This is a genomic window from uncultured Pseudomonas sp. (assembly GCF_913774235.1).
In the GTDB taxonomy this organism is placed as follows: domain Bacteria; phylum Pseudomonadota; class Gammaproteobacteria; order Pseudomonadales; family Pseudomonadaceae; genus Chryseomonas.
Genome location: NZ_CAJYDW010000018.1, coordinates 1 through 56,341 on the forward strand (window position 1 = coordinate 1; position 56,341 = coordinate 56,341).

Below are 56,341 nucleotides of genomic sequence, written 5' to 3' on the forward strand. Positions count from 1 at the left end.
CCGAGAAGGCGATGCCCAGGGCGCCCATCACCACGAAGACGTGCTGCCAGCCGAAGTGGTAGACGATCCAGCCCATCAGCGGCGCGAACAGCACGGTGGCGAAGTATTGCGCCGAGTTGAAGATGGCCGAGGCGGTGCCGCGCTCCTTGGTGGGGAACCAGGCGGCGACGATGCGCGCGTTGCCGGGGAAGGAGGGCGCTTCGGCCAGGCCAACCATGAATCTCAGGGCGAACAACAGGAATACCGCGGTACCGATGCCGAATTCACCGATGTAGCCTTGCAGCATGGTGAACACCGACCAGGTGAAGATGCTCGCCGCATAGACCTTCTTCGAGCCGAAGCGGTCGAGCAGCCAGCCGCCGGGAATCTGGCCGAGCACATAGGCCCAACCGAAGGCGGAGAAGATGTAGCCGAGGGAGACGGCACTGATGCCGAGGTCTTTCTGCAGGCTGGAGCCGGCGATGGAGATGGTGGCGCGGTCGGCGTAGTTGATCGTGGTCACCACGAACAGCATGAACAGGATCAGATAGCGGACGCGGGTCTGCTTGGTTTCGTGCATGGAGAGCTCCCACTGGTTTGTTTTTGTGTGCGGGCTGACATCGTGTAGCGAGCTTAGGTTGTAGGTCGTCTGACAACGATAGCGTTATCATTAAACAGATAACGCTATCATTCAACCGTTAAATCTGTGGTCGGGCGCAAAAAAGTGGCTAGGAGCTCTGACGCTCGATCAGGGCGAAACCGGTGTCCAGGCTCACCGCGGCACTATCACCCGCGAGGCGATCGAGCAGCGCCTGGGCGACACGCTGGCCCATGGCATCGGCATTGACGCTGACCGTGGACAGCGCCGGGGTGGCGAAGCGGCCGTTGGTGGTGTCGCCGAAGCCGACCACCGCCAGTTGTTCGGGGATGCGCAGGCCGCGGCTGCTGGCCTCGGCGACCACGCCTAGGGCCAGGGTGTCGGAGCTGCACAGCACCAGCTCCGGCGGCGCGGGGCGTTCCAGTAGCCGCGCCAGGCCGATCCGGCCGACTTCCCAGGTGGCCGGCAGGGGCAGCACTTCCATGGGCAAGTCGGCGATACCCAGCTCGACCAGGCGGGCCTGCAGGGCCAGGTTGCGGCGCATGGCGCGGGGGTCGTCCACCGAGATCACCCCGAAGCGGCGATAGCCGCGGGCGACAAAGTGCTCCGCCAGGGCGACGCCGACCTGCTCGTGGGAAAAGCCCACCTGCATGTCCAGGGCCTCTGTACTGAGATCCCAGGCTTCCACCACCGGGATGTTCAGCGCCGCCAGCCGCGCGCGACTGGCCGGGGTGTGCAGGGTGCCGGTGAGGACGATGCCATCGGGGCGGCGGCCGAGGATGGCTTCCAGCAGTTCCTCTTCCTTTTCCGGCGAATAGCCGGTGGGGCCGATCAGCGCCTGGTAGCCCGCCTCGGTAAGGCGATCCATGATCGCCTGCACCACGCTGGCATAGATGGAATTGGCGATGGTGGGCAGCAGGATGGCCACCAGCTTGCTCTTGCTGGAGGCGAGGCTGCCGGCCAGCAGGTTGGGCACGTAGCCCAGCTCCTTGACCACGGCCAGGACATGTTCGCGGGTGGCGTCGCTCACCAGGCTGGGGCGGTGCAGCGCCCGGGACACGGTGATGGGCGACACCCCGGCGGCGAGGGCGACTTCGCGCACGGTGAGGGGCAGCTCGGTGGTGCCACCCTGCTGGGCGAGTTCGCGTCGGGACTTCCTGGCCAAAGCGGGTCCTTGGATGAGAGAAGCCGCCATTATGAGAGCAAGCCCCGGCGGTTGCCATGGGGCGCCCGCCAGAGCTTCTGCTAGTCGACCACTCGCGCCGCCCGGGCGCGGCCGACCCGCGACTGATTGGGTCGACCCAGCAGGGCGGAGACGTGCTGTCCGGCCTCGGCCAGTCTGGCGAGATCGAGCCCGGTCGCTATGCCCAGGCCATCCAGCAGATAGACCAGGTCTTCGCTGGCGACATTGCCGCTGGCGCCCCGGGCATAGGGACAGCCGCCCAGGCCGGCGACGGAGCTATCGAACACCGCGACCCCTTCGAGCAGGCTGGCATAGACATTGGCCAGGGCCTGGCCATAGGTGTCGTGGAAATGCCCGGCCAGTTGGCTGAGCGGCACCTCCCGCCCCAGTCGCTGCCAAAGCGCTCGGGTGCGGCCCGGGGTGCCGACGCCGATCGTATCGCCCAGGGAAACCTCGGCGCAGCCCAGCTCCAGCAGTTCGCGGGTCACGCTCGCGACCTGATCGGGTGCGATCGCGCCGTCGTAGGGGCAGCCCAGCACGCAGGACACATAGCCGCGCACCCGGATGCCCGCCGCCCGCGCGCCCTCGACCACGGGCACGAAGCGTGCCAGGCTCTCGGCGATGGAGCAGTTGATGTTGCGCTGGGAAAAGCCCTCCGAAGCGGCGGCGAACACGGCGATCTCGTCCACCCCCACGGCTAGGGCGGCCTCGAAGCCTCTTATGTTGGGCACCAGTACCGAGCGGACCACGCCCACTGGTCGGCCAAGCCCCGCCAGCACCTCGGCGGTTCCGGCCATCTGCGGCACCCAGCGGGGCGAGACGAAGCTGCCCACCTCCAGATGCCGCACGCCGCTGGCGATCAGCGCCGTGCAGAGCTGGATGCGCTCGGCGACGCCCAGCGCCTGGGGCTCGTTCTGCAGGCCATCGCGGGGTCCGACCTCGACCAGCCGCACCCGGGTCGGCAAGGCATCGCTCATGATGGTGATTCCTCCAGCTCCACCAGCGGGGTGCCCTCGGCCACCAGCTCGCCAGGACTGCAGAACAGCGCCGCCACCACGCCGGCACGGGGCGCGCGGATGCTGTGTTCCATCTTCATCGCCTCCAGCACCACCAGCGGGGCCCCGGCTTCCACGGCATCGCCGACGGCCACCGGGACCGCCACCACGCTGGCATTCATCGGTGCCGTGAGTCCACCCGCATCCGCTTGGCGCGCGACCTCGGCGAGCGGATCGGCCCAGGTGACGGCTTCCAGCCGGCCCTGCCATTCGAGGAACAGCGTGTTCCCACGGCGATGGAGGCGGGCGCTCTGGCGGACGCCATCCGCCTGCCAGTGGAGTCGATCACTGCTCAGCTCGACGGCCACCGGGCCGACCAGGGTCAGGTTGCGCACCTCGTCACGACAGGCCAGCCGCAGGGCAACGCGCGGGGGTCCGCCCAGGCGCCAACCCTGGCGGGACGCCCAGGGCGAGGTCGGATCGGCAGCGGCGGGCAGCGTCGCCAGCCAGGCTTGGCCCGCCAGGGTCCAGAAGGCCTCCGGCAGCTCTGTGGGTGCAGGCAACAAGGACGCCTGATGACGCTCGATGAAACCGGTGTCCAGCTCCGCCGCGGCAAAGGCCGGATGGGCCAGCAGGCGCTGCAGGAAGGCGAGGTTGGTGGCGAAGCCGCCCACCGCGGTGTCTTCGAGCATGGCCAGCAATCGCTTGCGCGCCTGTTCGCGGCTGTCGCCCCAGGCGATCAGCTTGGCCAGCATGGGATCGTAGAAGGGCGACACCTCGTCGCCTTCCTCCACGCCGCTGTCCACCCGCCGCCCCGCACCGGCCGCGGGCTCGCGATAGAGTTGCAGGTTGCCTGAGGCCGGCAGGAAGCCCTGGTCGGTGTCCTCGGCATAGAGTCGCACCTCGATGGCATGGCCGTGCAAGGGCACCTGCGCCTGGGTGAGGGGCAGGGGTTCGCCCGCGGCCACGCGCAGTTGCCAGGCCACCAGGTCCAGGCCGGTGATGGCCTCGGTGACCGGGTGTTCTACCTGCAGTCGGGTGTTCATCTCCATGAAGAAGAAGTCGCCACGGGCATCGAGCAGGAATTCCACGGTGCCCGCGCCGACGTAGCCGATGGCCTGGGCCGCCTGCACCGCCGCCTCGCCCATGGCCCGGCGCAATTCGGGCGTGAGACCCGGCGCGGGCGCCTCCTCGATCACCTTCTGGTGGCGCCGCTGGATAGAGCAATCACGTTCGTTGAGATAGAGGCAGTGGCCGTGCTGATCAGCGAACACCTGGATCTCCACGTGGCGCGGTTGCAGCACGTATTTCTCCACCAGCATCCTCGCATCGCCGAAGGCCGAGAGCGCCTCCCGCTGCGCCGAGGCGAGGCCTTCGGCCAGGTCGGCTTCGCGCTCGACGATCTTCATGCCCTTGCCGCCGCCACCGGCGGTGGCCTTGAGCAGGACCGGATAGCCGATGCGCGCCGCGGCGTCGCGAAAGGTGGCCAGGGATTGGTCCTCGCCGTGGTAACCGGGCACCAGGGGTACCCCGGCCTCGGTCATCAGCGCCTTGGCCGCCGACTTGCTGCCCATGGCGCGGATCGCCGCGGCGGGTGGTCCGACGAAGACCAGCCCGGCCGCGGCTACCGCCTCGGCGAAGGCGGCGTTTTCGGACAGGAAGCCGTAGCCCGGATGGATCGCCTGGGCGCCGGTGGCCTGGGCAGCGGCGATGATTCGTTCGCCCAGCAGATAGCTGTCGGCCGGCTTGGTCCCGCCCAGGTCCACCGCCTGATCGGCCTGGCGCACGTGGCGGGCGCCGGCATCGATGGCGCTGTGCACGGCGACGGTACCGATGCCAAGGGCTTTGGCGGTACGCATCACCCGGCAGGCGATCTCGCCGCGGTTGGCGACGAGCAGACGGTCGAAGGTCATGGCGAAGTCTCCTGCCAGGCGGGGCGACGTTTTTCCAGGAAGGCCTGCAGGCCTTCCTGGGCTTCGGGGGTGACCCGGACCGCGGCGATCAGGTCCTCGGTGAAGGGGCGCACCTCGGCGCTGGGCGCGCCCTCGCCAGCGCCGTCCAGCAGCCGCTTGCAGGCGCGCAACGCCTGGGGGCCGTTGTCCAGCAACCGGGCGATCCAGGCCTCGACCAGGGTCTCCAGGTCGGCAGCAGGCGCAGTCTCGGTCACCAAGCCCAGTTCGGCGGCGCGTTCGCCGGAAAAGCGCTCGGCGCCGAGCATGTAGCGCCGCGCCGCGCGTTCGCCCAGGGCGCGGATCACGAAGGGCGCGATGACCGCCGGCACCAGGCCGATGCGCACCTCCGACAGGCAGAAGGTGGCGTCACTCGCGGCCAGGGCCAGGTCGCAGCAGCTGACCAGGCCCACCGCGCCCCCAAAGGCCGCGCCTTGGACCACCGCCAGGGTCGGCATCGGCAGGGCCTGCAGGCGATACATCACCTCGGCCAGGCGCTCGGTGTCGGCGCGGTTGGCGGCGGCGTCCAGACGGGCCGCGGCCTGCATCCAGGCGAGGTCGGCACCGGCGCAGAAGTGCCGCCCGCGACCGCGCAGGAGCAGAAAGCGCAGTTCCTGGTCGCTGGCGATCTCGCCGAGCACGCTGCCCAGCTCCGCGATCAACTGCGCATCCAGGGCATTGTGGCGATCCGGGCGGTCGAGCCAGAGGGTGGCGAAGCCGCGTGGATCACGGATCAGTTCCAGGGTATGGAAGTCAGTCATGGCCTACATCCGGAAGACGCCGAAGGTCGTCGGCTCGAGAGTGGCGTTGAGGCTGGCCGACAGGGCCAGGGCGAGGACCTCGCGGGTCTGGGCCGGGTCGATCACTCCGTCGTCCCACAGCCGCGCGCTGGAATAGTGGGCGTGGGCCTGGCGTTCGTACTGCTCGACGATGGGGGCCTTGATGCGCACCACCTCTGCGTCGTCGAAGGCCTGGCCGGCGCGTTCGGCCTGCTCGCGCTTGACCTGCACCAGCACCCCGGCCGCCTGCTCGGCGCCCATGACGCCGATGCGCGCGTTGGGCCACATCCACAGGAAGCGCGGATCGTAGGCGCGGCCGCACATGCCGTAGTTGCCGGCGCCAAAGCTGCCGCCGATGATCACGGTGAACTTGGGCACCCGGGCGCAGGCCACCGCGGTGACCAGCTTGGCGCCGTGCTTGGCGATGCCGCCTTCCTCGTATTTCTTGCCGACCATGAAGCCGGTGATGTTCTGCAGGAACAGCAGCGGGATGCGGCGCTGGCAGGCCAGTTCGATGAAGTGCGCGCCTTTTTGCGCCGATTCGGCGAAGAGGATGCCGTTGTTGCCGAGGATGGCCAGCGGATGGCCGTGCAGATGAGCGAAGCCGCAGACCAGGGTGGTGCCGAATTGCGCCTTGAATTCATCGAAGACGCTGCCGTCCACCAGCCGCGCGATCACCTCGCGTACCTCCAGCGGCTGCTTGGGATCGGCCGGCACCAGGCCGTGCAGCTCCTCGGCCGGGTACAGCGGTGCGCTGGGCGTCTTCAGTTGCAGCTCGCCCAGCTTGCGCCAGTTGAGGTTGGCGATGCAGCGCCGGGCCAGGGCCAGGGCATGGGCATCGTTTTCGGCGTAGTGATCGGCCACGCCGGAGGTACGGCAATGGACCTCGGCGCCGCCTAGCTCCTCGGCGCTGACCACCTCGCCGGTGGCGGCCTTCACCAGCGGCGGGCCGGCGAGAAAGATGGTGGCCTGCTGGCGCACCATGATGGTCTCGTCGCTCATGGCCGGCACATAGGCGCCACCGGCGGTGCAGGAGCCCATCACCACGGCGATCTGCGGGATGCCCTGGGCGCTCATGGTCGCCTGGTTGAAGAAGATCCGCCCGAAGTGCTCGCGGTCGGGGAAGACGTCCTCCTGGCGCGGCAGGTTGGCGCCGCCGGAATCCACCAGGTAGAGGCAGGGTAGGCGATTCTGCAGGGCGATGGCCTGGGCGCGCAGGTGCTTCTTCACCGTCAGCGGATAGTAGGAGCCGCCCTTCACCGTGGCGTCGTTGGCGATGATCATGCACTCGACTCCCTCGATGCGGCCGATGCCGGCCACCACCCCGGCGGCCGGTACCTCTTCCTCATAGACGTCGAGGGCGGCCAGGGCGCCGATCTCCAGGAAGGGCGAACCTGGGTCCAGCAGCAGATCGATGCGCGCGCGGGGCAGTAGCTTGCCGCGGGTGGTGTGGCGCGCCTGGGCCTTGGCCCCGCCGCCTTCGCGGATGCGCGCCAGCAGCCCGTCGAGCCGGGCCAGTTGTTCGGCCATGGCGGCGGCGTTGCGCTGGTAGTCCGGGGTGCGGCGGTTCAAGGTGGAGGTCAGCACGGTCATGGCAGGTTCCTCACCGGGTTTCGTTGAACAGCTCGCGGCCGATCAGCATGCGGCGGATCTCGCTGGTGCCGGCGCCTATCTCGTAGAGCTTGGCGTCGCGCAGCAGGCGGCCGGTGGGGTATTCGTTGATATAGCCGTTGCCCCCGAGGATCTGGATGGCTTCCAGGGCCATCTGGGTGGCCTTCTCGGCGGTATAGAGGATCACCCCGGCGGCATCCTTGCGGGTGGTCTCGCCGCGATCGCAGGCCTGGGCCACCGCATAAAGATAGGCGCGGCTGGCGTTGAGGCCGGTATAGAGATCGGCCACCTTGCCCTGGATCAGCTGGAATTCGCCGATGCTCTGGCCGAATTGCTTGCGGTCATGGACGTAGGGCAGTACTACGTCCAGGCAGGCCTGCATGATGCCCACGGGGCCGCCGGCGAGGACCACCCGCTCGTAATCCAGGCCGCTCATCAGCACCTTGACCCCACCATTGACCTGGCCCAGCACGTTGTCCTCCGGCACCTCCACCTCGTTGAAGAACAGCTCGCAGGTGTTGGAGCCGCGCATGCCCAGCTTGTCGAACTTGTTGCCGCGGCTGAAGCCCTTCCAGTCGCGCTCGACGATGAAGGCGGTGATGCCATGGGCAGCCTTTTCCGGTTCGGTCTTGGCGTAGATGACATAGGTGTGGGCATCGGGCCCGTTGGTGATCCAGGTCTTGCTGCCATTGAGCACATAGCGATCGCCGCGGCGTTCGGCGCGCAGCTTCATGGAGACCACGTCCGAGCCGGCGTTGGGTTCGCTCATGGCCAGGGCGCCGACGTGCTCGCCGCTGACCAGTTTGGGCAGGTAGCGAGCCTTCTGCGCGGCGCTGCCATTGCGGTGAATCTGGTTGACGCAGAGATTGGAATGGGCGCCATAGGACAGGGCCACCGAGGCCGAGCCGCGGCTGATCTCTTCCATGGCCACCGCATGGGCCAGGTAGCCGAGTCCTGCGCCGCCGTACTCCTCGCCCACGGTGATGCCGAGCAGCCCCAGGTCACCGAAGGTGCGCCAGAGATCCAGGGGGAAGCTGTTGCTGGCATCGATCTCGCCCGCGCGGGGCGCCACCTCGCGGGCGACCAGGGTGCGTACCTGATCGCGCAGCAGATCGAGGGTCTCGCCCAGGGCGAAGTTGAGACTCGGGTAGCTCATGGGGTCACCTGTTGTTGGGATTGTCGGGTGAGAGCGGTCGGCCGATCAGGCGCGCACAGGGCGGCCGCCAGGCACGGCGTGGAGCGGAAAGGGGCAGGGTGGGGCTGCGTCATCGGCCAGGCGCTGGCGTGGCCTGGAAGCGGCAGCCGGAAAGACGCCGGGCGTGGGAGCCGACGGCTGGGCAAGGGTGCGCTCGAGGCGCAAGTGCGGAACGCGGGCGCCAGGGCGCTCATGGTCCGTCCTCCTGTCATTGTTCTTATCGTGGCGACCGCAAGAGGAAGGCGGTGCGCCTGTTCTTCTGAGTCTAGGAGGAGAAATGCGTTATCGTGAAACGATAAAAATAGAATCCAGGTATTGGAAAATCAGATGGCACTGCACCAGGACATCTCGATGCGGCAGCTGCGCTACTTCGTCGCCGCGGCGGAGAACAGCCAGTTCTCCCTGGCCGCCAGCGCGGTCAACGTCAGCCAGTCCGCGGTCACCACGGCCGTTAGCCAACTGGAGACGACACTCGCCGTGCGGCTGTTCGAGCGCCTGCCCCATGGGGTGAAGCTGACGGCCGAGGGGCATCAGTTCTATCACCATGCCCGGCATATCCTCGACACCCTGCAGGATGCCGTCAGCCAGCCGCTGTTCCAGAGCCATGCCCTGGTCGGCCAGGCGCGGGTCGGCGCCTCCTATGCGGTGCTCGGCTACTACCTGCCGACCCTGCTGGCGCGCTTCAAGCGCAGCTATCCGCAGATCGACATCGACCTGCGCGACATGGACCGACCCAGTATCGAAGCCGGCATCACCGATGGCACCCTGGAGCTGGGCCTCACCGTCATCTCCAACGTCGACGCCACCCAGCCCTTCGAGCGCCACCTGCTGATGCGCTCGCCACGCCAGCTCTGGCTGCCTAGTGCCCATCCACTGCTGGCACCGGAGCGCGTGACCCTGGCCGACATCGCTCCCTATCCCTACATCCTGGCAACGGTGGACGAAGGCGAGACCTCGACCCTGCGCTATTGGCGCGCGGCGGGCCTGGAACCCAACGTGGTGTTCAAGACATCGTCCATGGAATCCCTACGCGGCCTGGTCGCCCACGGTTTCGGCGTGACCATCCTCTCCGACATGCTCTATCGCGGCTGGTCTCTGGAAGGCCGCAAGCTGGAAGCCCGCCCGGTGGCCGATGCCATCCCGCCCATGGAGCTGGGTCTGATCTGGAGTCCCGAGGAGCGCCTGAGTCCGGGAGCCCAGGCGTTTCGGCAGTTCCTGCGCTCTGCGAGCGGCGAAGCCCGTGAGCGTTAGATGGGTTCCCGAGCCTGGCATTTATTGCGAAAGCGGATAGACGTGGCGAAGCAGGGGACGAAATAGCATGCCAGTCTTGTCTTCTGGTATACCATCGTCTACTTGGTAGTCGTCATTCCTTGTCTTCCCGAATGGCTTCGCTTCGATACGGAGATGCGTATGGGCACCTGGTTCAAGGATCTGAAGACGACCTACAAGCTGCTCCTGGGCTTTGGCAGTGTCCTGCTGCTGACCCTGGCCATCGCCGCGACCGGCTGGAGCGCCATCGGCATGCTGGTGCGCAGTAGTGATCGCCTGGCTGCCATCGGTGAACTCACCGCGGCCGCCAAGGACCTGCGCATCGCCCGCCTGGATTACGCGGGGCAAGCGAGCGAGGCGACTGCCGGGCAGGTCAAGGCACGGGTGGCGACGCTGCGGGAGCAGCAGGCAGCCCTGCAGCGCCTGGGGCTCGACGTGGCCAGCCAGAAGCTGCTAGACGAGCAAAGCGAATTGGCCGGCCGCTATGGGCAGACCTTCGCCGAGCAGGTGACCGCCCATGAACGCCAGGCCCAGGCGGCGGCGCTGCTCGGTACCCGCGCCGACCAGGCCTTGCAGGCGGTGGGCGAGATCGAGCAGAACCTGGCCAGCAGCGATGCGACGGAGCTCTATCCTGGCCAGCGCCTCGGCCAGTTCCGCGCCATCGGCCTGCTGGATCGCAAAGTCCGGGACGTGAGATACAGCCTGCAGAGCTATCTGCTCAGTGGCGATGCCGCTCAGGAAAGCAAGGCGACCGGTGACATGGCCACCACCATCGCCGAGCTGCAACGCCGCCTGGCCACGGCGTCCTCGCGCGATGCGCCCAGCCTGCGTCAGGCCGAGCAGGCGCTGCTGCATTACCAGCAATCCATCGGCGACTTCCAGGCCGCCCATCGCGAAGAGGCCAAGGCCGCCGAGACGCTGCGCCTGCTGGAAGATCACCTGCTCGAGATCGGGCGCCAATTGGCGACCCAGACCATCGCCCAGCGCGAGGGGGATAGCCAGAACGCCTATGGCCGCCTCGCCGGCATCAGCCTCCTGGCGCTGCTGGCCGGACTGCTCGCCGGCTGGATCATCACCCGCCAGCTGATCCCGCCACTGCAGGCGTCGCTGTGGCAGGCACGGCGCATCGCTGGCGGCGATCTGTCCGCCGCCGTCAGCGTGTCGCGGCGCGACGAACTCGGCCAGCTGCAAGCCAGCATGAGCGAGATGACCACCGGCCTGCGCGAGTTGGTCGGTCAGGTCCAGGAAGGCACCGCCCAGTTGCAGGGGGCGGCGCAAGGGTTTACCGCCAGCGCCGAGCGCACCCGCGAAGGCGTCGAGCGCCAGGGCCAGGAAACCCGCCTGGTGGCCACCGCCATCGTCGAGCTGACGGCCAGCGCCCAGGAGGTCGCTGCCCATGCGGAGATGGCCTCGCAGACCTCACAACAGGCGGAACGCGTAGCCAGTGAGGGCGATACCCAGGTGCGTCAGGCCATAGCCGCGGTGGACAGCCTCGCCGAGGAGATGCTAGAAGCCGGCACGGCGATGGATGCCCTGCTGAGCGAAAGCAAGCGCATCGGCACGGTCACCGGAGTGATCCGGACGGTGGCCGAGCAGACCAATCTGTTGGCGCTGAATGCCGCCATCGAGGCGGCACGAGCGGGCGAAGCCGGGCGTGGCTTCGCGGTGGTGGCCGATGAGGTACGCAACCTGGCTCGGACCGCCCAGCAGTCGGTGACCGAAATCGAGCGGATCGTCAGCGATGTGCTGGGCCGAGCCGGTCAGGCGGCCGCCCGGGTGGACGCGAGCCGCGCGCAGACCGGTCAGGCCGTGACCCTGATCCAGCATGCCGGGGAGGCCCTGCGGCTCATCGGCGAGCAGGTCACGACCATGCAATCGATGAACCTGCAGATCGCCGCGGCGGCGGAAGAGCAGAGCCGGGTCGCGGGCGAGGTAGAGCGCAGTGTCCACGTCGTCGAGACGCTGGCGCAGAACAGCGTCAGTTCCAGCCAGGAGCTGACCGCGGCCAGCAGCGAGCTGGGGCAACTGGGTACGGAACTGGCGGCGCGCATCAGTCGCTTCCGACTGTAATGCCGGAGCGCCATCCACCCGTGCGGCGTGGATGGCGTCGCGAGGGATGCTCTGATCCGTCCGTTAACGCTTCAGGTCGTTCTCGACCACCGGCATACCAGGCGCACCGCCGCGGGTCGTCACGCCTTTCATCCAGGCTGCCAGCACCTCGGGATGGCCCTTGAGCCAATCGCGGGCAGCGCGCCGCGGATTGACGTTCTGGTTGAGCACCTGGTCCATCAGTTCGTTTTCCATGGCGACGGTGAAGGAGAGGTTTTCCAGCAGCTTGCCGACGTTGGGACAGCGGCGGCGCAGGGAACCGTTGGCTACCGTGTAGACGGTAGAGCTGCCGTAGTTTTCACCGAAGTAGCGATCCGCACCGGCCAGGTACTCGAGGTCGAGTTTGGTGTTCATCGGGTGGGGTTCCCAGGCGAGAAAGACTACCGGCTGCTTGAGCACCATAAAGTTCTTCGCCGTCGCGATCATCACCGCTTCGCTCTTCTCCTCCAGGGTGAAGTGACCGAGGCCGTAGGCATTGTCGGCGATCATTCGCGCGATCCGGGCGGAACCCGAGCTGTCCTTCACGCCATAGATGACCTTGCCGAATTCTTCCTGTCGCGCGGCGAGGTCGTCCACGGTCTTGACCCCGGCCTCGTAGGTGTAGCGGGGCACCGCCAGGGTGTAGCGAGCGCCCTGGAGGTTCGCCCTGATGACGTCGACGGAGGTCCGGTACTGGTCCAGTTCCGCCTTCTGGCTGGGCATCCAGTTGCCCATGAGCACGTCCAGCTCACCGGAGGCGAGTTGCTTGAAGGTCTCGGGGATGCTCAGGCGCTCGATCGCGGTCTGGTAGTCGAGTCGCTCCAGGAGAAAGCGGGCGACGCTGGTAATGACGGTGGTATCGGTCCAACCGATTTCCGCGAAGCTGATGGTCTGGCAGCTGGCTTCCTCCGCCGCCACCGCGGTTTGCGCTGACACCGCCAGCACCAGGCCCGCTACCAACCATCCCTTGTTCTTCATGACCTGATCCCCTTTGGCCTGACCACAGGGGGCGCTCGGTTTGTCTTGCGCGAGCGAGCGACCATCCCTGCCGTGCGTTGTGCTGTGGTGCGAAAGTCGAGCGGAGGTCTACGACGAAACCGTCTGGAACGGGCTTCTGCCGGACTGATTGTTTGGTAGGGAAGTAGCGAATGCAAAGACGCTTCGATGAGCGGCGACCGGTAGCGATTGACTGGTCGCGCTCTTGCCGGAGGGAAACTTTCAGCGGAGGTGAAGCGCGGAGCAGCCCGGCTGCCGCTCCGCTCGACTCAGTGTGCTGCCGCCTTGCTCAGATCGGCATCGTTCCATTCGCTGTAGACGCAGGCGTCGCTGGCGGCCCAGCGCAGGCGTACCACCTGGCCCGGCTGCAGGCCCGGGGCATGGGCCAGCGACTTGACCATCAACTGGGCGCCGCCCGCGGTCTGCAGGGTACAGCTCTGACTTTCGCCGAGGAACAAGGCCTCGCCGACCCGCGCGGAGATCTCGTTCCAGCCCGCCGGCTTCGGCGCGGTGGCCGCCTGTTCGGTGGTCAGCAGATGAAGCTTTTCTGGGCGCAGCATCAGCAGCAACGGCAGGTTCGGGCGGACGCCTGTGGTGGGCCGCATCGCCAGTTCCTGCCCTTCGAAGTCGCAGTGGGCCTGGGCGCGAGCGGTGACGCGAAGGAAATTGGAGTTGCCGAGGAAGGCGGCGACGAAGGCGTTCGGCGGATTCTGGTAGAGGTCGTAGCCACTGCCCAGGCCGACGATGCGCCCATGGCTGAAGATGGCGATGCGCTGGGACAGCCGCAGGGCCTCCTCCTGGTCGTGGGTCACATAGACGATGGTGATGCCCAGGCGACGGTGCAGTTGGCGCAGTTCGTCCTGCAGGTCTTCGCGCAGCTTCTTGTCCAGGGCGCCCAGGGGTTCGTCCATCAGCAAAATGCGCGGCTCGTACACCAGTGCCCGAGCGATGGCCACCCGCTGCTGTTGACCGCCGGAGAGCTGCGCCGGCCGGCGATGGGCGAAGGCTTCCAGCTGCACCAGGCGCAGCATGGCGTCCACCCGCTTGTTGCGCTCGGCGGCGCCGATCTTGCGGATGTCCAGGGGGAAGCCGATGTTGTCGCGCACCGACAGATGCGGGAACAGCGAATAGCGCTGGAACACCATGCCGATGTCGCGCTGGTGCGGTGGCACCCGCAGCAGCGAGCGGCCGGCTACGTCGATGGCGCCGGAGCTGGGCGTCTCGAAACCCGCCAGCATCGACAGGGTGGTGGATTTGCCCGAGCCGCTGGAGCCCAGGAAGGTGAGGAATTCGCCCTCCTGGATGTCCAGCGAGAGGTCGTCCACCGCGGTGAAGTCGCCATAGTGCTTGTTGAGATTCTGCAGGCGGACCAGGGGGGCCGCGGCGGTGGTGTTCTGAAGGACGGCGCTCATGGCAGGGCTCCGGGTATCAGCGGGATTGGGGTTGGCGGCGGCGCAGCAGGGCAGCGGCGAGCATCACCAGCAGGGAAAGACCGATCAGGACGGTGGAGGCCACGGCGATCACCGGCGTCAGGTCCTGGCGCAGGGTGGACCACATCTTCACCGGCAGGGTCTGCAGGTTGGGACTGGCCATCATCACGCTCAGCACCACCTCGTCCCAGGACACCAGGAAGGCGAACAGCGCCCCGGCGAACACGCCCGGCCAGATGCCCGGCAAGGTCACCCGGTAGATGGCCTGCAGGCGCGAGGCACCGCAGATCACCGCCGCATCCTCGATGGACTGATCGAAGAGCTTGAGCGAGTTGATGATGGCGATCAGCGCGAAGGGCAGGGCGACGATCACGTGGCTGACCACGAAGGCCAGCAGGGTGCCGGTATAGCCCAGGCGCAGGAACAGCGCATAGATGGCCACGGCGATCACCACCAGCGGCACGATCATCGGCAGGGTGAAGATCGCATAGAGCGTCTTGCGTCCGGGAAACTTGCCACGCACCAGGGCGAAGGCGCAGGGCAGCGCCAGGGCCACCGAGACCAGGGTGGTCAGCAGCGCCACCTTGAGGCTGGCCAGGGCGGCCTGCATCCATTCCGGGTTGGCGAAGAATTGCTGGTACCACTTCAGCGTCCAGCCCGGCGGGGGGAAGACCAGCCACTGGGAGGAGCCGAACGACAGCAGCACGATGAAGACGATGGGCAGCAGCAGTACCGCGGCTATGGCGCCGGTGATCAGCAGCAGGCCGCCGCGCAGGCGCCAGCCGATGGCGTTGGGAGTCAGCAGCATGGGTCACCTCGCGTTCTGGGGGTCGACCGGGGATTCCGGCTGCAAGCGCAGATAGAGGGCGAACAGCACCAGGGCGATGACGATCAGCAAGGCCGCGGCGGCGCTGGCCAGTCCCCAGTTCAGGAAGGATTGCACCTGCTGGATGATGAACTCCGGCAGCATCATGTTCTGCGCCCCGCCCAGCAGTGCCGGGGTGACGTAGTAGCCGAGGGACATGACGAACACCATCAGCGCCCCCGAGCCCAGGCCCGACCGACACATGGGCAGGAACACCTTGCGGAAGTTGGTCCAGGGGCTGGCGCCGCAGATGGCGCCCGCCTGCAGCACCATGGGGTCCATGGCTTGCAGGGTGGCCTGCAGCGGCAGCACGATGAAGGGGATCATGATGTAGGTCATGCCGATCACCACCCCGGTGAGGTTGTTGACCAGCGCCAACGGTTCGTCGATCAGGCCGGCGGCCAGCAGCAGCTTGTTCACCACCCCCGAGCCCTGCAACAGCACCAGCCAGGCATAGGTGCGGGCGAGCAGGCTGGTCCACATCGACAGCAGCACGATGTTGAACAGCAGCCGGCCCCAGCCGCGCGGCATCAGGGTGATGGTCCAGGCCAGCGGAAAGCCGATCAGCACGCTGAACAGGGTCACCAGGGCGGCGACCCCGAAGGTGTTGAGCAACACCTGGGCGTAGGCGCCGTTGGCGAACAGGGTCTGGTAGTTGCCCAGTCCTGGCACAGGTTCAAGAAAGCCCCGCAGCAGCAGGCCAATCAGCGGAATCAGGAAGAACAGGCCGAGGAACAGCAGGGCAGGGACGAGATGACTCGCCCCCTTCCAGCGTACGGCCCTCTCGCCCCGGTCGCGCGCTGGGTCGTTCACCCCGCGCTTGGGGTCCGTGGCGGTGCCGAGCACCGCCCGGCTGGAGCTCGAGGCGGACATGTCATTTCACCAGCCATTCGTTCCAGCGACTGGCGATCTCGCTACCATGCTGGGCCCAGTAGGCGAAGTCCAGGGTCACCTGCTCGCTGGCGTAGGCCGTGGGCAGGTTCTTGGCCAGGTCGGGCGTCAGCTTGGCGACGCTGTCGACATTGACCGGCGCGTAGGCGGTGAGGTTGGCGAAGTCCGCCTGGCCCTTGGCGCCACTCGCCTCGGCGAGAAACTTCATGGCCGCGTCCTTGTTCTTGGCGCCCTTGGGCACCACCAGCATGTCGGCCATGACCAGGTTCTGCTTCCAGCTCACGCCGACCGGCGCGCCGTCCTGCTGCAGGGCATAGACCCGGCCGTTCCAGAACTGGCCCAGGGTCGCTTCACCGGAGGCGAGCAACTGCTGGGACTGGGCGCCACCGCCCCACCAGACGATATCCTTCTTGATGGTGTCGAGCTTCTTGAAGGCGCGGTCCAGGTCCAGCGGATAGAGCTTGTCCTTGGGTACGCCATCGGCCAGCAGCGCCAATTCGAGCACGCCGGGACTCGGCCACTTGTAGAGGGCGCGCTTGCCGGGGTAGGTGGCGGTATCGAACAGCGCCGACCAATCCTGGGGCTGCTTGCTGCCCAGCTTGCCCTGGTTGTAGCCGAGCACGAAGGAGAAGAAGAAGGAACCCACCGCGTGATCGTTGACGAAGCGCGGATCGATCTTGGTCCGGTCGATGGTCTTGAAGTCCAGGGGTTCGAGCAGCCCTTGCTGGGCGGCGCGCAGGGCGAAGTCCGCTTCCACGTCGACCACGTCCCACTGGACGTTACCGCTTTGCACCATGGCCTGCAGCTTGCCGTAGTCGGTAGGGCCGTCCTGCACCACCTGAATGCCGGTCTGCTGGGTGAAGGGCTCGGCCCAGGCTTTCTTCTGGGCGTCCTGGGTGGTACCGCCCCAACTGGTGAAGTTGAGGCTTTCCGCCTGGGCTTGAGCGCCCAGGGTGGCCAGCAGGCCGGCGACGACCACGGTTACGACTTTGCGCTTCAGCAACATCTTGATGCCCTCTCTGTTATTGGATCAACGCGGCCTGGAGACCTCGTTCGTTCTAAGAGCAGTGCGGCCAGGGGCCAGAAAAAGGAGGCCTTGACTTGTTCTATCGGGCCCGTCTGAATCAGGCCTTGGCGTAATTCGATATTATGGTATTCCAAACCTTTTGCAAGCTTTCCCGCATGACGTTTTGCCATCAGCCGGAGAAGGGCAGGGTCTCGACGATTTCCAGCTCGTAGCCGGTCAGGCCGGCATAGCGCAGCGGCAGGCCGAGGTGGCGAATGCGGCCGACGCCCAGGTCCTGCAGGATCTGGGCCCCGGTCCCCACTTCGGCATAGATGCGTGACTGGGAGCGCTCGAACAGCCGTCTGGGCTGGGTCAGCGAGGGCACCCGGGCGAGCAGGGCCTGGGAGGATTCGTGGTTGGCCAGCACTACGACGATGCCATGGCCTTCCTCGGCGACGCGTTGCAGTGCGGCCCACAGGGTCCAGCTCGGCGGACCGCTGTACTCGGCGCCGACCAGGTCGCGCAGCGGGTCCAGGGCGTGGACGCGCACCAGGGTGGGCGTCTCGCGGTCGAGGTCGCCCATCACCATGGCCAGGTGGACGCCACCTTCGATGCGGTCCTCGTAGGTCAGCAGGCGGAAGGTACCGTGCACGGTAGGCAGCTCGCTCTCGCCGATGCGGACCACGGTGTGCTCATGGCGTAGCCGGTAGTGGATGAGGTCGGCGATGGTGCCGAGCTTGATGCCATGGCGTTCGCCGAAATGCTCCAGGTCCGGGCGCCGGGCCATGCTGCCATCGTCGTTCATCACCTCGACGATCACCGCGGACGGATCGCGCCCGGCCAGGCGGGCCAGATCGCAACCGGCCTCGGTGTGGCCGGCACGGGTCAGCACGCCGCCATCGCGGGCGCGCAGGGGAAAGATATGGCCGGGCTGGACCAGGTCGCGAGGGGTGGCATCAGGCGCCACTGCGGCTTCGATGGTGCGGGCCCGGTCGGCGGCGGAGATGCCGGTGGTGACCCCGGTGGCCGCCTCGATGGAGACGGTGAAAGCGGTACCGTGTACCGTGCCGTTGTCGCTGACCATCTGCATCAGGTTGAGCTGGCGGCAGCGCTCTTCGGTGAGGGTTAGGCAAATCAGACCGCGGGCTTCTCGGGCCATAAAGCTGATCGCCTCGGGGGTACAGGCGTCGGCGGCCAGCAGGATGTCACCTTCGTTCTCGCGGTCTTCGTCGTCGACCAGGATGACCATCTTGCCGGCACGGAAATCCTCGATGATCGCTTCGATGGGATGAATGGCCACGGTAACCTCACGGGTAGGCTGAATTGCTTTGTAATCTGGTATACCATGAGACAAACCACGGCGAAAGAGGTGAAACTCCATGAAAGGTTATTGGATTGCCCAGGTCGACGTGACCGATCCCGACGCCTATCGCGGCTATACCGACCGTGCCCCTGCGGCCTTCGCCCGCTATGGCGGTCGCTTCCTCGCCCGGGGTGGACGGGCCGAGCAACTGGAGGGGGACGGTTGGGCGACGCGCCGGGTGGTAATCGAATTCGATTCCTACGAGCAGGCGCTAGCCTGCTATCGCTCGGCGGAATACCAGGAGGCCTGCGGCCATCGGCAGTCGGCGGCGAGGGCGGAGATCTTCATCGTCGAGGGCGTGTGATGGTGTGCGGGCGTGGTTGAAGCCACGCCTGGCGTCTACAAGACGGCCTAGCGCTCGATGCGTGGCTCGTCCTGCACCCGGGGCACGAAGAGTTCGCGGGCGACTTCGCCCTCGTGCTCCTGCTGGCGCTGGAGATAGTCGAGGGCCACCTTGGCAGCGGCGCGCACGTGGTCGACCGAGGCCTGGTGGGCGGCCAGGGCGTCTCCGCTGCGGATCGCCGCGACGATGCGCTCCATCTCGGCATTGCTCGCCTGGCGGCGATTGGTCTGGGACACCGAGGTCGCACGCAGATAGCTGACGCGCGCCTGCAACTGACGCAACTGGGTGGCGGCGACACGGTTGCCGCAGCCCTCCATCAAGACGTCGTAGAAGCGCTGGACGCTTTCGATCACCTCCGGCAGCTCGGCGCCTTCCAGGGCCTCGCGGTTTTCCGCCAGGGCGCGCTCGAGGGCCTCGATTTCCTTGGCACCGGCACGCAGGGTGAACAGCTGCACGATCATGCCTTCCAGCACGCAGCGCAGCTCATAGAGGTCGCAGGCGTCCTCCAGGGTGATGATGGCTACGCGCGGTCCGCGGGCATCGGCGAATTCCACCAGGCCCTCGGATTCGAGATGGCGCAATGCCTCCCGTACCGAGGTGCGGCTGACGCCCAGGCGGTCACAGAGATCGCGTTCCACCAGACGGTCACCGGGCAGCAACTGGAAGTTCAGGATCGCCTGGCGCAGGCGGTTGCACACCATCTCGCGAAGCGTGACGGGGCTGCGGGTGATCTTGAAGCTGTCGTCGAGTTGCGCGCGTCTCATGGGGCTCCCTGGCGGACCGGTTCTACAGGCGATGGACGAGGGGCGGGTCGTGGAGTCGGCCGCGCCGGGGCGACCACGGGCCGCTGTCACCGCCCGGCTCATGCCTGTCCGAAAGGGCAGAATTCTAGCACGCCCCCTTGGCGCTCATAAGCCCGGCGGTAGCGTGCCGGCCTCAGGCATGCACCGGTGCGGCCCCCATGCGTCCCCTGTGATAGAGCATCGGTACGACCTCCTGTTCCGGCACGATGAGATTTTTCACCGCGCCGACGATGATGGCGTGATCGCCGCCATCGTACTCGCGCCACAGCTCGCACTCGATCACCGCGGTGGCGTTGGCCAGCAGCGGGTTGCCCAGGGCGCTGCGGGTCCACTCGATGCCCTTGGTCTTGTCCTTGCCCTTGCTGGCGAAGGCATAGGCGATGCTTTGCTGCTCGGCGCCCAGCAGGTGAATGGCGAAGCCCTTGCCATCGCGCAGCAGGGGATAGGTGTCGGAGCTGTAGTTGGGACAGAACAGCACCAGCGCCGGGTCGAGCGACAGGGCGCTGAAGGCGCTGGCGGTCAGGCCGGCCAGATTGCCTTCGGCATCCAGGGTGGTGACCACGGTGACGCCGGACGGAAAGGCGCCCATTACCTGCTTGTAGACTGCGGGATCGATCATGACTGCCAACCTCATTCAACGCATCACAAAGGGATCGGGCATCGGCGCCTGGGACAGGTTGATCCATACCGTCTTGGTTTCGGTATAGGCCAGTACCGAGTCGATGCCGCTCTCGCGGCCGTAGCCGCTGTTCTTGAAACCGCCGATCGGCGCCATGGCCGAGACGGCGCGATAGGTGTTGACCCAGATGATGCCGGAGCGGATATCCCGCGCTAGGCGATGGGCGCGGCCCAGGTCACGGGTCCAAATGCCGGCGGCGAGACCCAGCTCGCTGTCGTTGGCCAGGCGCAGGGCCTCGGCCTCGTCCTTGAAACGGATCACCGCGGCCACCGGGCCGAAGACTTCCTCCTGCATGATGCGCAGCGAGTGCCGGTCGCATTCCAGCAGGGTGGGTTGGTAGTACCAACCGGCGCTACCGGTGTCGGGCCGCTTGCCGCCCAGGCGCAGGGTGGCGCCTTCGGCCAGGGCCTCGCCCACCAGCCGTTCGACGATGGCGAGTTGCTGCTCGGTGGCCATGGGGCCCATCTCGCTGGCGTCGTCCTGGGGATTGCCGATGCGGATGCGCTGGGCACGTTCCACTAGCCGGGCGACGAATTCCTCGTAGATCTCGTCCTGCACCAGCAGTCGCGAACCGGCCACGCAACTCTGGCCGGAGGCGGCGTAGATGCCGGCCACCGCACCGTTCACCGCGCTGTCGAGGTCGGCGTCGGCGAAGATGATGTTGGGCGACTTGCCGCCCAGTTCCAGGCTCAGCTTGGCGAAGTTCTCGGCACTGGCACGGACCACATGGCGGGCGGTGGCCGCGCCGCCGGTGAAGGCGATCTTGCGCACCAGCGGATGGCGGGTGAGGGCGGCACCGGCGCCCGGGCCATAGCCGGTCACCACGTTGAACACCCCGGGCGGGATGCCGGCTTCCAGGGCCAGCCGCGCCAGTTCCAGGATGGTGGCGGAGGCGTGCTCGGAGGGCTTGATGACCACGGTGTTGCCGGCGGCCAGTGCTGGGGCGACCTTGATGGCGGTCAGGTACAGCGGGCTGTTCCAGGGCACGATGCCGGCAATCACGCCCAGCGGCTCGTGCACCGTGTAGGCGAAGAGGTCGGTCTTGTCGAGGGGCAGGGTGCCGCCTTCGAGCTTGTCGGCCAGGCCCGCGGTGTAGTGGAAGAATTCCGGCAGGTAGCCGACCTGGCCGCGGGTCTCGCGGATCAGCTTGCCATTGTCGCGGCTCTCCAGCTGGGCCAGGGCTTCCTTGTGCTCGGCGATGAGATCGCCCAGCCGGCGTAGCAGCTTGCCGCGGGCGGTGGCGGTCAGGCCGCGCCAGGCGGGCGCCTCGAAGGCGCGCTGGGCGGCCTGGACGGCGCGCTCGACGTCCTCGGCGTCGGCATCGGGCAGCTCGGCCCAGGGCTCGGCGGTGGCCGGATTGAGACTGGCGAAGGTGCGGCCCGCGCGAGCCTCGGTCCATTCGCCGTCGATGCACATCTGGAAGCGTTGCAGGGTCATGCCACGTGTCCCTTGATGGAGGTGGAGGAAGCCGTGCCCAGGGCGTCGTCGAGGAAGTCCAGCAGCAGGGCGTTGACCAGCTTGGGTGACTCGACCGGCATCATATGGCGTTGATCGGCCAGCACGGCAGTGCGCGCCTGGGGAATCCGCGCCGCCAGTTGCCGCGCCATCTCCGGAGTGGAACCGCTGTCCAGTTCGCCGGTGGCCACCAGGGTCGGCACCTGGATGCTGTCGAGGCGCTCGGCGCCGTAGCGATCCTGGGTGGCGAACAGGGCGTAGGTGGTGAGGTAGCCCTGGGGGTCGTTGTTGGCGAAGGCCTGGCGCAGCGCCTGGATCTGCGCCGGGTTGGCGCCCTGGTATTCCCGACTGAACCAGCGCGCCAGGGCGCTATCCAGGTTGGCGTCGGGGCCTTCCAGTTCGGCCTGGCGGGTGCGTTCCAGCACCCCCGTGCGCTGCTCCACGGAGCGATTGAACACGCTGTTGAGGATCACCAGCGCAGCCAGTCGCTGCGGATGGCGCAGGGCGAAGGCGCGGGCGACCAGGCCACCCATGGAGAAGCCGATCACCGTAGCCGTACGGATGGCGAGATGATCGAGCAACTCGGCGAGCTGGTCGGCGTAGTCGTCGAGGGTCGCGTCCGGCGGCGGGAGGTGGCTGGCACCGTGCCCGAGCATGTCGTAGGCGATCACCTGGTAACGTGGCGCGAGTCCCGCGAGTTGACCGCCCCACATCTGCTTGCTGAGCCCCACGCCGTGGATCAGGACGAGGGGGCTGCCGTCGCCGGCGATGCTGAAGGCGGTGCCGGCAGGGGTCTTGGCGTCGGTAGACCGGATCATTCGCGGGTTCTCCTCAGCGAGCCTTCTCAGCCGCGAGTTCCTCTAGGTCGATGTAGCGGTTGCCGATGCGCGGATGCAGGCGACCGCCATCGGCCGCGCCCAGCACCACCACGATCTCGTCGGCGCGCGGCGCATCTTCGATGCGCATTTCCAGGGTGATGTAGTGCGACCTCAGGCCTTCATCGTCCTTGTGCATCATGGGGATCTGGATGGAGGTACCCGGGGCGCCGCGCTTGTTGGTGAAGCTCAGGTAGCTCTTGGCCTTCACCGCCTCGCGGTAGTGATTGCCGAATCTCAGGGTGTGGATCACCGCCGAGGCATGTTCGATCTCGCCATCGGCGCCTACCACGGCCGCCTTGCCATAGGCCTCGATGCGCTCGGCGCCACCGATGGCACGGGTCAGGCGCTCGACGATGAAGGCGCCCAGATCGGAGCAGTGGGCCTTGATCTCCGGCTTGAGGTCTTCGACGAAGCCCTTGCCGGCCCAGGGGTTGCGGATCACCACGGCAACGCCGGCCATGGTCACCGGCTTGTCGGTGGCCTTGCCGCCTTCGATATGGGTCTCTTCGAGATAGGTGACGACCTTGCGGATTTCGAAGCTCATGTTGACTCCTGATGTGTCTGTTAAATGATGGTATGCCATCGCCTTAGGCGTGCTACGGCCGATCGTCTCCGAGCGGCCCGGCGGTCAGGCGAAGGCCGGTGCCACCTGGTCGATGAACAGCTGCAGCGACTTCTTCTTCTCGGCGAAGGGCAGGCTGTTGTCGCACCAGAAGCTGAATTCGTCGACGCCCAGTTCCTCGTAATGGCGCAGGCGGGCGATCACTTCGTCGGGGGTGCCGATCATGGTGTTCTTGCGGATGTTCTCCAGTTCGAACTCGGGGCGGCCGGCGAATTTCTCTTCCGGGCTCGGCGCGAGGAAGCCATTGACCGGGGTTTCCTTGTTGCCGAACCAGGCATCGAAGGTGCGGTAGAAGCGGCCGATGGCCTGGGCGCCGATCTTCCAGCCCTCGGGCTCTTCGGCGGCGTGCACATGGGTGTGGCGCAGCACCATCAGTTTGGGCCGGGCGACGCCGGGATTGTTGGCCAGGGCGCTGTCGAACTTGTGCTTGAGATCCACCACCTCTTCGTCGCCTTTCATCAGGGGGGTGACCATGACGTTGCAGCCATTGGCCACTGCGAAGTTGTGCGAGTCGGGGTCGCGCGCGGCGATCCAGACCGGCGGGGTGCCGACCGGCTTGGGCACGCTGGTGGAGGTGGGGAATTGCCAGATCTCGCCGTCGTGGGCGTAGTCGCCTTCCCAGAGCTTGCGCAGGGCGGGGACCAGTTCGCGCAGGTGCTTGCCGCCGGCGGTGGCGGGCAGGCCACCGGCCATGCGATCGAATTCCACCTGGTAGGCACCGCGGGCCAGGCCTACTTCCATGCGTCCTTCGCTGATCACGTCGAGCAGGGCGCATTCACCGGCCGCGCGCAGGGGGTGCCAGAAGGGCGCGATCAGGGTACCGGCGCCGAGGCGGATGGTCGAGGTGCGAGCGGCGAGGTAGGCGAGGATGGGCATCGGGCTGGGGGAGATGGTGTACTCCATGGCGTGATGCTCGCCGACCCAGACGGTGCAGAAGCCGCCGGCTTCGGCCAGCAGCGTCAGCTCGGTGAGTTCTTCGAACAGTTGCCGATGGCTGACGCTCTCGTCCCAGCGTTCCATGTGCACGAACAGGGAAAACTTCATAGGTGCCTACCTCTTTGTCTGCCCGCTCGGGGCGGGGCCCGGCTGGCTCTTGTTTGACAGTACTCGGCAGCGCGGCCGGTGGATGTCGTTATTGGTATACCATAATACGCGACATGGCAAGGGGTGTCGTATTCCCGTGTGGCGACGACTTAGGTCCTGGCAAAAGGCGGTTGCGTAATCTGGTATACCATAATATTTTCCTCTGACCAGGACGACCTGTCCAGCAGGCGTCTTCCACAACTACAACAATGGAATGCCTGGATGTCCGCCGCCCCTCGCTCCGCCGTCGCCATCGAAACCCATACCGTGGATCATGTCGCTCCGACCGAACGCCACGGCCATAGTCGCGATCTGTTCACCCTCTGGTTCAGCACCAATATCGCCCCGCTGCCCATCGTCACCGGGGCCATGGTGATCCAGACCTTCCACCTGAATCTGGTCTGGGGATTGGTCGCCATCGCGCTCGGCCATCTGCTCGGCGGGGTGGTGCTGGCCCTGGCCTCGGCGCAGGGGCCACGGCTGGGCATCCCGCAGATGGTGCAGAGTCGTGGCCAGTTCGGTCGTTATGGGGCGCTGCTGATCGTCGGCGTCACGGCGCTGATCTACCTGGGCTTCTTCACCTCCAACGTGGTACTAGCTGGCAAGTCCATCCATGGCCTGGTGCCGGCGGTGCCCATGCCGCTGGCTATCGTGCTCGGCGCCCTGAGTGCCACGGTCATCGGGGTGATCGGCTATCGCTGCATCCATAGCCTCAACCGCTGGGGCACCTGGGTGATGGGCGCGGCGCTGCTGGCCGGTTTCGCCCTGATGCTCAGCCGGCCGCTGCCGGCGGACTTCCTCACCCGCGGCGGGTTCACCGCCAGCGGCTTCGTTGCCACCCTGTCGCTCGGGGTGATCTGGCAACTGAGCTTCTCGCCCTACACCAGCGACTATTCACGCTATCTACCGGAATCCGTAGGCATCGCCCGACCCTTCTGGGCCACCTATCTCGGCGCGACCCTGGGTACCATCCTGGCGTTTTCCTTCGGTGTGGTGGCGGTGCTGGCGGTGCCGGCCGGCGGCGACACCATGGCCGCGGTGGCCGAGGCCACCGGTTGGCTCGGCCCGGTGCTGATGGTGCTGTTCCTGCTCAACATCATCAGCCACAACGCCCTCAACCTCTATGGCGCGGTGCTCTCCCTCATCACCTGCGTGCAGACCTTCGCCGCCAGCTGGACGCCGGGCGTCAAGGTCAAGGTGGTGTTGTCCAGCCTGGTGCTGGTGGGGTGTTCGGGGGTGGCGCTGATGGCCTCGACCGACTTCATCGAGAGATTCATCGGCCTGGTGTTGGCCATGACCATGATCCTGGTACCCTGGGCGGCGATCAATCTGATCGACTTCTATCTGATCAAGCGTGGCGACTACCACATCCCCTCGCTGTTCGCCGCCGACGGCGGTCGCTACGGCCGCTTCAATGGCCATGCCATCGCTGCCTACGCCGTCGGCATCCTGGTACAGCTGCCCTTCGCCAACACGGCGCTGTTCAAGGGGCCCTATGCCGAACTGGTGGCGGGCGCGGACCTGTCGTGGCTGGTCGGCCTGTTGGTCACCTGCCCGCTGTACTTCTGGCTGGCCTACCAGGGGTCGCCCGCCCAGGCAGCGCGATTGCAGGCGGCGACGTCGCGCTGAGCCAGGCGCGGTCAGCCCAGGGTGTGGAGCTGGCCGCTATCCGCGGTGCCCAGGTATAGGCCGTGACGACCCAGGGCCTGCTCCCGGACCCGGCGTTCGAGGATCTGCTGGATCGAGGGATAGGCTAGCTCTGCCCAGGGCAGTTCCTCCGGCGCGAAGAAGCGCCGCTCCAGGGTCTCGGGACCCGCGTCGGCGTTGATCTCGACCAGCTCCGCGCGAAAGATCAGATAGACCTGGTTGACCGTGGTGGCGTTGAAGATGGAGTAGGGCGCCAGAATGCGCGCACGGACGCCGCTTTCTTCCCAGGTCTCGCGCAAGGCCGCCTGCTCGGCGCTCTCGCCGTTCTCCATGAAGCCTGCTGGCAGGGTCCAGTAGCCACGCCGCGGTTCGATGGCCCGGCGGCAGAGCAGATAGCGTCCCTCGTACTCCACCAGACAACCGGCGATCACCCGCGGATTGTCGTAAATCACATGCTGGCAGGCAGTGCATTGCAAGCGTTCGTGACTGTCGCCCGGAGGCCGACGGCGGACCAGCTCGGCACTGCCGCACTGGCAGCAGAAACGCGGAGAAAGGCTCATGCTGACCTCGGGCTGGCCACTGCGTTGATTGTTCTGGTCTTACGGTATACCAGATCGCAGCAAAGGCCTAGCCGGGGCGCGGGAGGTCAGCCTGGGGGCGATGCCCCAGCTCGGCGGCGATCCGCGCGGCGGTCTCGGCCAGCATGGCGCCGACCCATTCCCGCGTCGCGGCAGCGTCCATCACGGCATCGGGGCCGGAGACGTTGAGCGCTGCCACCAACTGGCCGCGGTGATCGCGGATGCCGGTGGCGATGGCGGTGGAGTAGTCGGAGCGGTGCAGCACCCAACCCTGGCGGCGGTCTTCCTCCACCAGGCGCAACAACTCCGGCAGGGTGCGGGGCGCGGGTGGTGGCTGGTCGTCCAGGCGCTCGTACTGGTAGAGGGCGCTCAGGGCCTCCTCGTCGAGGCCGCCGAGCAGTACCCGGCCCAGGGCGGTGCGGGTACAGGGCAAGCGAGTGCCCACCGGGACATTCACCGTCAGCCGCTGGCTGGCCATGGCGCGGTAGAGATAGACCACCTCGGTACGATCACGGACGCCCAGGTGGCAGGACAGTGAGGTGACGTCGCGCAGCCGCTCCAGATGCGGCTGGGCGATATCCACCAGGTCGCGGCTGGCGAGGTAGGCGAAGCCCTGGCTGACCACCTTGATGCCCAGGCCGTACTCGGTCTTGGAGTGACGCTCCAGATAGCCCAGTTCGGTGAGGGTCATGACGATGCGATAGACCGACGAGGTCGAGCCACCAAGGCCGTCGGCGATGTCCTGCATGGTCAGCAGGCGTCGCTCGGGACCGAATAGCTCCAGCACCCGCAGGCCGCGCAGCAGGGCGGGGACGAGGTAGTCACTGTCGCTATCTGCGGTCGCTTCGGCAACGCTGTTCATGGGATACCCACCTCCAGCAGCACCGCGACACCCAGGGCACCCCCGTCGAACTCCTCCAGGGCATCCAGCAGCACATGCCAGAGGTAGTGGGCGCTGGCGCGGTCGCAGAGCAGGTGGACATGCGGCAGGTCGCCGTCGCCGGCATTGAGCAGGATGGCGTTGAGTCGGGCCACCGAGGTCTGCACCACCTGGCCGACGGCGAAGGGCTTGCCCAGATCCACGCCGCATAGCTTGGCGAATAGCGCGGGCAACTGGGTCCCGGTGAGGATCAGCCAGGCGTGGGAGTCCTGGCGCGGCAGCGGGTAGCAACCGGGGCCGAGGTCGGCAGCCGCCGCTTCCAGGGCGGCGACCCGCGCACCGCCATCGGCCAGGGCGCCGAGCAGCAGGTACTCGCTCTGGGACAGCCGCAGCAGCCATTCCCCGGCAGGCTGGCGCAGTGCCTGGTTGGGGCGTTCCGGCAGGACATAGCCCTGGCCCTGCAGGTAGCCGGCGGCGGCCGGACCGCGCAGGCCGAAGCGCGGGAGGTTGCACAGGTCGGCCAGGCCACCGCGATGCAGCAAGCCCGCCTCATCGTCCTCGCTCAGGTGCTTGGCAAAGATCCGACCATGATGCTGCAGTACGGGTGCATCGAGTTGGAGTTCGGCCAGGGGGCTGCGCTCGTCGAAACTCATGAGGGGCTGGTTCATGCTCCTAACTCCTGGCGTTGGCTCTGGGGATCGTAGAAGGGCAGGCGTGCCACCGTGGCCTGGACGATCTCGCCCCCTTCGACGCGGATCGGCAGGGTCGTGCCGGGCTCGGCCTGGTCGACGGCGGCATAGGCCAGGCCGACGATGCAGCCGAGGGTGGGGGAGAATTCGCAGGAGGTGACGTTGCCAGCGATATCGGCGCCGCGCAGCACCAGGTGGCCCTCCAGCGGCTGGCTGGCGGTCGCCGGCAGGGTGAAGCCGACCAGCTTGCGTCGCAGTGGCTGGCTTTCCAGGATCTCGATGGACTTCTGCCCGACGAAGAAGGGCTTCTGGCGGCCGATGGCCCAGCCCATGTCGATCTCGGCCGGATGGGTCATGCCGTCGGTGTCCTGGCCGATGATCACGTGGCCCTTCTCCAGTCGCAGCAGCCGCTGGGCCTCGACGCCGAAGGGCCGGATGCCGAAGCGGTCCCCAGCTGCCATCAGTGCATCCCAGAGCCGCTCGCCAAAGCGCGCCGGTACATGGATCTCGTAGCCCAGCTCGCCGACGAAACCGACCCGCAACAGCCGGGCGGGAATCCCGGCGACGCGGCCCTCGCGCACGGCGAGGTAGGGGAAGGCTTCCGGCGCCAGGTCCAGCTCGGGGCACAGCTCGCGCAGTACCTCTCGCGAGCGCGGACCGGCCAGATTCACGGCGGCGAAGGCGGCGCTGACGTTGGCGATGTCCACATCCAGCCGCCATTGGGCGTTCCACTTCAGCAGGCTGCGATAGACATGGTCGACGCCGCTGGTGGTGGCCGACACATAGAAGTGCTGCTCGCCCAGGCGCGCGGCCACGCCGTCGTCGATCACCACGCCGTCCTCGGCGGTCATCAGCGCATAGCGGGTGCGCCCTACGGGCAGCTTGCGGAAACCGAAGGTGTAGACCCGCTCCAGCAACTCGGCGGCATCGGGGCCGCGCACATCGAGGCCGCCCAGGGTGGAGACGTCGATCAGTCCCACGCCCTCGCGCACCTGGCGGGCCTCGGCCTGGATGCAGCGCTGGCGCTCGCTGGCCGGGCCGTAGAAGGCCGGTCGTTGCCAGACACCGGCCGGCATCAGGCTGGCGCCCAGTTCCAGGTGGCGGCGGTGCATGGCGGTGCGCCGATAGGGATCGAAGGCGCGGCCGGCGACGTGGGCGAGCTTTTCCGCGGTGAAGGGCGGTCGGGCGGTGGTCACCCCGGTGTCGCTGACGCTGCGCGCTGTGGCGGCGGCCACCAGGCGCGCGGTGGGCAGTGCCGAATGGCGCCCCTGGGACGGGCCCATGCCGACGGTGGAGAAGCGCTTGACCAGCTGGACATCGCGATAGCCGTGGCGGGTAGCGTTGACGATGTCGGCGATCTGCAGGTCTTCGTCGAAGTCGACGAACTCCTTGCCCTGGGGGTGGGCGAACATCGGCCAGGGGAAGTTGACCTGGCTATCGTCGGCATGGGTCTGCTCCGTGGCGAGCGGAGCGAGGTCCAGTTCGGCCAGGGCGCGGGCCGCGGCGGCGCGACCGTCGGCCAGCACCCGCGGGAGCGCATGACGGCCATTGACCGAGCCGGCCAGGTGCAGACCCCGCGGCAGGTTGCCGAGGCTGAAGGCGGCCTGGTCGTCGACGTAGCCCAGGGTACCGCCGGCCTGGCAGGCCAGTTGGTAGACCGGCATGTAGCCAGCGGACATGCACAACAGGTCGCAGTCCAGGGTCAGGCCCGCGGGGCCGACCTGGCCCTGGCCGACGATGGGACGGACGTCGACCCGTGCCAGCTGGCGACCATCGGCATCGGCGTGGGCCTCGTACACCGTATGGCCGAGGTGCACGGGAATGCCGCGCGCGCTTACCGCCTGGAGCAACTGGGCGTCCCGCGGTTCCGTGCGCAGATCGATCAGGGCGGCGACGGCGACCCCTTGCTCCTGCAGGTCGAGGGCGGCCAGATAGCCATCGTCGTTGCCGGCCAGGACCACGGCACGCTGGCCCGGCCGCACGCCATAGAGGCGCATCAGGCGCTGGGCGGCGCTGGTCAGCAGGATGCCGGGCAGGTCGTTGTTGCGGAAGATCACCGGCTGGTCGAAGGCGCCGCTGGCGAGGATGGTCTGCCGCGCCCGCACCTTGAACATCCGGTTGCCCTGGATGACCGGCAGGTAGTGGTCGGCGAACCAGCCGTTGCACACGGCCGACTCCAGTACGCGGATGCGTGGTTCGGCGCGCACGGCGGCTACCAGTTCTTCGCGCAGCCCTTCGCCCTGGCCGGCGTCGAGGCCGAAGCGGCCCCAGGCCAGGGCACCGCCGAGCAGCGGCTGCTGTTCGATGAGCAGTACCTCGGCACCGCCCTGGGCGGCGGCCAGCGCAGCGGCGAGACCGGCGGGTCCGGCACCGATCACCGCCACGTCGCAGAACAGATAGGCCTTGTCGTGGTAGGTGGGAACGAAGGTCAGGTCGAGCACGCCGAGGCCGGCCTTCTTGCGGATCAGCGGCTCCCAGCGCTTCCACATGCCCTTGGGCTTGTAGAAGGCCCGGTAGTAGAAGCCCACCGGCATGAATTTGGAGAACTTGCCGAGCAGGGCGTCGCGGTCGCGCTCGAGGCTGCCGCTGACGTTCTGCGCCCTGGCGGTGAGCCCTTCGCGCAGCGGCAATTCATCCGCCAGCACATTGGGTTCGTCCGGCAGCTGCACCAGGGTGTTGGCATCCTGGCCGGCCAGGGTCAGGGGGCCGCGGGGGCGGTGGTACTTGAAGGAGCGCGACAGCAGCCAGCGACCCTCGCCGAGCAGGGCGCTGGCCAGGGTATCGCCGGCATAGCCCTGGTAGCTCTGGCCTTCGAAGCTGAAGGCGAGCGGGCGGTTGCGGTCGATCAGCAGCCCCATGGGGGCGGGCAGGCGAGTCATGAGCGCACCTCCGCAGCGGTGAAGTCGACGCGCTGGGTGAACAGCTCGCGGGGATCGAAGGTGCGCAGCACCTCGTCGGTGCCGGTGTGGCGCTCGGCCAGGAACCAGTAGCTGGAGGCGTTGTGCAGCCACCACTCGGTGACCACTCCCCGGCGGTTCTCGCAGTTGAAGACGTAGTCGGCCCATTCGGCGGTGCTGCTGGCCTTGGGATCGGGCATGGCCTTGAGTTCGCCGCCGTAGGTGAATTCGCTGATGTTGCGCGGCCCGTTGAGCGGGCAGGTGAGAATCTTCATGACAGCTCCTTAGTGGCTGGCCGCGGTGGCGCCCATCTCGTTGACCTGCTGGAAGCGGCTGAACCGGTCGAGCCCGAAGGGGGCGATGAGCTCGGGCACCCGCCCGCCGCTGGCCACCAGTTCGGCCATGGTCTTGCCGCAGATGGGCGTGGCCTTGAAACCCCAGGTGCCCCAGCCGGCGTCCAGGTAGTACCCCTCGATGGGCGACAGGCCCATCAGCGGGCTGTAGTCCGGGGTCATGTCGGTCATCCCGGCCCATTGGCGCATCAGCTTGGCATTGGCCATGAAGGGGAACATCTCGATGGCGTGGGCCAGCAGGCTTTCCTTGAGGTCCAGGGTGGAGCGGGTGTGGTACAGCGGATAGGGGTCCGAACCGCCGCCGAAGACGATCTCGCCGCGGCTGGTCTGCTGCACGTAGCAGTGCAGGGCGCTGGAGCTCACCAGGGGGTCGAGGAAGGGCTTGAACGGCTGGGTGACCATGGCCTGCAGCGGGTAGGTGTGCAGCGGCGCGCGGATGCCCAGCTTGTTCATCAGCAGCGAGCTGGTACCGGCCACCGCCTGCACCGCACAGCCGCAGCGCACCGTGCCGCGATTGGTCTTGATGGCAGCGATCCGACCCTGCTCGACCACGAAGTCCTGCACCTCGGTCAGTTGGTGGATCTCCACGCCGCGCTTGGCCGCCTGCTTGGCGTAGCCCCAGGCCACGGCGTCGTGGCGGGCGGTGCCGCCATCGATGTGCCAGAGCCCGGCCAGGACTGGCAGGTGACCGGGATCGAGGTTGAGGCAGGGCACCAGTTCGCGGATCTGCTGGCGGTCGATCAGCTCGGTGCGGCCACCGAAGTGCTTGTTTACCTCGGCGCGCTGGCGGAAGGCGCGCACCGTGGCGTCGGTGTGCGCCAGGGTCAGCTGGCCCCGCTCGGAATACATGATGTTGAAGTCGAATTCGTTGGACAGCTCTTTGAACAGCCGCACCGACTCGATGTAGAACTTCACCCCTTCGCTGGTGAGGTAGTTGGAGCGAATCACCGCGGTGTTGCGCGCCGTGTTGCCGCCGCCCAGGTAGGCCTTCTCCAGCACCGCGACATTGGTGATGCCGTGGTACTTGGCCAGGTAGTAGGCGGTGGCCAGGCCATGGCCGCCACCACCGATGATGACCACGTCGTAGCTGGACTTGAGTTCCTTAGGTGGCGGCAGGTCGACCTCCACCGGGTACTCGGCGGACAGGCCGTATTTCAACAGGCTGAAAGGCATGGTGGGCTCCCGGTCAGGTCGCGACGGCGTGGGGGTGCTGGCGCTGGGCGGCGCTCAGGGTGTTGTGCAGGAGCAAGGCGATGGTCATGGGCCCGACCCCACCCGGCACGGGGGTGAGGGCACCGGCCACGGCCGCTACCTCGGGGGCGACGTCGCCCACCAGCCGGGCGCCGCCGGCGTGCTCCACGCGATTGATGCCGACGTCGATGACCACCGCGCCGGGCTTGATCCACTCCGCGGTGATCAGGCCGGGCTGGCCGGCCGCGGCCACCAGGATATCGGCCTGGCGGCACAGTGCGGCGGCGTCGCGGCTGCGCGAATGCACCAGGGTCACCGTGCAGTGCGCCTGCAACAGCAGGGCGGCCATGGGCTTGCCGACGATGTTGGAGCGGCCGACCACCACCGCGTGGCGGCCGGTGAGATCGCCCAACTGGTCCTGCAGCAATCGCAGGCAGCCGGCCGGGGTGCAGGGCACCAGGCCGGGTTGGCCGAGGGCCAGGGCGCCGACGTTCTCGCGGTGGAAACCGTCGACGTCCTTGTCCGGGCGGATGGCCTGAATCACCGCCGCCTCGTCGATCTGTGGCGGCAATGGCAATTGCACCAGGATGCCGTGCACTTCCGGGTCGGCATTGAGCGTGGCGATCAGGCCGAGCAATTCGGTCTGCTCAAGATCCGCCGGCAATTCATGGCTGAGGGAGCGGATACCTACCTCGCCGGCGCGGCGGATCTTGTTGCGCACGTACACCTGGCTGGCGGGGTCGCTGCCCACCAGGATAACTGCCAAGGCGGGCTGGATGCCGCGTTCGCGCAGTTCGGCCACATCCAGCTCGACCCGTTGCAGCAGGCGGGCGGCGGCGGCCTTGCCGTCGATGAGCAGGGCGCTCATCGGAACACCACCACGCGATTGCCATTGAGGAACAGGCGGTGCTCGATGTGGTACTTCACCGCCTTGTACAGCGCCACCGTCTCGGTATCCCGGCCGATGGCGACCAGGTCTTCGGGACGATAGCCGTGGTCGACGCGCTGCACCTCCTGCTCGATGATCGGGCCTTCGTCGAGGTCCGAGGTCACGTAGTGGGCGGTGGCGCCGATCAGCTTGACGCCGCGCTCGAAGGCCTGGTGGTAGGGCTTGGCGCCTTTGAAGCCGGGCAGGAAGGAATGGTGGATGTTGATGGCGCGGCCGGCCAGTTCCTTGCATAGCTCGTCCGAGAGGATCTGCATGTAGCGCGCCAGCACCACCAGCTCGGTCCCGGTTTCCTCGACCAGACGCAGCAGCTCGATCTCCTGCTGGTGCTTGTTGTCCTTGCTCACCGGCAGGTAGACGAAGCGGATGCCTTCCCGTTCGGCCATGGGGCGCAGGTCCAGGTGATTGGAGACGATGGCGGTGATCTCCATCGGCAACTCGCCCTTCTGGTGGCGATAGAGCAGGTCGGTGAGGCAGTGATCGAACTTGCTCACCATCAGCAGTACGCGGGTGGGGCGCGCGGTGCTGTACAGCTCCCATTCCATCGCGAAGTCAGCCGCGACCGTGGCGAAGCCATCGCGCAGCGCCTCTATGCCGGTACTGGCGCCGGGATTGAAGCGAAACACCGTGCGCATGAAGAAGCGCTCGGTGAAATCGTCGTCGAACTGCGCCATCTCGGCGATGTAGCAGTCGTTACGGGCGAGATAGGTGCTGACGGCGGCGACGATGCCCGAGGTGGCCGGGCAACTGACGTTGAGGATGTAGGTGGGCAAGGTTTCCATGTTCGCGTCCGGATTTCACCAGTGGAGGAAGATTTCGCTGCGGCGGTATTTCCTGTTGGGAATATAAAATTCACGAAAGCTTTTATAGGGCAAGCGCGAGCCCTCGTCCAGAGTCGAGTAATAAAATTTTCCTGTCAGTTATCTACGCGTTTTCGCCGGTGAAATCGCCTTTCACCGGTGAGGCGGACGAGGCTCAGTCATCCTTGAAGGTCATGATCGACAGCAGCTTGATCGGCACCTGGTTCAGCCGCTCCGGGCCGTGGGGAATGTCGCTGTCGAAGGTGAGGCTGTCGCCCGGGCCCATCTCATAGAGGTGGTTGCCGTGGCGATAGACCAGGCTGCCTTCGAGCAGGTGAATGAACTCGGTACCGGGATGGGAAAAAGTGGGGAATTCCTCGCTGGCATCGTCCATGGAGACGAGATAGGCCTCCAGACTCTTCTTCGGCCCACGGGAATGGTTGAGCAGGTGATAGGTGTGGCCCTTGTCGGTCCCCCGGCGTACTACCTCCAGACCCTCGCCGGCCTTGACCAGCAGGGCGTCGCGCTCTTGCTGGTCGTACTGGCTGAACAGTCGCGACAGCGGCAGGCCCAGGGTGTCGCACAGCCGGCCGAGAGTTTCCAGGCTGGTGGAGACCTGGGCGTTCTCGATCTTGCTCAGCATGCCCTGGCTGATACCGGCCATGCGCGCCACGTCGGCGGTCTTCAGACCCTGATCCTGACGCTGGCGGCGAATCTGGATACCTATGTACTGCTCGATCTTCAGGCGTGGCTCACGATTCGGAGATTCTTGCATCATTTTAGTATTGAGAATAAAAAATTCGCACCAGTAAAGTGCAGGAAAGAGGGCGGATGCATCTGGGCGTCCGATGTGGATCCCATCATGCCGGAAAAAGTCCTCGGGGGCTGCTGCCTGGATTTTCCTTGGGATCCGCAGGGTTAACTCGCGGTCCGCGAGTTTTTGGCATACCAACAGGTGAAACCGACGCGACTTGGCAAATTCCTTGCTTTCCTGTTGAGAAGAATAAATTCCCATTGGGAATATAGCCGATCTCGACCAAGGAGCCCGTCATGTTGCCCAGCGAAACCCAGCACCTCATCGACCAGCACGGTATCCGCTACGTCCTGGCCCAGTTCGTCGACATCCATGGTTCCGCCAAGACCAAGTCCGTGCCGGTGGCAGGCCTCGCGGCCGTGGCGGAAGAGGGCGCGGGCTTCGCCGGCTTCGCCATCTGCGGCATGGGCATGGAGCCCCATGGTCCGGACTTCATGGCCCGCGGCGATCTCTCCACCCTGATCCCGGTACCCTGGCAAGCCGGCTACGGGCGGGTGGTGTGCATCGGCCACGTCAACGGCAAGCCACATCCCTATGACAGCCGCTACGTGCTGCAGCGCCAGGTGCAGCGGCTGAGCGAGCGGGGCTGGAGCCTGAACACAGGGTTGGAGCCCGAGTTCTTCCTCATGCGCCGCGATGAAGCCGGCAAGCTGTCCCTGGTGGATGGCAGCGACACCCTGGACAAGCCTTGCTACGACTACAAGGGCTTGTCGCGCTCGCGGCTGTTCCTGGAAAAGCTCACCGAAGCGCTGCAACCGGTGGGCTTCGACATCTATCAGATCGATCACGAAGACGCCAACGGTCAGTTCGAGATCAACTACACCTACAGCGAAGCGCTGGAATCGGCGGATCGCTTCACCTTCTTCCGCATGGCTGCCGGCGAGATCGCCAACGAACTGGGCATGATCTGCTCCTTCATGCCCAAGCCCGATCCCAAGCGCGCTGGCAACGGCATGCATTTCCACCTGTCGCTGGCCAGCGCCACCAGCCGCAATCTGTTCCACGACGACAGCGATCCGCGTGGCATGGGGCTATCGAAGCTGGCCTACCATTTCCTCGCGGGCCTGCTGGCCCATGGTCCGGCGCTATGCGCCTTCGCCGCGCCCACGGTGAACTCCTACAAGCGTCTGGTGGTGGGACGCTCGCTGTCCGGCGCCACCTGGGCACCGGCCTTCATCGCCTACGGCGCCAACAACCGCTCGGCGATGGTCCGGGTGCCCTATGGCCGTCTGGAATTCCGTTTGCCCGATGCCGGGTGCAATCCCTACCTGGTCAGCGCCGCCATCATCGCCGCCGGTCTCGACGGCATCGAGCGCGAGCTGGACCCAGGCGAGCCCTGCAACGAGAACCTCTACAACCTGAGCCTCGAGGCCATCGCCGCGCGGGGCATCGAGACCCTGCCGCAGAGCCTCAAGGAAGCCTGCGATGCCCTGGATGCCGATCCGCTGTTCCGCGAGATGCTCGGCCCGGAAATCGTCGACGAATTCATCAAGTTGAAGCGCATGGAGTGGGTGGAATACAGCCGCCACGTCTCCGACTGGGAGATCCAGCGCTACACCGAATTCTTCTGATCGCTCTGAATTCTTTCCCGACCTTTTCTTCGGGCGCCCCGGCGCGCCCTCTGCCTGCGAAGGAGTGACACCCATGTGTGGAATCGTTGGACTCTATCTGAAGAACCCGGCGCTGGAATCCCAGCTCGGCAGCCTCTTCGAGCCCATGCTCGAAGCCATGACCGACCGCGGCCCGGACAGCGCCGGCTTCGCCATCTATGGCGACGAGGTGGCCGAGGGCTGGGTCAAGTTGACCCTGCAGGCCACCAGCGAGGGCTATGACTTCGGCGCCCTGGTCACCGCGTTGCAGCAAAAACTCGCTGCCGAACTGGACTGGTTCCAGAACGCCAGCGCCATCGTGCTCAAGATCCGCGCGGCGGAGGCCGAGGTGCGCGCTGCCCTGGCCGAACTGGCGCCGGAGGTGCGCATCATGAGCGCCGGGCGCAGCATCGAGATCCTCAAGGGCATGGGCCTGCCCCAGGAGATCGCCAGCCGCTTCGGCCTGGCCGGCATGCAGGGCAGTCACATCATCGGCCATACCCGCATGGCCACCGAGAGCGCCGTGACCATGGAAGGCAGTCACCCGTTCTCCACTGGCGCCGACCTCTGCCTGGTGCACAACGGCTCGCTGTCCAACCACTCGCGGCTGCGCCAGAACCTGCGGCGCGAAGGCATCACCTTCGAGACCGAGAACGACACCGAGGTGGCCGCCGGCTATCTGACCTGGCGACTGCGCGAGGGCGACAGCCTCAAGCAGGCACTGGATCGCTCGCTGGAAGACCTAGACGGTTTCTTCACCTTCGCCATTGGCACCCGCAACGGCTTTGCGGTGATCCGCGATCCCATCGCCTGCAAGCCGGCCATCCTCGCCGAAACCGACGACTACGTGGCCATGGCTTCCGAGTACCAGGCGCTGTCGAGCCTGCCCGGCATCGAGCAGGCCAAGGTCTGGGAGCCGGCACCGGCCACCCTGTACGTCTGGGAACGCGAGTCGGCCTGAGGAGCAGCGCACATGAAAACCTTCGATCTCACCCAAACCCCCGTGCGCGAGCTCAACCAGGCTCTGCACGATGCCGCCCAGACCGCCGCCGAGCGCGAGTGGGTGGTCTCCCATCCCAATGGCGCCCACAACCTCGCCGTGGGCGTGAACGCTGCCGTCTCCGTGGATATCCATGGCCATGCCGGCTACTACTGCGCGGGCATGAATCAGCAGGCCGCCATCACCGTGCATGGCAACGTCGGTGTCGGCTGCGCCGAGAACATGATGTCCGGCTCGGTACGGGTCAAGGGCAGCGCCTCCCAGGCTGCCGGCGCCACCGCCCACGGCGGGCTGCTGGTCATCGAGGGCGACGCCGGCGCGCGCTGCGGCATCTCCATGAAGGGCGTCGACATCGTCGTCGGTGGCAGCATCGGCCACATGAGCTGCTTCATGGGCCAGGCCGGACGCCTGGTGGTCTGCGGCGATGCCGGCGACGCCCTGGGCGATTCGCTGTACGAGACGCGCATCTACGTGAAAGGCAGCGTCGCCTCCCTGGGCTCTGACTGCGTCGAGAAGGAGATGCGCGCCGAACACCTGGCCGAGTTGCAGGAATTGCTCGATACCGCCGGTTTCGCCGAGCGGGCCAGCGACTTCAAGCGCTATGGCTCCGCCCGCCAGCTCTACAACTTCAAGGTCGACAACGCCTCGGCCTATTGATCGCGCAGGAGAATCACCATGACTGACCAGAACACCCCCGTGCTGCGCGAATCGGCTACCTTCGATCGCCTGACCATCCAGGAAATCCAGCGCGCCGCCGAGACCGGCATCTACGACATCCGCGGTGGCGGCACCAAGCGCAAGCTGCCGCACTTCGATGACCTGCTGCTACTGGGCGCCAGCGTCTCGCGCTATCCGCTGGAAGGCTACCGCGAGAAGTGCGGCACCGACGTGGTGCTCGGCACCCGCTTCGCCAAGAAACCCATCCACCTGAAGATCCCGGTGACCATCGCCGGCATGAGCTTCGGCGCGCTCTCGGCCAACGCCAAGGAAGCCCTTGGCCGCGGCGCCAGCATCGCCGGCACCAGCACCACCACCGGCGACGGCGGCATGACTCCCGAGGAGCGCGGCCAGTCCCAGCACCTGGTCTACCAGTACCTGCCGTCGCGCTACGGCATGAACCCCGACGACCTGCGCAAGGCCGACGCCATCGAGATCGTCCTGGGGCAGGGCGCTAAGCCCGGCGGCGGCGGCATGCTGCTGGGCATGAAGGTCACCGAGCGGGTGGCCGGCATGCGTACCCTACCCATTGGTGTCGACCAGCGCAGCGCCTGCCGTCATCCCGACTGGACCGGCCCGGACGACCTGGCGATCAAGATCGCCGAGTTGCGCGAGATCACCGATTGGGAAAAGCCCATCTACGTCAAGATCGGCGCCAGCCGGCCCTATTACGACGTCAAGCTGGCGGTCAAGGCCGGCGCCGACGTGGTGGTGCTCGACGGCATGCAGGGCGGTACCGCGGCGACCCAGGAGGTGTTCATCGAGCACGTTGGCATCCCCATCCTGCCGGCCATTCCCCAGGCGGTACAGGCGCTGCAGGAGATGGGCATGCACCGCAAGGTGCAACTGATCGTCTCCGGTGGCATCCGCAATGGCGCCGACGTGGCCAAGGCCATGGCCCTGGGTGCCGACGCCGTGGCCATCGGCACCGCTGCGCTGATCGCCCTGGGCGACAACCATCCGCGGCTGGACGCCGAACTGCGCAAGCTCGGCTCCGCTGCCGGCTACTACGACGACTGGCAGAACGGCCGCGACCCGGCCGGCATCACCACCCAGGACCCGGAACTGGCCAAGCGCCTGGACCCGGTGGAAGGTGGTCGCCGCCTGGCCAACTACCTGCGCGTGCTGGTGCTGGAAGCCCAGACCATGGCCCGCGCCTGTGGCAAGTCCCATCTGCACAACCTGGACCCCGAAGACCTGGTGGCCCTGACCATCGAGGCAGCAGCCATGGCGCGGGTGCCGTTGGCGGGTACCAGTTGGGTGCCGGGTCAGAGCGGGTTCTAGTGAGCAGGGGCCGCTCCCCGGTGGGGCGGTTGACTGAGCGGCCATGGCTTGCACCGCTGCGGCCGCTCCCAAGGTGCTCTGTCTGATCGCGGCCATGGGCCGCTCCTACAAAGTCAGATTCCCGGTAGGAGCGGCCCATGGCCGCGATTGGAGCACACACTGCACCTGATTGTAGGAGCGGCCGCATCGGCGGACCGCCATGGCCGCGATAGGGCGATGTACCACGCCTCGCTTCGGTAGGCAGCAACACAAGACGTTCCCTTTCATCCCTCAGCGAAGGAAGCTCGACATGATCGGCAAAGGCAAGGCGGTTGCGGTTCTGGTGGCAGCCCTCGGGGTGCCCGGTATGGCGCTGGCCCAGGATACCAAGCTCGACACGGGCGACACGGCCTGGATGATGATCTCCAGCGTGCTGGTGCTGATGATGCTGGTTCCCGGCCTGGCGCTTTTCTATGGCGGCCTGGTGCGGTCGAAGAACCTGCTCTCGATCTTCACCCAGAGCTTCACCGTGGCTGGGGTGATCGGTGTGCTCTGGGTGGTCTATGGCTACAGTCTGTTCGCCGATACCACCGGCATGGTGGCCGGGGAGTTCAACCTGCATAGCCTGATCGGCGGCTTCAAGCACTGGATGCTGCTCGATGTGGTGCGCGACAGCCTGGTGGGCACCATTCCGGAAAGCGTCTTCGCCACCTTCCAAATGACCTTCGCCCTGATCACCCCGATGATCATCGCCGGCTCCTTCGCCGAACGCATGAAGTTCAGCGCCGCCGTGTTGTTCTGCGCCCTCTGGTTCACCTTCTGCTACCTGCCCCTGGCGCACATGGCCTGGAGCGGGCCGGGTGGTCTGCTCTATGACTGGGGCATCCTCGAATTCGCCGGTGGCACCGTGGTGCACATCAACTCCGGCGTCGCCGGGCTGGTGGCCTGTGTGATGCTCGGCCGGCGTCAGGGTTACAACCTTCAGGCCATGCCGCCGCACAATCTGGGCTTCGCGCTCACGGGCGCGGCCCTGCTCTGGGTCGGCTGGTTCGGCTTCAACGTCGGCTCCGCGGTGGCCGCCAGTGCCAGCGCCGGCATGGCCATGCTCACCACCCAGATTGCCGCCTGCGCCGGCATCCTCGGCTGGCTTGCGGTGGAGTGGCTGCGCACCGGCAAGGCCAGTGCCCTCGGTGTGGCCTCCGGCGCCCTGGCCGGCCTGATAGCCATCACCCCGGCCTGCGGCTTCGTCGGTCCGGCCGGCGCCCTGGCCATGGGCTTGGTGACCGGCGCCATCTGCTACGCCGCCGTGGTCTATCTCAAGCGTACCTTCGGCTACGACGATGCGCTGGACGCCTTCGGTCTGCACGGCATCGGCGGCATCGTCGGCTCGCTGCTGACGGGCGTCTTCGCCAGCAAGAGCCTGGGCGGCTACCAGGACATCGTCATCGCCAGCCAGGTGATGATCCAGCTCAAGAGCGTGGTCTTCACCGTGGTCTTCTGCGGGGTCATGACCTTCGTGCTGCTCTGCGTCACCCGGGCTCTGACCCGCGGCCTGCGTGTTTGCGAGCAGACCGAAGAGCAGGGCCTGGATCTCTTCCAGCATGGCGAGAAGGCCTACGGCTGAGACCGCGCCTGTGCGTGAGCCCGCCACTTCAAGGTGGCGGGCTCACCCTGGCCTTGGGGTCATGCCAGGTCCGCACTCCGTAGCTAGGTGCGCTACGTGGTCGTTCTGCAACTGTAATCCTGGACGGGCAACGCCTCATCGGTGATCGGCCAGGATTCGACCGTCCGGCGCCGGCGAACAGTCGGGCTAAGTGGCAGACGGGCAGGGCCTCAGACACCGCTGGCGCCGTATCAGATAATTTATTTTCCCTGCCCTGTTGTATCTTCCCTGGCAAATCAGTATCTTAGCGGCCGCTGGCGCAGAGAACTCCCCTGAACGGGTTCTTCGCTCAAGCCAGCCGGATGCCGCAAGGCTTCCATGCGCAGCGGTAGTTCAGTCGGTTAGAATACCGGCCTGTCACGCCGGGGGTCGCGGGTTCGAGTCCCGTCCGCTGCGCCATATGTCACCCAAGAGCCTTGGCTCGCGGGAATCGAAGAAAGCGGCCCTCGTGGCCGCTTTTTTTCGTCCTGTCTTTTTGTCGCACCATCTTGCCGGGGCGAAACCCCAACGCTTCGTTGACCTCCAATGCCTATCGTCGACGCGCAGGAGCGGCCATGAAGATTGCCTGTCTGGGTTGGGGTTCGTTGATCTGGAAGGCAGCAGAATTGCCGGTCGCCTCGAGCTGGTTCACCGATGGCCCCTGGCTGCCCATCGAATTCGCTCGCGAGGGTGACAGCGGCGAACTGGCCACGGTGCTCTGCGCGGGCGTCGCCGAGGTGCAGGTGCTCTGGGCCCGGCTGGCCGTCGCAACCCTGGAAGAGGCGCGCGAAGGCCTGCGGGAACGGGAAGGGGTCCCTAGGGAGCAGCCGGAGTGCATCGGCAGCTGGCCGAATGGACCCCAATCGCCTTATCAGGCTGGCATCGGCCGCTGGGCGGCGGCCAACGGCCTGGATGCCGTGGTCTGGACCGCCTTGCCGCCGCGCACGGGCGGCCTCAATCGGCGTATGCCATCCGCGGACGACGCCCTGGATTACCTGCGCAAGCTCGATCCCGATCGTCAGGCCCATGCGCGCGACTACATCCGGCGCACCCCGGTGGCCATTACCACGGCTTACCGGCGGCTGTTCGAAGAGACCTTCAATTGGCGTCCCCTGCCAGATGCGGCGCAGCCCCTGGAGTATGCCCGCTAGTACCCAGCCCTCCCCATCATTCCGAGTCCTGGACGTCCAAACCCTGGGCCGGACCCAAGGATCTTGCGCCCACCGCCATGCCCGTCGCCTTGCGTCCTGGCCGCTTGGCCTGGCAACCCTGCGTCTGGGTGCTGCCACGTCATGGGTACGGATGACAAGGCCAGCCCATAGGCAAATGCCCAGGGCCTAGGCGCAAGGAAGGGGTCGCGCAGCGGCGGCGTCTGCCCCTGTCTGCATGTGGAAACATGACGCTTTTCTCCCTCCGCCACCCTTCGTCGAGCGCGTCGGCGGGATTCCCCTTGCACAACGCGGCAATCCATGTATTTTATTCGACAACTTTACGAAATATCGTGAAGAAGGAAAGTAAATTACAAGACTGTCGAAGGATGGGGCCATGTCTGAACTCAAGTTTGCAACTCGTCTGAACTCGTTCGCTTCCGGCGCGCATCGCTACTGGCCGGAGCAGCAGGGCAAGCCTTCGGTCATGCAGATGATCGCCCGCGCCGGTACCGCGAGGGGGCTGACGCATTTGGACCTCAATTACCCTCAACACCTCACCACCGATATCGATACCCTGAAACACGGCATCGAAGACGCGGGCCTGGCGGTGAATGGCATGCAGATGCGCTGGGATGCCCCTCAGTTCAAGATCGGTGCCTTCACCCATCCGGACGCCCGAATCCGTCGTGAGGCGATCGAACTCACCAAGCGCGGTATCGATGCCGGTCGCGAATTCGGCGCTTCCCTGATGACCTTGTGGATGGGGCAGGACGGTTTCGATTATTGCTTCCAGGCCGACTACAAGAAGATTTGGGAGGACGCGGTGAGCGCCGTCCGGGAAGTGGCGGAATACGCCCCGGACGTCGACGTCAGCATCGAATACAAGCCCAATGAGCCGCGTGCCTTCAGCATCTTTCCCAACGCCACGACCTGCCTGCTGGCGGTGGAGGAGGCGGGGTGCGCCAACCTGGGTATCACCCTGGACTTCGCCCATGTGCTGTTCGCCAACGAAGTCCCGGCCTTCGCCGCGGCCATGGTCGCCCGCCGCTCGCGCCTGCTGGGCCTGGATCTCAACGATGGCTGGGGCAAGCGTGACGACGGCCTGATGGTGGGCTCGGTCAATCCGCGCGCCACCCTGGAGTTCCTCTGGCAGATGCAGCGGGATGGCTATCGCGGCGCCTATTACTTCGACACCTTTCCGGATGCGAGCGGCCTCGATCCGGTGCGCGAAGCGGAAACCAACATCGCGACGGTCAAGCGCCTCCTAAAGCTGAGTGAGCGCCTCAATGACAACCCGGCCTTGGCGGACGCCATCAGTCGCCAGGATGCGGTCGCCTCGCAGCAGATCGTCAACGATCTCCTGTTGGCCGGCTGACCTCGCGGCCCACGCCATTTACCACCGCTGAATCTCAACAATAACAATAGAAGGCCAGAAAGATGAAAAGACTGTTGCTCTCCGCAGTGGTGTCGGCTTGGCTCTGCTCCAGTGTCCAGGCCGCCGAGCTCACACCGCTGAAGTCCGATAGTGAGCCGGACCGGACCGATTGGTCCCAGCTCGATACCCGCTATGGGCCGCTGCCTAAGACCGAGAAGACGCTGAAGATCGGCGGGGTGTCCAAGACGCTGACCAACGAGTACTGGCGACTGCTTGGCCAGGGCTACAAGAACGCCGCCCAACAGTACGGTGTCACCGTGGAATATCAGGCTGCCGCCAACGAAGACGACCAGCTCGGTCAGTTGTCGATTGCGGAAACCATGATCGCCCAGGGCTTCAATGGCCTGCTGGTATCGCCCCAGACCGATATCAACCTGGAGCCTGCGCTGCAGACCGCCACCAGCAAGCAGATACCGGTGGTCAACGTGAACGACGCGGTGATGCCCAACGCGCCTCACTACGTGGGTAACGTCCAGAAGGACAACGGCGTACGGGTCGCCCGATGGTTCATCCAGAACCGGCCCCAGGGCGGCAAGCTGGCGGTGATCGAAGGCCAGCCCGGCGTCTATGCCGCAGGCCAGCGCACGCGCGGTTTCAAGGAAACCATGGCGACGCAGAGTGCCTTCACCATCGTCGCCAGCGTGCCGGCCAACTGGAGCCGGGAGCAGGCGTACAACGCCGCCTCCACGATTCTTCAGCAGCACCCCGATCTGGTCGGTTTCTACGCCAACAACGACACCATGGCCCTGGGCGTCGTCGAAGCGGTGCGGGCGCAGAACAAGACGGATCAGGTGGCCGTGTTCGGCACCGATGGCATCTCCGACGCCTATGCGTCCATCAAGCGTGGTGAGCTGACAGGCACGGTGGACAGCTTTCCCGTCCTCACCGGCGAGGTTGCCATGGACGTCATGCTGCGCTTGATCGAGGGCCAGAAGATCTCGCGGGTCGTCGCGACGCCCCAGGCCCTGATCACCAAGGAAAACGTCGAGGCGTTTTCGACCAAGGACAACGCAACGTTGCGTCAGCTGCTGACGGCACACTAGCTCGGGCGGGGATGGCATGGAACAGTATCGCTTGATGATGCGTGGCATCAGCAAAACCTACGGCGCGGCTGCCGCTTTACAGGACGTCGATTTTCTCGTGAAGCCGGGTGAGGTTCATGGCCTGATCGGCGAGAACGGCGCGGGAAAATCGACACTGCTCAACATCCTCTCTGGCGTTCGTGAAGCGGACGCCGGTGAAATCAGCGTCGACGGACAGCCGGTTCAGATGAAGGGGCCGCTCAGCGCCAGGCGGGCGGGGATCGCGATGATTCATCAGGAGCTGCAGCTGGTTCCTGAGCTTTCCGTCGCCCAGAACATGTTCCTCGGCCGTCCCTTGACCAAGGCGTGGGGGTGCTGGGTCGACAGGCAGGCGCAACTCACCAGGGCCCGGGCAATTCTCCAGCAGCTCGATCCAGGGATAGATCCCGACAGCGCCATCAAGAACCTCAAGGTGTCCCAGCAGCAGATCGTGGAGATCGCCCGGGCCCTGCTGGACGATGCCAGGATCATCGCCATGGATGAACCTACCTCCAGTCTCACACCGCGGGAGTTCGAACGCTTGGCGGAGTTGATCGAGGCGTTGAAGGCGATGGGGGTGTCGCTCATCTACGTGTCCCACAAGATGAACGAGATCTTCAAGGTCTGCGATCGGGCGACCATCATGCGCGATGGTCGCCAGGTCGGCGTCGTCGACATCCGCGACGAGACCGAGGAAAGCATCGTCGCCAAGATGGTGGGGCGTGAGCTGGAAAGGCTCGAACACAACAGCTACGTCACCGATCGGGAAAGGCTGCGGGTGAGCAATGTCACCCGTGAGCGGGCCGTGTTGCCAGCCACGTTCAGCGTTCGCGCCGGTGAAGTGCTGGGTATCGCCGGCCTGGTTGGCGCCGGGCGGACCGAACTGCTCAAGCTCATCGCCGGGCTGGATAAGCGCAGCGGCGGGGAGGTCTGGGTGGATGGCCAGCCGGTGCGCAATCACGATGTCCGGGCTGCCATCCGGGCCGGCATCGGCCTGGTGCCCGAGGATCGCAAGAAGGAAGGCATCATCAGGGCGCGCGCCGTGAAGACCAACCTCGCACTGCCCTCCATGGCCCAGTTCACCTTCGGCGGGATCATCAAGCGACTGAAGCTCGACCGTGTCGCCCTCGAGGTCATGAGCGACCTGAAACTGCGGCCGCTGGACATCAACAAGACCATAGGCACGCTCAGCGGTGGCAACCAGCAGAAGGTGATCATCGGTCGCTGGGTGGCGGCGGATACCAAGGTGTTTCTCTTCGACGAGCCGACCCGCGGAATAGATATCGGCGCCAAGGCGGAAATTTACAACTTGATCGAGCGCCTGGCACAGGCGGGTAAAGCCATAGTGGTCGTTTCCTCGGAAATGACCGAGATCTTGCGGATAGCGGATCGCGTCCTGGTCATGCGAGAAGGCCGGATCACCAAAGAATTATCCGGTGATGCCATCACCGAAGAGAATATCGCGCGCTTCGCGATAAAGGATCTGGAAGCGGCCTGACGCTGCCTCCTTTATTCATCTAAAAGGCAAATAACATGATGACGCACTCGGAATCCCTGCAAGCGGGTCGCCCTGCCGCACGCCTGAAATTCAACTTGCGTGACGCCGGAACGCTGATCGGTTTGTTGATCATCGTGGTAACCTTTTCATTACTTTCGCCGGTCTTTTTCACGCTGCCTAATGTATTGAACATCCTGCAGCAGTCGTCGATCAGCGCGCTGATCGCCCTGGGCATGACCCTGGTGATCATCTCCGGCGGGATCGATCTTTCCGTCGGTCCCACCGCCGCCCTTGCGGCCGTCCTGGGTGCGACGCTGATGGTGGCCGGCGTTCCCGTCCCCCTGGCGATCCTGGCGACACTCGCCGTCGGCGTCACGAGCGGCGTCTTCAGCGGAACGCTGATCGCCTACGCGGGATTGCAGCCCTTCATCGTCACCCTGGGCGGGCTCTCGTTGTTTCGGGCCATCGCCCTTATCTATACCGGCGGCAATCCGGTATTCGGCATCCCGATGGAGTTTCGCAGTCTCGTCAACGGTAGCCTGCTGGGTATTCCAGTACCCATCCTGGTGGTCGCGGTCATCGCCCTGGTGCTGTGGACGGTGCTGAACAAGACCCCGTTGGGCGAGTACATCCTGGCCATCGGCGGCAACGAAGAGGCCGCCCGGGTGGCAGGTGTGCCAGTGAAAAGGACCAAGGTCGTCGTCTACGTGATTTCGGGCACCCTGGCCGCGCTGGCGTCCTTGATCCTGATCGGTCGTCTCGGCGCCGCGGAGCCCACCATCGGCAACCTCTGGGAGCTCGATGCCATCGCAGCGGCCGCCATCGGCGGTGCTTCCCTGATGGGAGGCAAGGGCAGCATCTTCGGCACCCTGGTCGGGGTGGTCATCCTCGGTGCCCTGCGCAATGGCCTCACGCTTCTCAATATCCAGGCCTTTTATCAGTTGCTCGCCATAGGCCTTATTATTATCTTGGCGATGTTGATAGATCGGGCCACTCGAGGCAAGTAATGAAGCAGGATCCACGAGCCATCGGCGCTCAAATTCGTATGCGTCTGCCGCAATTGACGCCGTTGGAGCGACGTGTCGTTGAAGCCTTTATCGCCCGTTCCGATATCAGCGAACAAACTTCGCTGAAGGAAATCGCCCAGGAAAACGGCGTCTCCGAAGCCATGATTGTCAAGATCACCAAGAAACTTGGCTTCACGGGTTTCCGGGATTTCAGAAGTAGTTTGATCTACTACAACGCTTCCGAAGTGGCCGGGCTACATGCGGAAATAGAGCCCGGCGACTCGTCGGAACAATTGCTGGCCAAGGTGTTTAGGACGTCCATTCAAGCCATCGAAGAAACGATGTCCATTCTGGATATAGCGGAATTCAATCGGGCCGCGGATATCATCTTCAAGGCGCGGCATATCGATCTCTATGCAGTGGGTGGCTCCGCAGCGGTCGCCCGGGATCTGTCGCACAAGATGCTCAAGATTGGAATCAAGTCCACCGCGTACGATGATGCGCACATCATGCTCATGTCGGCCGCCGTGTTAGCCGATGATGATGTGGTCATTGCCATCAGTCATTCCGGGGCTACCCGGGCGGTCAAAGATCCGGTGGTGCTCGCGGCCCGTAACGGCGCTCGGGTAATCGCCATTACCAACTATGCCGAATCACCCATCGCGCGCCACGCGCACGTGGTGCTCAACTCAACGTCCCAGGGATCGCACCTGCTCGGCGAAAACGCTGCCTCGCGAATCGCCCAGCTGAATATTCTCGACGCCCTGTTCGTCGCTATCGCGAAGAAGGATTTGCAGCGGGCGGAAAAGAATCTGATGAAAACCCAGCGTGCGGTCCAGGACCTGCGGGAACTCTAAAGATGAAGAACATTCTGGTTACCGGCAGTCTGCACTACGACATCATGCTGGACGCTGACCATCGTCCGCGCAAGGGCGAGACGGTCATGGGTACAGCCTGCGATTATAAGTTTGGTGGGAAGGGCGGCAACCAGGCGGTAGCAGCCGCGCAGGCCGGCGCCAGGGTGAGGTTCATCGGTGCCGTGGGAGACGACGAACAAGGCCGCTTCCTGCTCGGGCATCTCGTCGCGGCAGGTGTCGATGCGTCCGGTGTCCAGGTGGTGGCGGGCAGTCCCTCGGGAATGAGCGTGGCGATCACCGACGCCGAAGGCGACTACGGGGCGGTGGTGGTCTCCAATGCCAATCTCCACATAGCTGCAGCGGCGTGCCACTCACCGGGCTTCTGGGATGATGTGGCGATGCTGGTGCTGCAGAACGAAGTGGCCCCCGGGCTCAACCTGGAGATCGCCCGTGCGGCCCGCGCCCAGCAGGTGCCGGTATGCCTCAATGCCGCGCCAGCGCGGGTCCTCCAGCCCGAACTGGCAGCCTGCATCGACGTTCTGGTGGTCAATGCCGTGGAAGCGCGCGACATGAGCGGTCTTCCAGTGGAGGATCTGGTTGGCGCCCGGGTGGCGGCAGAGGCGCTATCCGCGAGCTTCGCCAGGGTGGTGGTGACCGCTGGCGAGCATGGTGTGGCTTTCAGTGAAAAGGGGCAAAGCGGCGTGTTGCCCGCGATAGAAGTCGAGTTGGTCAGCACCCATGGCGCCGGGGATTGTTTCGTCGGCGTGCTGAGCCGGGCGCTGGCTGAAGGCGAGCCGCTGTTGGAAGCCGTGGCGATTGCCAATCAGGCCGCGGCGGAACACGTATCGCGCGTTGCGTGAACTTTTCATCCGGCCTCCGGTTCGTTCGCGTCGCTGAGCGCGCACCCGCTATCAGCGACGCGCCTTTCAAGCGGACTTCCTCTCCGCGCTCTTAAGCTCGACCTGTCGTCGAAGAGCGCTCCGTGCCTTGATCCCATACAACTTCGACGCGCTATTAAGAGGACTTCGGAGCAGGTCGGTTGGATAAGGCTCCTATGAATTCGCGGGATAGTTATATCTGCCTCTGGCGTCGCCTTGCGCGATGCTCTATTGTCTGCGCCAACTTTCACGGGATGTCGTAGTCTCAGCTACCGTACATTCCACTTCCATCAGGAGCGCCCATGTCCCGCCTCGCCGAATTCCGTGCTGCCGAAGAACAGCTGCGTGCCCAGTTGCAGTTGCTCGAAGATCTCAAGCAGGATTCTTCCCTGCAAAAAGAGATTGAATTCGAGAGCAAGCTGCAATCGCTGATGGATGAATACCAGATGAATCTGGGCGATATCATCGGCATTCTGGACCCCAACGCTGCGCCCAAGCACAAGGCGCAGACGCCGCATCCGGAAAAGCCGGTCGGCAAGCGTCGTCCGCGCTCCGTCAAGCGTTATCAGCATCCCAAGACCGGTGAAGTCATCGAAACAAAGGGCGGCAACCACAAGTTGCTCAAGGCTTGGAAAGCCGAACACGGTGCCGATACCGTGGAAGGCTGGTTGCAGTAAGTTTAGGCGCTACGTGTTTCATCCGGGGCTGGGCGCAATGCCTGGCGCCGGACTGGAACCCTGATGTTAGGTCCTGTACGAAAAGTCGCCGAGCGAAGGTCAGGCGAGGCGAAAAAGGCTGAGGAAGCGGAGTTTACGAGCGGTAAATGAGCATTCCGAAGTCTTTTTCAACGAAGCATCACCGAGCGCAGGCACTTTTCGTACAGGACCTAGTGCATCTTGCCAAGAGATCCATCTCTCCGCCTTTTCCATTCGGCACCCGCCACTCGTTGTTCCGCTCCGCGCGCAAGATCAGGCACCGCCGTTCCAGGCGTGTGGCAATCGGTCAATGTTGCAGCCGCTGTTGTCCCGATTGTTACAAAGGGGCTTAACGTACTGCTGCGCAGCCCTACTAGTTGCCTGCCTCGACAGTCCGTTCTGCACCCGTTGTCGACACTGAACAGGCGCCAATTGTGAGCCGCTGCGCAAATAAAATTCAGGCCAGTTGGTCTGGCTCGCCCTTATTGCGCTCGAGCGAGTCTCTGTCGCTGAATGTCACCGCCGGACAACTTTTACGGGAAAGGGAGGCTTCAGCTGAGCGTTCAGGCGTCGTTTCGCAGCCGATAACCCACGCCGGCTTCGGTGACGATGAAGCGGGGCGCGACGGGATCGTCGGCCAACTTCTGGCGAAGATGACCGATGACGATGCGCAGGTAATGGCTGTCCTGGGCATGGGTAGGGCCCCAGATGTCCACCAGCAACTGCCTTTGCGTCACCACCCGGCCCGGGTGTTGGGCGAGGACGGCCAGGACGGCGTACTCCTTGCGCGTCAGGGCGATCTCAGCGCCTGCCAGGCTGACCTTGCGATAGGCGAAGTCCACCCGCAGTTCGCCTACCTCCAATGCGGCCTCCTGCTGGGTGGTCGCGGCCGGCGCCTGTCGCAGCAGGGCGCGCGTACGGGCGAGGAATTCCTGGATGCCGAAGGGCTTGGTCACGTAGTCGTTGGCGCCGGCGTCCAGAGCGCGAACCTTCTCCTTTTCGTCCGCCCGTACCGACAGCACCAGCACGGGTACCGCCGACCATTCGCGCAGCTCGATCAGCACCTCCTGGCCGTCGCGGTCGGGCAGCCCCAGGTCGAGGATCACCAGGTCCGGCTGACCGAGCGCTGCCTGGGCCAGGCCGTCGGTGCCGGTTGCTGCCTCGCTCACCTGGTAGCCCTGGGCGGCGAGGCTGATGCGCAGGAATTTGCGGATCTGGGGTTCGTCGTCGATGACGAGGACATGGGCGGGCATCTGCGAGGTTTCCACACGAGAGGACGTCATCATAGCCGCTGCGACCAGCGGGTGATCCAGCCTTATTCCACCGGCGGCGCAGGCAGTGGCAGATGCATCCGCAGGGTGGTGCCGCGCCCGTCCAGGCCGTCGTCCACGCTGACCCGCCCGCCATGGGCACCGACCATGCCCTGGCAGATCGCCAGGCCCAGACCAGTGCCCTGGCCGCCCCGATCACCCCGCGCGGCGGTGTAGAACATGTCGAAGATGCGGGTACGGTCTTCCTGTGGAATGCCCGGGCCTTCATCGGCTACGGCGATCTGCAGTTCGCCGTCCTGGCGCTGCAGGCTGATCTCCAGTCGTCCCCCGGGCGCGGAAAAGCGGATGGCGTTCTCCAGTACATTGACCAGGGCCTGTTCGATCAGCGCCGGATGAACCCAGAGCAGCGGCAGGCCGGGCTCCACCCGGGTGGTCACCTGCAGGCCGGCCAGTAACGGCTGCAGACGCTGCAAGGCGCTGGCGAGGATGTCGCCAGGATCGACCCAGTCCCGCGCCAGCTGCAGGCTGCCGTGGCCCAGGCGGGTCATGTCCAGCAGGTTCTGGATGTAGCGGTCGAGGCGCTCGGCTTCCTGGCGGGTAGCCTCCAGCAACTCCTGGCGATCCGCGGCTGGGATGGCCTCGCCCAGGGTGGCGAGAGCATCGATGGAGCCGCGCATGACCGTCAGCGGAGTGCGCAGATCATGGGACACCGAGGCGAGCAGGGCGCTGCGCAGCTGTTCGGTCTCGCCGTGCAGGCGCGCGGCTTCCAGATCCTCGCTGAGTCGCACCCGCGCCAGCGCCTGGGCCAGCGGCTGTCCCAGGCTGGCCAGTTGGCGACGTTCATCGTGGTCCAATGGCTGGGCGTCGTCGCGCCGCACCCCCAGGACCGCCAAACTGCCGCTTTCGCTCAGCAGCGGCCACCACCACCAGCGACCGGAAGGCAGGGTATCGGTACCACAGCCGGCGGGCTTTTCCTGCTTCCAGGCCCACTCGGCGGCGATGCGCTCGTTGTCGGCCAGCACCAGATCCCCTGGTTGGGTCGCCAGCCGTCCGCCGTCCTCGGGAAGCAGCAGGCATACGTGGCGGGTCGTGTCGCCGAGGTGCTTGAGCGTGACGCTGACTACCGCCTGGCGATCGCTGGCGGCGCTCAGTTGGCGGGTGAAGTCCAGCAATGCCTGAGTTTCGCGCTGGGTCAGGCGCAGGGCCTGCAATTGCCGCCGTTGGCGGGCCGCGAGGTCGCCGGTGAGCAGGGCCATGAGCAGGAAGAAGGCCAGGGTGAGGACATCCTGCTCGCGGTTGATGGTCAGCGAGAAGGCTGGGGGGATGAACAGGAAGTCATAGGCGAGAAAGCCGAGCAGGGCGCAGAACAGCGCTGGGCCGCGACTGCTGCGAACCGCCACCAGCAGCACCGCGGCGAGGAAGATCAACGAGATGTTGGGCAGTTCCAGCAGACCGGCGACCCCCTCGGCGATGACGGCCGCGAGCGCGGTGGCGAGGACGGCCACGCCATAGGGACCGGGCCGCAAGGAGCTGCGCGGCCGGGGGCTGGGCGGTGTATCGCGGTCCAGGTCGAGGATCGCCACTTCCAGGCCCTGAGCCAGGCGCAGCAGGCGACTGGCAAGGCGGCGCCGCAGGCTGAAGCCGCGTGGCCGGCCCCGGCCGATCAGCAGCACGCTGGCGCGCTGGTCGCGGGCATGGCGCACCAGGGCGCGGGCCGGGTCGCTGTCGCGCAGGGTCAGGACTTCGCCACCGAGGCGCTCGGCCAGGCGTTGACTGGCCTGGAGGGTGGCGCGGGTGGCTGCGTCGAGGGGCTGCCCGGTGTCGACGTGGACCAGGGTCCAGGGCAGGTGGCGCTGGTCGGCGAGGCGGCTGGCATGGCGCACCAGACGCTCGGCGGACGGCGCGGTGCCCAGGCCGACGATCAGCCGCCCCAGCAACGGCGGTGCGGCCTGGCCCTGCTGCCGATAGCGCAGCGCCAGGGTGGAATCTACCTGGGCGGCAGCGGTGCGCATGGCCAGTTCGCGCAGGGCGGTGAGATTGGTCTGGCTGAAGAAGGCGTCGATGGCGGCGCGCGCCTGCTCGGGCACATAGACCTTGCCCTCGCGCAGCCGCTCCAGCAGCTCGCGCGGTGGCAGGTCGATCAACACCAGTTCGTCGGCATCGAGCAGCACCTGGTCCGGCACCGTCTCGCGGACCTGCACGCCGGTGATGTCGCGCACCTCGTCGTTGAGGCTTTCCAGGTGCTGGACGTTGACCGTGGTGTAGACGTGGATTCCCGCGGCGAGCAGGTCGGCGACGTCCTGCCAGCGTTTGGCGTGGCGACTGCCCGGCGCGTTGCTATGGGCCAGTTCGTCCACCAGCACCAGCTCCGGCGGATCGGCCAGGAGGCCTTCCAGGTCCAGCTCGGTGAGCTTGAGGCCGCGGTGCTCGACCCGCCGTAGCGGCTGCTGGGGCAGGCCGGCGAGCAGGGCGGCGGTCTCCCGCCGCCCATGGGTCTCGACGATGCCGGCGCGCACTCGGCGGCCCTGGCGCAAGGCGGTCTGGGCCGCCTGCAGCATGGCGTAGGTTTTGCCCACGCCCGGGGCCGCGCCGAGGAACACCTTGAGACGACCACGTCCTTCGCGGTGTTCGGCGAGCAGCGCCTCGGCGCGCTCGGTGCTGTCGGTCATTTACTTCAGTTCCGCCAGGGCAAGGTTGAGGAGCAGGACATTAACCGTTGCCGGGCCGAAGAGCGAGGTGTGCGTCTGCTCGCGCACCAGGGCTTCGAGTCGCTCCGGCGCCAGGCCGCGGGCGGCGGCGATGCGAGCGATCTGATAGAGCGCCCCGGCCGGACTGAGGTCCGGGTCCAGGCCGCTGGCGGAGGTGGTCACCAGCTCCTGGGGGACCGGGCCCTGGTCCTGGACCAGTACGTCGGGCAACGCCTTCTCGATGCGCTCGCGCAGCGCCGGGGCGGACTGGGCGAGGTTGCTGGCGCTGCTGGAGACGGTGGCGAAGTCACCCGCCGAGGGGCGCGGCTGGAACCACTCGGGACCGGTGAATTTCTGCGCGATCAGACGAGAGCCGAGGACGCTGCCGTCGGCCCGCTGGATCAGGCTGCCACCAGCCTGGTCGGCGAACAGTGCCTGGCCGAGTACCGTGATCAGCAGCGGATAGGCACCGCCGGTGAGGGCCGTGAGCAACACGAGCATGAGCACGGCGGAACGGAGTTGCATGAGCATGGCGGTCTCCTCAGACCAGACCCAGGGCGCCGAGCGCCAGGTCGATGACTTTGATGCCGACGAAGGGCACGGCGATACCGCCGAGGCCATAGATCAGCAGATTGCGGCGCAGCAGTGCGGCAGCGCTGGCGGCCTTGACCCGCACCCCGCGCAGCGCCAGGGGAATCAGCGCGACGATGATCAGGGCGTTGAACACGATGGCCGAGAGGATGGCGCTCTGCGGACTGGCCAGGTGCATCACGTTGAGTACGTTGAGCTGCGGATAGATGCCGGCGAACAGCGCGGGCAGGATGGCGAAATACTTGGCCACGTCGTTGGCCACCGAGAAGGTGGTCAGGGCGCCGCGGGTCACCAGTAGTTCCTTGCCCACCTGCACCACGTCCAGCAGCTTGGTAGGGTCGGAGTCCAGGTCCACCAGGTTGGCGGCCTCGCGGGCGGCCTGGGTGCCGTCGTTCATGGCCATGCCGACATCGGCCTGGGCCAGCGCCGGGGCGTCGTTGGCGCCGTCGCCGCACATGGCCACCAGCTTGCCTTCGGCCTGTTCGCTGCGGATGCGCTCCAGCTTCTTCTCCGGCGTGGCCTCGGCGATGACGTCATCCACGCCCGCCTCGGCAGCGATGGCCGTGGCGGTCAGGGGATTGTCGCCGGTCACCATCACGGTACGGATGCCCAGGGTACGCAGCTCGGCGAAACGTTCGCGGATACCGGGCTTGACCACGTCCTTGAGGTGAATGGCGCCCAGCAGGCGGCCTTCACCGCAGACCAGCAGTGGGGTGCCGCCGCTCTTGGCGATGGTCTCGATCTCCCGAGCCAGTACCTCCGGCAGATCGGCGCGGCTCTGGCCGAGGAACATCAGTACGGCGTCCACCGCGCCCTTGCGATAGGTACGGCCCTGCCAGTCGATGCCCGACAGCCGTGTCTCGGCGCTGAAGGGAATGGGCGTGACCTGGGCGCGTGGCGGCTCCTCCAGCGGATGCAGGTTGCGCAGATAATCCACCACCGAACGGCCTTCCGGAGTTTCATCGGCAAGGGAGGCGTAGAGCGCGCCCTCGGCCAGTGCCTTGGGCGTGACGCCCGGGGTGGCATAGAGCGCGCTGCAACGGCGGTTGCCGAAGGTGATGGTGCCGGTCTTGTCCAGCAGCAGGGTGTGGACGTCACCGGCGGCCTCCACGGCGCGTCCCGAGGTGGCGATCACATTGAGCCGCACCAGGCGATCCATGCCGGCGATGCCGATGGCCGAAAGCAGGCCGCCGATGGTGGTGGGGATCAGGGTCACCAGCAGGGCCACCAGGAACAGCAGCGGCAACTGGCCGCCGGCCAGGGCGGCGAAGGGCTGCAGGGTCACCACCACCAGCAGGAAGATCAGCGTTAGGCCGATCAGCAGGATGTCCAGGGCGACTTCATTGGGCGTCTTCTGCCGCTTGGCGCCCTCCACCAGGGCGATCATCCGGTCCAGGGTCGATTCGCCCGGATTGGCGGTGATGCGCACCCGAATCCAGTCAGAAACCACCCGGGTGTTGCCGGTCACCGCCGAGCGATCGCCGCCCGATTCGCGGATCACCGGCGCCGATTCGCCGGTGATGGCCGCCTCGTTGACCGCCGCCACGCCCTCGATGATCTCGCCGTCACCGGGGATCAGTTCGCCGGCTTCCACCCGTACGATCTGGCCCTTGCGCAGGGAGCTGGCCGGCACCATCCGGTGGCTGCCATTCTCTTCCAGGCGGGCGGCGAGGTTCTGGCCGATGCCCTTGAGGCTGTCGGCACGGGCCTTGCCGCGGCCTTCGGCCAGGGCTTCGGCGAAGTTGGCGAAGAGCAGGGTGAACCACAGCCAGAGGGTGATCTGCACCGCCACCCCGGTGCTGACGCCATTCTCGGGCACCAGGCACAGCAGGGTGGAGAACAGTGCCGTGATCTCCACCACGAACATCACCGGCGAGCGGATCTGCTGGCGCGGGTCGAGCTTGACGAAAGCCTGCCGCAGCGCCTGGCGCCACAGGGTGCTGGCGGTCGGGGTGGGTAGGGTGTGGGTCTGGGCATCCATTTCAGCGGACTCCGAACAGTTGCAATTGATCGGCGATCGGCCCCAGGGCGAGCGTCGGCAGGAAGGTCAGGCCGCCCACCAGCAGGATGGTGACGACCAGCAGGGTGACGAACAGCGGGCCGTGGGTCGGGAAGCTATTGGGGCCGACCGGAACGGCGCGTTT

The 56,341-nt window shown here is 66.1% G+C and carries 50 protein-coding genes and 1 tRNA gene (1 of these 51 cut by a window edge); 18 read left to right on the plus strand and 33 right to left on the minus strand.

The window, feature by feature from the left end; all coding sequences use genetic code 11:
- The 7 genes from QZ471_RS19200 to QZ471_RS19230 form a co-directional block, all read right to left on the minus strand.
- Window positions 1-559 (minus strand): MFS transporter (locus QZ471_RS19200; protein ID WP_295466790.1); only part of this gene is annotated, 559 nt, incomplete at its 3' end.
- Window positions 560-707: 148 nt separating this feature from the next.
- Window positions 708-1,742, minus strand: coding sequence for a LacI family DNA-binding transcriptional regulator (locus QZ471_RS19205; protein ID WP_295466792.1), 1,035 nt, complete (start codon window positions 1,740-1,742; stop codon window positions 708-710).
- 80 nt (window positions 1,743-1,822) lie between these two features.
- Window positions 1,823-2,737, minus strand: a complete 915-nt coding sequence (locus QZ471_RS19210) for a hydroxymethylglutaryl-CoA lyase (RefSeq protein WP_295466793.1) — start codon at window positions 2,735-2,737, stop codon at window positions 1,823-1,825.
- Entirely contained in the window at window positions 2,734-4,668 is a 1,935-nt protein-coding gene (locus QZ471_RS19215; protein ID WP_295466795.1) for an acetyl/propionyl/methylcrotonyl-CoA carboxylase subunit alpha, read from the minus strand. Before QZ471_RS19215 ends, QZ471_RS19210 begins: the two co-directional genes overlap by 4 nt.
- Entirely contained in the window at window positions 4,665-5,465 is an 801-nt protein-coding gene (locus tag QZ471_RS19220) for an enoyl-CoA hydratase-related protein (protein ID WP_295466797.1), read from the minus strand. Before QZ471_RS19220 ends, QZ471_RS19215 begins: the two co-directional genes overlap by 4 nt.
- A 3-nt stretch (window positions 5,466-5,468) precedes the next feature.
- A complete protein-coding gene (locus QZ471_RS19225; RefSeq protein WP_295466799.1) occupies window positions 5,469-7,076 on the minus strand; it encodes a carboxyl transferase domain-containing protein in 1,608 nt (535 codons plus the stop codon).
- 10 nt (window positions 7,077-7,086) lie between these two features.
- The gene (locus tag QZ471_RS19230) at window positions 7,087-8,250 is read right to left on the minus strand and encodes an isovaleryl-CoA dehydrogenase (RefSeq protein WP_295466801.1); all 1,164 of its coding nucleotides are present in this window, start codon (window positions 8,248-8,250) and stop codon (window positions 7,087-7,089) included.
- Between the two features lie 366 nt (window positions 8,251-8,616).
- Between QZ471_RS19230 and QZ471_RS19235 the strand changes: the two genes are divergently transcribed.
- Window positions 8,617-9,540 carry a LysR family transcriptional regulator gene (locus QZ471_RS19235; RefSeq protein WP_295466803.1) on the plus strand — a complete coding sequence of 308 codons (924 nt, stop codon included), beginning with the start codon at window positions 8,617-8,619 and terminating at the stop codon, window positions 9,538-9,540.
- Window positions 9,541-9,699: 159 nt separating this feature from the next.
- Entirely contained in the window at window positions 9,700-11,628 is a 1,929-nt protein-coding gene (locus QZ471_RS19240) for a methyl-accepting chemotaxis protein (protein ID WP_295466805.1), read from the plus strand.
- Window positions 11,629-11,691: 63 nt separating this feature from the next.
- On the opposite strand, the gene QZ471_RS19245 is transcribed toward QZ471_RS19240, so the two are convergent.
- From QZ471_RS19245 to ribBA, 6 genes are all read right to left on the minus strand, one after another.
- Window positions 11,692-12,624, minus strand: coding sequence for a glycine betaine ABC transporter substrate-binding protein (locus QZ471_RS19245; protein ID WP_295466807.1), 933 nt, complete (start codon window positions 12,622-12,624; stop codon window positions 11,692-11,694).
- 287 nt (window positions 12,625-12,911) lie between these two features.
- Entirely contained in the window at window positions 12,912-14,054 is a 1,143-nt protein-coding gene (locus tag QZ471_RS19250; RefSeq protein WP_295466809.1) for an ABC transporter ATP-binding protein, read from the minus strand.
- Window positions 14,055-14,070: 16 nt separating this feature from the next.
- Window positions 14,071-14,880, minus strand: a complete 810-nt coding sequence (locus QZ471_RS19255; RefSeq protein WP_295466811.1) for an ABC transporter permease — start codon at window positions 14,878-14,880, stop codon at window positions 14,071-14,073.
- A 3-nt stretch (window positions 14,881-14,883) separates the two neighbouring features.
- Complete coding sequence (locus tag QZ471_RS19260) at window positions 14,884-15,810, minus strand: ABC transporter permease (protein ID WP_295466813.1); 927 nt, start codon at window positions 15,808-15,810, stop codon at window positions 14,884-14,886.
- A gap of 1 nt (window position 15,811) precedes the next feature.
- Window positions 15,812-16,834: an ABC transporter substrate-binding protein gene (locus QZ471_RS19265; RefSeq protein WP_295466815.1), complete on the minus strand. Its 1,023-nt coding sequence runs from the start codon at window positions 16,832-16,834 to the stop codon at window positions 15,812-15,814.
- Window positions 16,835-17,024: 190 nt separating this feature from the next.
- Window positions 17,025-18,134, minus strand: a complete 1,110-nt coding sequence (gene ribBA, locus QZ471_RS19270) for a bifunctional 3,4-dihydroxy-2-butanone-4-phosphate synthase/GTP cyclohydrolase II (protein WP_295466817.1) — start codon at window positions 18,132-18,134, stop codon at window positions 17,025-17,027.
- 79 nt (window positions 18,135-18,213) lie between these two features.
- On the opposite strand from ribBA, the gene QZ471_RS19275 reads away from it, so the two are divergent.
- Window positions 18,214-18,501 (plus strand): DUF1330 domain-containing protein, encoded by a 288-nt coding sequence (locus tag QZ471_RS19275; RefSeq protein ID WP_295466819.1) that lies wholly within the window; start codon window positions 18,214-18,216, stop codon window positions 18,499-18,501.
- A gap of 47 nt (window positions 18,502-18,548) precedes the next feature.
- Here QZ471_RS19275 and QZ471_RS19280 read toward each other — a convergent pair whose 3' ends face one another.
- The 6 genes from QZ471_RS19280 to QZ471_RS19305 form a co-directional block, all read right to left on the minus strand.
- Window positions 18,549-19,304, minus strand: coding sequence for a GntR family transcriptional regulator (locus QZ471_RS19280; protein ID WP_295466821.1), 756 nt, complete (start codon window positions 19,302-19,304; stop codon window positions 18,549-18,551).
- A 172-nt stretch (window positions 19,305-19,476) separates the two neighbouring features.
- Window positions 19,477-19,962: a flavin reductase family protein gene (locus QZ471_RS19285; protein WP_295466823.1), complete on the minus strand. Its 486-nt coding sequence runs from the start codon at window positions 19,960-19,962 to the stop codon at window positions 19,477-19,479.
- A gap of 15 nt (window positions 19,963-19,977) precedes the next feature.
- Entirely contained in the window at window positions 19,978-21,459 is a 1,482-nt protein-coding gene (locus QZ471_RS19290; protein ID WP_295466825.1) for an aldehyde dehydrogenase, read from the minus strand.
- A complete protein-coding gene (locus tag QZ471_RS19295) occupies window positions 21,456-22,295 on the minus strand; it encodes an alpha/beta fold hydrolase (RefSeq protein ID WP_295466826.1) in 840 nt (279 codons plus the stop codon). Before QZ471_RS19295 ends, QZ471_RS19290 begins: the two co-directional genes overlap by 4 nt.
- 13 nt (window positions 22,296-22,308) lie before the next feature.
- Entirely contained in the window at window positions 22,309-22,899 is a 591-nt protein-coding gene (locus QZ471_RS19300; RefSeq protein ID WP_295466828.1) for an amino acid synthesis family protein, read from the minus strand.
- Window positions 22,900-22,983: 84 nt separating this feature from the next.
- A complete protein-coding gene (locus QZ471_RS19305; RefSeq protein ID WP_295466830.1) occupies window positions 22,984-24,021 on the minus strand; it encodes an LLM class flavin-dependent oxidoreductase in 1,038 nt (345 codons plus the stop codon).
- A gap of 261 nt (window positions 24,022-24,282) precedes the next feature.
- Between QZ471_RS19305 and QZ471_RS19310 the strand changes: the two genes are divergently transcribed.
- Entirely contained in the window at window positions 24,283-25,689 is a 1,407-nt protein-coding gene (locus tag QZ471_RS19310) for a cytosine permease (RefSeq protein WP_295466832.1), read from the plus strand.
- An 11-nt stretch (window positions 25,690-25,700) separates the two neighbouring features.
- Here QZ471_RS19310 and QZ471_RS19315 read toward each other — a convergent pair whose 3' ends face one another.
- The 9 genes from QZ471_RS19315 to QZ471_RS19355 form a co-directional block, all read right to left on the minus strand.
- Window positions 25,701-26,267, minus strand: a complete 567-nt coding sequence (locus QZ471_RS19315) for an NUDIX hydrolase (RefSeq protein WP_295466834.1) — start codon at window positions 26,265-26,267, stop codon at window positions 25,701-25,703.
- A gap of 67 nt (window positions 26,268-26,334) precedes the next feature.
- Window positions 26,335-27,147 carry an IclR family transcriptional regulator gene (locus QZ471_RS19320; protein ID WP_295466836.1) on the minus strand — a complete coding sequence of 271 codons (813 nt, stop codon included), beginning with the start codon at window positions 27,145-27,147 and terminating at the stop codon, window positions 26,335-26,337.
- Window positions 27,144-27,833 carry a sarcosine oxidase gene (locus tag QZ471_RS19325; protein WP_295466838.1) on the minus strand — a complete coding sequence of 230 codons (690 nt, stop codon included), beginning with the start codon at window positions 27,831-27,833 and terminating at the stop codon, window positions 27,144-27,146. Before QZ471_RS19325 ends, QZ471_RS19320 begins: the two co-directional genes overlap by 4 nt.
- A complete protein-coding gene (locus tag QZ471_RS19330; protein ID WP_295466840.1) occupies window positions 27,830-30,733 on the minus strand; it encodes an FAD-dependent oxidoreductase in 2,904 nt (967 codons plus the stop codon). Before QZ471_RS19330 ends, QZ471_RS19325 begins: the two co-directional genes overlap by 4 nt.
- Entirely contained in the window at window positions 30,730-31,026 is a 297-nt protein-coding gene (locus tag QZ471_RS19335) for a sarcosine oxidase subunit delta (protein WP_295466841.1), read from the minus strand. Before QZ471_RS19335 ends, QZ471_RS19330 begins: the two co-directional genes overlap by 4 nt.
- Before the next feature lie 9 nt (window positions 31,027-31,035).
- Complete coding sequence (locus QZ471_RS19340) at window positions 31,036-32,277, minus strand: FAD-dependent oxidoreductase (protein ID WP_295466842.1); 1,242 nt, start codon at window positions 32,275-32,277, stop codon at window positions 31,036-31,038.
- A 13-nt stretch (window positions 32,278-32,290) separates the two neighbouring features.
- A complete protein-coding gene (gene folD, locus QZ471_RS19345) occupies window positions 32,291-33,163 on the minus strand; it encodes a bifunctional methylenetetrahydrofolate dehydrogenase/methenyltetrahydrofolate cyclohydrolase FolD (protein WP_295466844.1) in 873 nt (290 codons plus the stop codon).
- Window positions 33,160-34,023, minus strand: a complete 864-nt coding sequence (gene purU, locus QZ471_RS19350) for a formyltetrahydrofolate deformylase (protein ID WP_295466846.1) — start codon at window positions 34,021-34,023, stop codon at window positions 33,160-33,162. Before purU ends, folD begins: the two co-directional genes overlap by 4 nt.
- A gap of 193 nt (window positions 34,024-34,216) precedes the next feature.
- A complete protein-coding gene (locus QZ471_RS19355; protein WP_295467294.1) occupies window positions 34,217-34,816 on the minus strand; it encodes an XRE family transcriptional regulator in 600 nt (199 codons plus the stop codon).
- Window positions 34,817-35,091: 275 nt separating this feature from the next.
- Here QZ471_RS19355 and glnT point away from each other — a divergent pair, with 275 nt between their 5' ends.
- From glnT to QZ471_RS19425, 14 genes are all read left to right on the plus strand, one after another.
- A complete protein-coding gene (gene glnT / locus QZ471_RS19360) occupies window positions 35,092-36,426 on the plus strand; it encodes a type III glutamate--ammonia ligase (RefSeq protein ID WP_295466848.1) in 1,335 nt (444 codons plus the stop codon).
- Window positions 36,427-36,499: 73 nt separating this feature from the next.
- Window positions 36,500-37,405 (plus strand): glutamine amidotransferase family protein, encoded by a 906-nt coding sequence (locus QZ471_RS19365; RefSeq protein WP_295466851.1) that lies wholly within the window; start codon window positions 36,500-36,502, stop codon window positions 37,403-37,405.
- A 12-nt stretch (window positions 37,406-37,417) separates the two neighbouring features.
- The gene (locus QZ471_RS19370; protein WP_295466853.1) at window positions 37,418-38,101 is read left to right on the plus strand and encodes a protein glxC; all 684 of its coding nucleotides are present in this window, start codon (window positions 37,418-37,420) and stop codon (window positions 38,099-38,101) included.
- Between the two features lie 18 nt (window positions 38,102-38,119).
- Complete coding sequence (locus tag QZ471_RS19375) at window positions 38,120-39,445, plus strand: FMN-binding glutamate synthase family protein (RefSeq protein WP_288406752.1); 1,326 nt, start codon at window positions 38,120-38,122, stop codon at window positions 39,443-39,445.
- Window positions 39,446-39,734: 289 nt separating this feature from the next.
- Entirely contained in the window at window positions 39,735-41,048 is a 1,314-nt protein-coding gene (locus QZ471_RS19380) for an ammonium transporter (RefSeq protein WP_295466858.1), read from the plus strand.
- Window positions 41,049-41,409: 361 nt separating this feature from the next.
- Window positions 41,410-41,486 (plus strand) — tRNA-Asp (locus QZ471_RS19385).
- 155 nt (window positions 41,487-41,641) lie between these two features.
- On the plus strand, window positions 41,642-42,217 hold the full coding sequence (locus QZ471_RS19390; RefSeq protein WP_295466860.1) for a hypothetical protein: 576 nt from the start codon (window positions 41,642-41,644) through the stop codon (window positions 42,215-42,217).
- Between the two features lie 394 nt (window positions 42,218-42,611).
- Entirely contained in the window at window positions 42,612-43,592 is a 981-nt protein-coding gene (locus tag QZ471_RS19395) for a TIM barrel protein (protein ID WP_295466862.1), read from the plus strand.
- A gap of 62 nt (window positions 43,593-43,654) precedes the next feature.
- Window positions 43,655-44,695, plus strand: a complete 1,041-nt coding sequence (locus tag QZ471_RS19400; protein ID WP_295466864.1) for a substrate-binding domain-containing protein — start codon at window positions 43,655-43,657, stop codon at window positions 44,693-44,695.
- A 16-nt stretch (window positions 44,696-44,711) separates the two neighbouring features.
- Complete coding sequence (locus tag QZ471_RS19405) at window positions 44,712-46,211, plus strand: sugar ABC transporter ATP-binding protein (protein ID WP_295466866.1); 1,500 nt, start codon at window positions 44,712-44,714, stop codon at window positions 46,209-46,211.
- Between the two features lie 35 nt (window positions 46,212-46,246).
- Window positions 46,247-47,218, plus strand: coding sequence for an ABC transporter permease (locus tag QZ471_RS19410; protein WP_295466868.1), 972 nt, complete (start codon window positions 46,247-46,249; stop codon window positions 47,216-47,218).
- A complete protein-coding gene (locus QZ471_RS19415; RefSeq protein ID WP_295466871.1) occupies window positions 47,218-48,075 on the plus strand; it encodes a MurR/RpiR family transcriptional regulator in 858 nt (285 codons plus the stop codon). The genes QZ471_RS19410 and QZ471_RS19415 overlap by 1 nt, the downstream gene beginning before the upstream one ends.
- 2 nt (window positions 48,076-48,077) lie before the next feature.
- Window positions 48,078-48,935: a PfkB family carbohydrate kinase gene (locus tag QZ471_RS19420; RefSeq protein ID WP_295466873.1), complete on the plus strand. Its 858-nt coding sequence runs from the start codon at window positions 48,078-48,080 to the stop codon at window positions 48,933-48,935.
- Window positions 48,936-49,255: 320 nt separating this feature from the next.
- Window positions 49,256-49,630 (plus strand): histone-like nucleoid-structuring protein, MvaT/MvaU family, encoded by a 375-nt coding sequence (locus tag QZ471_RS19425; RefSeq protein WP_295466875.1) that lies wholly within the window; start codon window positions 49,256-49,258, stop codon window positions 49,628-49,630.
- A gap of 581 nt (window positions 49,631-50,211) precedes the next feature.
- Here QZ471_RS19425 and QZ471_RS19430 read toward each other — a convergent pair.
- The 5 genes from QZ471_RS19430 to kdpA all read right to left on the minus strand — a co-directional run.
- Window positions 50,212-50,901 carry a response regulator gene (locus tag QZ471_RS19430; protein ID WP_295466877.1) on the minus strand — a complete coding sequence of 230 codons (690 nt, stop codon included), beginning with the start codon at window positions 50,899-50,901 and terminating at the stop codon, window positions 50,212-50,214.
- 62 nt (window positions 50,902-50,963) lie between these two features.
- A complete protein-coding gene (locus tag QZ471_RS19435; protein WP_295466879.1) occupies window positions 50,964-53,588 on the minus strand; it encodes a sensor histidine kinase KdpD in 2,625 nt (874 codons plus the stop codon).
- A complete protein-coding gene (gene kdpC / locus QZ471_RS19440) occupies window positions 53,589-54,137 on the minus strand; it encodes a potassium-transporting ATPase subunit KdpC (RefSeq protein WP_295466881.1) in 549 nt (182 codons plus the stop codon).
- 10 nt (window positions 54,138-54,147) lie between these two features.
- Entirely contained in the window at window positions 54,148-56,178 is a 2,031-nt protein-coding gene (kdpB, locus tag QZ471_RS19445) for a potassium-transporting ATPase subunit KdpB (protein WP_295466883.1), read from the minus strand.
- Between the two features lies 1 nt (window position 56,179).
- A protein-coding gene (kdpA, locus tag QZ471_RS19450; protein WP_295466885.1) for a potassium-transporting ATPase subunit KdpA crosses the window boundary here: on the minus strand, window positions 56,180-56,341 show its end. 1,536 nt of this gene lie beyond the right edge of the window; the window shows 162 of its 1,698 coding nt (coding positions 1,537-1,698); its start codon lies beyond the right edge, outside the window; it ends in the stop codon at window positions 56,180-56,182.

What these genes read in the sequence shown, in the direction of transcription:
- QZ471_RS19250 (WP_295466809.1), bottom strand. Translation starts at nt 14,054, where the DNA reads ATGAGCGCCGTCCTTCAGAACACCACCGCCGCGGCCCCCCTGGTCCGC.
- QZ471_RS19305 (WP_295466830.1), bottom strand. Translation starts at nt 24,021, where the DNA reads ATGAAGTTTTCCCTGTTCGTGCACATGGAACGCTGGGACGAGAGCGTC.
- QZ471_RS19435 (WP_295466879.1), bottom strand. Translation starts at nt 53,588, where the DNA reads ATGACCGACAGCACCGAGCGCGCCGAGGCGCTGCTCGCCGAACACCGC.
- QZ471_RS19310 (WP_295466832.1), top strand. Translation starts at nt 24,283, where the DNA reads ATGTCCGCCGCCCCTCGCTCCGCCGTCGCCATCGAAACCCATACCGTG.
- QZ471_RS19285 (WP_295466823.1), bottom strand. Translation starts at nt 19,962, where the DNA reads ATGATCGATCCCGCAGTCTACAAGCAGGTAATGGGCGCCTTTCCGTCC.
- QZ471_RS19380 (WP_295466858.1), top strand. Translation starts at nt 39,735, where the DNA reads ATGATCGGCAAAGGCAAGGCGGTTGCGGTTCTGGTGGCAGCCCTCGGG.
- QZ471_RS19335 (WP_295466841.1), bottom strand. Translation starts at nt 31,026, where the DNA reads ATGAAGATTCTCACCTGCCCGCTCAACGGGCCGCGCAACATCAGCGAA.
- purU (WP_295466846.1), bottom strand. Translation starts at nt 34,023, where the DNA reads ATGGAAACCTTGCCCACCTACATCCTCAACGTCAGTTGCCCGGCCACC.
- QZ471_RS19260 (WP_295466813.1), bottom strand. Translation starts at nt 15,810, where the DNA reads ATGTCCGCCTCGAGCTCCAGCCGGGCGGTGCTCGGCACCGCCACGGAC.
- QZ471_RS19220 (WP_295466797.1), bottom strand. Translation starts at nt 5,465, where the DNA reads ATGACTGACTTCCATACCCTGGAACTGATCCGTGATCCACGCGGCTTC.
- glnT (WP_295466848.1), top strand. Translation starts at nt 35,092, where the DNA reads ATGTTGCCCAGCGAAACCCAGCACCTCATCGACCAGCACGGTATCCGC.
- QZ471_RS19430 (WP_295466877.1), bottom strand. Translation starts at nt 50,901, where the DNA reads ATGCCCGCCCATGTCCTCGTCATCGACGACGAACCCCAGATCCGCAAA.
- QZ471_RS19355 (WP_295467294.1), bottom strand. Translation starts at nt 34,816, where the DNA reads ATGCAAGAATCTCCGAATCGTGAGCCACGCCTGAAGATCGAGCAGTAC.
- kdpB (WP_295466883.1), bottom strand. Translation starts at nt 56,178, where the DNA reads ATGGATGCCCAGACCCACACCCTACCCACCCCGACCGCCAGCACCCTG.
- QZ471_RS19290 (WP_295466825.1), bottom strand. Translation starts at nt 21,459, where the DNA reads ATGACCCTGCAACGCTTCCAGATGTGCATCGACGGCGAATGGACCGAG.
- QZ471_RS19225 (WP_295466799.1), bottom strand. Translation starts at nt 7,076, where the DNA reads ATGACCGTGCTGACCTCCACCTTGAACCGCCGCACCCCGGACTACCAG.
- QZ471_RS19340 (WP_295466842.1), bottom strand. Translation starts at nt 32,277, where the DNA reads ATGCCTTTCAGCCTGTTGAAATACGGCCTGTCCGCCGAGTACCCGGTG.
- QZ471_RS19255 (WP_295466811.1), bottom strand. Translation starts at nt 14,880, where the DNA reads ATGCTGCTGACTCCCAACGCCATCGGCTGGCGCCTGCGCGGCGGCCTG.
- QZ471_RS19365 (WP_295466851.1), top strand. Translation starts at nt 36,500, where the DNA reads ATGTGTGGAATCGTTGGACTCTATCTGAAGAACCCGGCGCTGGAATCC.
- QZ471_RS19275 (WP_295466819.1), top strand. Translation starts at nt 18,214, where the DNA reads ATGAAAGGTTATTGGATTGCCCAGGTCGACGTGACCGATCCCGACGCC.
- QZ471_RS19295 (WP_295466826.1), bottom strand. Translation starts at nt 22,295, where the DNA reads ATGATCCGGTCTACCGACGCCAAGACCCCTGCCGGCACCGCCTTCAGC.
- QZ471_RS19320 (WP_295466836.1), bottom strand. Translation starts at nt 27,147, where the DNA reads ATGAACAGCGTTGCCGAAGCGACCGCAGATAGCGACAGTGACTACCTC.
- QZ471_RS19330 (WP_295466840.1), bottom strand. Translation starts at nt 30,733, where the DNA reads ATGACTCGCCTGCCCGCCCCCATGGGGCTGCTGATCGACCGCAACCGC.
- QZ471_RS19230 (WP_295466801.1), bottom strand. Translation starts at nt 8,250, where the DNA reads ATGAGCTACCCGAGTCTCAACTTCGCCCTGGGCGAGACCCTCGATCTG.
- QZ471_RS19395 (WP_295466862.1), top strand. Translation starts at nt 42,612, where the DNA reads ATGTCTGAACTCAAGTTTGCAACTCGTCTGAACTCGTTCGCTTCCGGC.
- QZ471_RS19400 (WP_295466864.1), top strand. Translation starts at nt 43,655, where the DNA reads ATGAAAAGACTGTTGCTCTCCGCAGTGGTGTCGGCTTGGCTCTGCTCC.
- QZ471_RS19425 (WP_295466875.1), top strand. Translation starts at nt 49,256, where the DNA reads ATGTCCCGCCTCGCCGAATTCCGTGCTGCCGAAGAACAGCTGCGTGCC.
- kdpC (WP_295466881.1), bottom strand. Translation starts at nt 54,137, where the DNA reads ATGCTCATGCAACTCCGTTCCGCCGTGCTCATGCTCGTGTTGCTCACG.
- QZ471_RS19405 (WP_295466866.1), top strand. Translation starts at nt 44,712, where the DNA reads ATGGAACAGTATCGCTTGATGATGCGTGGCATCAGCAAAACCTACGGC.
- QZ471_RS19315 (WP_295466834.1), bottom strand. Translation starts at nt 26,267, where the DNA reads ATGAGCCTTTCTCCGCGTTTCTGCTGCCAGTGCGGCAGTGCCGAGCTG.
- QZ471_RS19215 (WP_295466795.1), bottom strand. Translation starts at nt 4,668, where the DNA reads ATGACCTTCGACCGTCTGCTCGTCGCCAACCGCGGCGAGATCGCCTGC.
- QZ471_RS19410 (WP_295466868.1), top strand. Translation starts at nt 46,247, where the DNA reads ATGATGACGCACTCGGAATCCCTGCAAGCGGGTCGCCCTGCCGCACGC.
- QZ471_RS19210 (WP_295466793.1), bottom strand. Translation starts at nt 2,737, where the DNA reads ATGAGCGATGCCTTGCCGACCCGGGTGCGGCTGGTCGAGGTCGGACCC.
- folD (WP_295466844.1), bottom strand. Translation starts at nt 33,163, where the DNA reads ATGAGCGCCCTGCTCATCGACGGCAAGGCCGCCGCCGCCCGCCTGCTG.
- QZ471_RS19325 (WP_295466838.1), bottom strand. Translation starts at nt 27,833, where the DNA reads ATGAACCAGCCCCTCATGAGTTTCGACGAGCGCAGCCCCCTGGCCGAA.
- QZ471_RS19265 (WP_295466815.1), bottom strand. Translation starts at nt 16,834, where the DNA reads ATGTTGCTGAAGCGCAAAGTCGTAACCGTGGTCGTCGCCGGCCTGCTG.
- QZ471_RS19245 (WP_295466807.1), bottom strand. Translation starts at nt 12,624, where the DNA reads ATGAAGAACAAGGGATGGTTGGTAGCGGGCCTGGTGCTGGCGGTGTCA.
- QZ471_RS19370 (WP_295466853.1), top strand. Translation starts at nt 37,418, where the DNA reads ATGAAAACCTTCGATCTCACCCAAACCCCCGTGCGCGAGCTCAACCAG.
- QZ471_RS19420 (WP_295466873.1), top strand. Translation starts at nt 48,078, where the DNA reads ATGAAGAACATTCTGGTTACCGGCAGTCTGCACTACGACATCATGCTG.
- QZ471_RS19240 (WP_295466805.1), top strand. Translation starts at nt 9,700, where the DNA reads ATGGGCACCTGGTTCAAGGATCTGAAGACGACCTACAAGCTGCTCCTG.
- QZ471_RS19375 (WP_288406752.1), top strand. Translation starts at nt 38,120, where the DNA reads ATGACTGACCAGAACACCCCCGTGCTGCGCGAATCGGCTACCTTCGAT.
- QZ471_RS19390 (WP_295466860.1), top strand. Translation starts at nt 41,642, where the DNA reads ATGAAGATTGCCTGTCTGGGTTGGGGTTCGTTGATCTGGAAGGCAGCA.
- QZ471_RS19280 (WP_295466821.1), bottom strand. Translation starts at nt 19,304, where the DNA reads ATGAGACGCGCGCAACTCGACGACAGCTTCAAGATCACCCGCAGCCCC.
- QZ471_RS19300 (WP_295466828.1), bottom strand. Translation starts at nt 22,899, where the DNA reads ATGAGCTTCGAAATCCGCAAGGTCGTCACCTATCTCGAAGAGACCCAT.
- QZ471_RS19235 (WP_295466803.1), top strand. Translation starts at nt 8,617, where the DNA reads ATGGCACTGCACCAGGACATCTCGATGCGGCAGCTGCGCTACTTCGTC.
- QZ471_RS19415 (WP_295466871.1), top strand. Translation starts at nt 47,218, where the DNA reads ATGAAGCAGGATCCACGAGCCATCGGCGCTCAAATTCGTATGCGTCTG.